The following is a 57029-nucleotide window of genomic DNA, read 5'->3' as shown; positions in this document are numbered from 1 at the left end:
TCGAATAGATAAAGATACTAGTGGTTTGTTGGTGGTTGCAAAGACAGAATTTGCAATGGCGCATTTGTCTAAACAATTTTATGACAGAACAACAGAACGTTTATATTATGCTTTAGTTTGGGGTAATATAGATGAAGATGAAGGAAGAATTGAAGGCAATATTGGTAGAAGTTTAAAAAACCGATTGCAAATGGCTGTTTTTCCTGATGGGGAATTTGGTAAACACGCTGTTACTCATTTTAAAGTTTTAGAAAGACTTACCTACGTAACCTTAGTACAATGTAAATTAGAAACAGGTAGAACGCACCAAATTAGAGCACATTTTAAGCATATTGGGCATACACTTTTTAACGACGAACGTTACGGTGGTAATGCTATTTTAAAAGGAACCACTTTTACAAAATACAAACAATTTGTAAATAACTGTTTTCAAGTATTACCAAGACAAGCATTGCACGCAAAAACCTTAGGTTTTACGCACCCAACTACGGGCGAGTTTATGCAGTTTAATTCTGAAATACCTTCGGATATCACAGAGTGTTTAGAAAAATGGAGGACTTATTCTGAAAACTCGAAAGACGTAGATTCAGACGATTTGTTATAGTCGATATTATGAAATAAAAAAACTGTTATCTATGTTAGATAACAGTTTTTTGCTTTTTATAGGTGTTGATTAACAGCAACCAGAGTTAGGACTGCAACTTGTTGCACCGCTATTTAATTCTGAAAATTGCAATTTTGGTTTCGAAGGTGTTATCCCGCAAGCATCTGGGGCTAAACAAGCGGTAACTTTAGATGTTAACAAAAAGTTTGTTCCGTCAAAATCCAATCCGTATTTACCAATAGTTTCTTTACCTTGATATTCAACTTCGATTTCTAAATCATCAAACTGAAACTTTTTTTCTGACAACTCAATAATATTTATCAATTTCTCTGGATGCAATCTATGGTCGTAATCATTCTCTTCCCACAATTGAAAATTGATAACTGTTTCATTTCTAACTCTGCCACCACAATCAATAAAATCTTTGGTGATTTTACCAACTTCTGTAACGTGAAAATGACTTGCTACCAACTCTCCGTTAGGTAATATAAAACCTATGGTATCTAAACCTTTTAAGTGATTTTTAATTTCTGATAATTTCATAAGGTTACTTTTTTATGTTAGAAAATATATAGAACATTTCTGTTGCTATTTGTAAACTTCTTTCTTGGTATTTTTCTGCTTGTTGTGGTGTATTGTCAAACATTTTTGGGTCATCGTAAGTAATTGGTATTCTTTTTTCTGCCCCAGCAATAAAAGGACAACCACCATCTGCTTGAGAACACGTCATGATTGCTGCAAAACCAGAAGCAGGATTAAATTTTGCATCGTATTTTTTAGAAAAACCAATTATAGGGTTTGTGTTGTCGTTAAACTTTATTGCATAAACAGGGTTTTTACTTTCAGACAATTCTAAAATTTCGAAACCTGTATTTTTTAAAGTTTCTGCAACCATAGGAAACATTGCTGTAGACTCTGTACCACCAGAATAAGTGGTAACATTTTTAAAATTAAAATAGTTGGCAAGTGTTTGTGCCCATATTTGCGTTAAATGGCTTCTTCTAGAATTGTGTGTACATATAAAGTTAATATTCGCATCTTTATTCGCAGTAACTTTACTTTGTACAAAATCTATAATCGGTTGTAAAACTTTTTTTCTATCCGTAGAAATGGTTTCTACATTTAAGTTTAAAATAGTATCTTCTAATTTATCGTACACTTTTTTTTCCATTAGACTTAAGATTAACAACAGTTGTTGGTTGGCGTTTTATTTAAAAATTGATTTAATATAGATGTAATTCTATTCCAATTATCTTCATTTATGCAATAGCAAACACTTGTACCTTCTATAGTACCTTTTATAATACCTACTTTTTTCAATTCTTTTAAATGTTGTGAAATTGTAGGTTGTGCGAGTCCTATTTCTTTTACTAAGTCTCCGCAAACACAAGTATTTAGTTTTATAATATGTTCTAGAATGGCAATTCTTGCCGGATGCCCTAATACTTTGGCAATGGCAGCAATTTCATTTTGTTGTTCTGTAAATATTTCTGACTTCGTTAATCCCATTCGTATTTGTTTATTGCAATATTACGATTAATGTTTTAAATAAAAAACAACTACTTCATTTTTTTACAAAAAATAGTGTAGTTGCTTTTTGATATATTAGACTCTAATTGTTTTTTATGAATTAGGATCTTGCATTTTCTTCACTTGTTTTAACAACACTTTTTTGGGTGTTATAGGTATTGCTTTTAACATTAATTTCTGCGGTAAACTAACGCCAGATATTATATCTAAATCTCCATTAAGCATTGCATTATAACCATCTTTAGCAACAGAATTGGCGTCTGCAGTATTTTTAAATAGAGAAGTTTTGTCCATACCAGAAGTTTTACCAAAATCGGTTTCTGTAGCACCTGGCATTAATGTGGTAACGGTTACGTTTGTTTCTGATAATTCTTCTGCAATAGCATTGCTAAAAGAAGTTACATAAGCCTTTGTTGCAAAATACACAGCTTGCATAGGACCTGCCATTAAACTAGCAGTAGAAGATACATTTAATATTTTACCGTCATTTTTTTCTACAAAAGTTGGTAAAAATAATCTTGTTAATGCTGTAAGCGCAACAATGTTTAATTGAATCATGTTTAGGTCTTCTTCTAACTTTCTTTCATGAAATTTACCAATTCCACCAAAACCCGCATTGTTAATTAAATAATCGATTTCTATTTTGCTATACTTTACAAAATTGAAAACCTCTTTTGCTGCATCTTTTTCTGTTAAATCTTTCTCTATAACAGATACGTGTATTTTATATTCTTTTTCTAACGCTTCTTTTAAAGCTAATAGTTTGTCTTTACTTCTAGCAACAATAACTAAATTGCCACCAGTTTTTGCATGAATTTTTGCAAATTCTTTTCCGATTCCGCTACTTGCTCCTGTAATTAATGCTGTTTTATTCATAACGTTTAGATTTATATATCAAAGATATTGTAAATTAAAAGTATAATTGAACGCAAATAACTGAAAGTTTAACGTTTTTAAAATTCTAGAAATAATAAATAGTTAGGTCTAGTTTCTGTGGCTGATATCGGAAAATCATACGAAGCAATTTTTTTGAAACCTACTTTTTTATAAAAATCGATGGCTCTAAAGTTTTTAATCCAAACGTATAACCAAATTCCTTTCTGATTTTCTTTTTGAATAAAATCTAGATTGTATTTAAAGAGTTCTTTTCCTAAACCTTTGCCAAAAAAATCTTCTACTAAATACAAACGTTCCATTTTGGTGACGTTTTCTAGATTGATATTTTCATTTTTCTGATTCAAAATAATTTTAGAAAATCCGGCTAAAGTATCATCAACATATAATAAACGATACTCGAAATTTTTATTGTTTATTTCTTTAAGAATGTTTTCTTCATTAAAATTCTCTTTAAGATACACATCCATTATATGCTTAGGTATTGCATCTTTATGTGGTAAATAAAATGCTTTTTTACCAACTTCGGTTAATTTTTTAACGTCTTTGCTGGTCGCTTTTCTAATAGTAAACATATTGTAATTATAAAGAACGAGCGTTAAAAGTATCACCTTGGTTTACATCGCCAGTTTCAAAACCTTTTTTAAACCAACGCATTCTTTGTGCAGAAGTACCATGTGTAAAAGAATCTGGTACAACTCTACCTGTAGATTGTTTTTGTAAACGATCGTCTCCAATTGCATGTGCAGCGTTTAAGGCTTCTTTTAAATCTCCGGCGTCTAAAATCAATTCCATGTTTTTAGCATGGTGTGCCCAAACGCCAGCATAAAAGTCTGCTTGTAATTCTAACATTACAGAAAGTTTATTGTATTCTGTTTGGCTAATTTTACCTCGCATCGATTGTACTTTTCTATTCATACCAGTTAAGTTCTGAATATGATGCCCAACTTCATGCGCAATTACATAAGCTTGTGCAAAATCTCCGGGCGCATTTAGTTTTCTTGCCATTTCTTCAAAAAAACTTAAATCGATGTATAATTTATCATCACCAGGGCAATAAAAAGGACCAGTTGCACTAGATGCACCACCACAAGCAGAAGTTACCGAACCTGTAAAAAGCACTAGTGTAGGCTCTTTGTAATTCGGAATAATTTTATTCCAAACGTCTTCTGTACTTCTTAAAACACGATTACTAAATGCAGCTAATTCATTTTCTTTAGCAGAACCTTTATAAGTAGTATTTTGTATTTGATTATTGGTATTTCCGGTTAAAAAGTTTAGAGGATTATTGCCTGTAAAATACATTACACCTGCAACTATTGCCACAATAATTAACCCTTTTTTAGAAGTAACTAATTTTAATAGCAAACCTATTAGCATTGGGTTTAATCCGCCACCAGAACTTCTACCAGAAGAAGCACCTCTTCTATCATCTACATTTGTACTTCTTCTATTACTTCTCCACTTCATATCTATTATGTTTAAAAATATAAAATTACTGTTTATTTTTAAAGTGTTAAAATAGATTGATGTTCAAAATGTAAATTTATTCTAAAACGTTAAAAGTTGAACTTGTAACTATTTCATTATTATAATATAGATGGATGTCAAATTTGCCTGTTTTTTTAAATTGATGTTCAATTGTAATTTGATTTGAGTTTTGTAAATCTAACTTTAAGTTGAGAACCTCGTTACCTTCATTAACTTTTAATTTTAATTTCTTTGGATTTATGGTTTTCGAAGTGTGAAAGTTTATAAAGCAAGAATCATTTTTAGATACATCGTTATTTAGTTTTAAAGATTTGGTTGGGTAAATTCCGTATTTAAAAGCGCCACCATAAACAATTGGATTTTCTGTAAAATTATTTTTTGATTTACTGTTGTTATCTATTAAAAACCATTTCTTTTTAAACGGATAATGTGTTTTAGAATATATTAACGGATTTTGTAAAAAGTATCCATCATTATAATCGAAAACAAATGCATTGTTATTTAAATCTGAATATCCACTTGACAATGTAGCATCTGCTAAATACCATTTATTATTAATTTTTACAGCATTCCAAGAATGGTTTGGGTTTTCTAACGTTAGTACGTTGTTACTTGAGTTTCTAACATAACCGTTAACGATCTCGCACTTTAGATTTATTAAGTTTGTCATCACTTTTAATAAGTACGCATAACCTGTACACATCGTTTTTTTGTTGTTCAATAACCTCTTAAAAACTTTTTTAGAATAATTTTTGTTCCAAATTGCATAGGCAATACTATCTTTTTTATGTCTTTTTCTAGCGTTATTAATGCGCTTATACATATAATAATCAGCTTTTATATTCATACAAATCCATGAGTATATAGCTCTAAATTTTTCTACATCTGTTTCTAAGTTTATTGTTAAATTATAGGTTAACAGTGGTAAGTTCTTTAAGTTTTCACCATTGTATAATTTAGCAATACTATCTGCTTTTGTAAAGTTTATGTTTTTAAAATCATTAAGCTGCGCACGAATCTCGATAGAAATTAAAAAGATTACAAAAAGTATAAAATACTTCATAAGAAACTAAGATTTCTTTTGAGATTTGTAAACATTTCTCACGTCTACAGCTCCCATTAATACATAATTATCTTCTGCAAATTTAATATTCATAAAAACTTTAGAACTATTATTGTTAGAGATTACTTTTACTTTTTTTGTAACATACCCTAAATATGAAAATACAATCACATCTCCTTTTTGTAATTTTTTCGGAAATGTAAATTCTCCATCAAAATTAGTTTCTGTACCAATGTTACTTCCTTCTAACATAACACTAACTCCAGGTAAAAAATCGTTAATATCAGACACTGTACCTTTTAAAATTATATTATTTAGTTTTTTTATTTGTTTCTGCTGATTATTCTTTTGGGCATGAATATTTCCTACTGATAGAAAAGAAATCATTGAAAACGCAATTCCTGTTAAAATGTTTATTCTTTTTCTAGGTTTAAAAAGGTGAATTTGTTTTTGAGTGAATTTTCCACAAGTATTTTTAGTAGATTTCATTTTAAAATAGTTTATTATTTGTGCAGATGTCATTTTAGAAAAATCAATAACTTCTTTTTGGCAAGAATTACAAAACCCACCTTTATCGGTTTTTTTAAATAAATTAAAATTTTCTTTGCAAGGACTTTTAATTTCTAACTGTAATTGTGTTTTCATGGTATGTATTTTAAAGTTATGTATCAAAACTACCTATTAACTTTAGGTTTGAAAATACAGTTTTAGGCAAATAGCTAGTTTGAAAGGTAAAGTATAGTTATGGGTTAGTAAACTTAAAATTTTTGCATAAAAAAACCTCTCTGAAAAACAGAGAGGTTTGTATTTGTGGTTTTCGCTAATACGAAAAACATCATTGTTTTACTTGATTAACTCGTAAGAACGTTTGATAAAGTTTGTTAATTCTTCACCATGTAATAGGTTTTGAGATAATTTTGCTAAATCAAAAGCCTGAGAAATCAATCCTTTTTGAGCTTCTTCATCTTTATTATTTAAAATCTCTGAAACTAATGGGCTGTTTGTGTTGACTACTAAATTGTACATGTCTGGAAAATTACCCATTCCCATCATTCCGCCACCACCAGTTGCTTGCATTTCTTTCATTCTTCGCATAAATTCTGGAACAGTAATTATAAACGGAGAAGAGTTAGAATCCATTGCTTCTAATTGAACAGTATAAGATTTAGAGTTTACAGCACTTTCTATAATTGGCTTTAATTTTTCTTTTTCTTCTTCTGTTAATTTAGAAATAACGTTATCGTCTTTCTTAATTAAATTATCTACATGATCGGCATCGACTCTTGTAAATTTAATTTTACCATCTCCACCTTCTAATTTTTGCATTAAGTGAGATATAATTGGCGAGTCTAAGATTAAAACTTCGTAACCTTTAGCTGTAGCTTCTTGTATGTAACTGTGTTGTGCATCTTTGTTAGCTGCATATAAAATTACATGGTTACCATCTTTATCTGTTTGAGTATCTTTTGTTTTTTCGATCAATTCATCAAAAGTGAAAAAAGTATCTGCAACCGTTGGGTATAAAGCAAACTTTTTAGCTTTGTCAAAGAATTTATCTTCAGACAACATTCCGTATTCGATAATTACTTTAATATCGTTCCATTTTGTTTCAAAATCTGCTCTATCTTTTTTGAATAAAGAAGATAATTTATCAGCAACTTTTTTAGTAATGTAACCAGAGATTTTTTTAACAGCACCGTCTGCTTGTAAATAAGAACGAGAAACGTTTAATGGAATATCTGGTGAGTCGATAACACCTTTTAACATCTGTAAAAAGTCTGGTACAATTCCTTCTACATTATCTGTTACAAAAACTTGGTTTTGATACAATTGGATTTTATCCTTTTGCATATCCATGTTTTGAGATAACTTAGGAAAGAATAAAATACCTGTTAAATTAAAAGGATAATCTACATTTAAGTGAATGTGAAATAAAGACTCTTCGAACTGCATTGGATACAATTCTCTGTAAAAATTATCATAATCTTCTTTCTCTAAATCTGCAGGTTTCTTAGTCCAAGCAGGTTCTGTATTATTAATAATTTTGTCTACAGTTATTTGTTTGTGCGGTTCTGTAGTTTCTTTACCGTCTTTATCTTTTGTAGTTTTAGGTGTAAACTCTGGATCGTTAATTTCTTTTGTTCCAAATTTAATTGGCACTTGATTAAAACGATTGTATTTCGTTAATAAACCTTCAATTTTACTTTCTTCTAAAAACTCTAAAGAATCATCTGCAACATGTAAAACAATTTCTGTTCCTCTGTCAGACTTATCATGTTCTACCAAGGTATACTCTGGCGATCCATCACAAGTCCAATGCGCTGCAGGTGCATCTTTAAATGATTTTGTAATAATTTCTACTTTGTCTGCAACCATAAAAGCAGAGTAAAAACCTAAACCAAAATGCCCAATAATACCAGCTTCGTTGTCTTTGTATTTGTCTAAAAACTCTTCTGCACCAGAAAAAGCAATTTGGTTAATGTATTTCTCAACCTCATCGGCAGTCATACCAAGACCTTGATCTTTAATAGTAATTGTTTTGGCATCTTTGTTAATGCTAACCTCAATTTTTGCGTCTCCTAATTCAGTATCTGCTTCACCAATAGCAATTAAATGCTTTAATTTAGAAGTAGCATCTGTTCCGTTAGAAATTAATTCACGTAAAAAGATTTCGTGATCTGAGTATAAGAACTTTTTAATTAACGGAAAGATATTCTCTACCGATACATTAATATTTCCTTTTGCCATTTTGTATATAGTTTAAAATTTGACTTTATTATTTTGATATATCAATAGTCAAAAAAAATACCAAAAAGAAGATTCTGACAAGATGACAGAAAGAAGTTTTTTAATGTCAATAAAAACTATTTCTGATATAAAAACAAAAATCACTATTTTTGCTAATTACAAACAAACGAATAATTAAAATATTGACCATTAAATTATGTATAATTCAAAAATAACAGGTCTTGGATATTATGTTCCTGATAATGTCGTAAAAAATGATGATTTAAAGGAGTTTATGGAAACTTCTGATGAGTGGATTCAGGAAAGAACGGGCATAAAAGAAAGAAGATGGATAGACCCAAAATCTGGAGATACAACAGCGGTTATGGGAGCAAAAGCTTCTAGAATTGCCATTGAAAGAGCGGGTTTAACTAAAGATGATATTGATTTTATAGTATTTGCAACTTTAAGCCCAGATATGTATTTTCCTGGTGGCGGAGTTCAAATTCAAGAAATACTAGAGATGCCAACTATTGGTGCTTTAGATGTACGTAACCAATGTTCTGGTTTTATTTATGCAATGTCTGTAGCAGATCAGTTTATTAAAACTGGTATGTACAAAAACATTTTAGTTATTGGTGCAGAAAATCATTCTGGTGGTTTAGAAAAATCTACAAGAGGTAGAAATGTATCTGTAATTTTTGGTGATGGGGCAGGAGCAGCTGTACTTTCTAGAAGCGAAGAAGCTGGTAAAGGTATCTTATCATCTCATTTACACTCAGAAGGAAAACATGCGAAAGAATTGGCGTTAATTGGTCCTTCAACTAAAAGATGGGTTCCAGAAATTATCGAAGCTAATGATCCTGATGATGTTTCTTATTATCCTTACATGAACGGACAATTTGTTTTTAAACATGCAATAGGGCGTTTTTCTGAAGCAATTGTAGAAGGTTTAGAAGCAAATAAATTGCAAAAAGAAGATATTGATATGCTTATTCCGCATCAAGCAAATCTGCGTATTGCTCAATTCATTCAAAAGAAATTTCAACTTTCTGATGATAAAGTGTACAACAATATCATGAAATATGGTAATACAACTGCAGCATCTGTAATTATTGCGTTAACAGAAGCTTGGGAAAAAGGAAAAATAAAAGATAATGACCTTGTGGTTTTAGCTGCTTTTGGTAGTGGATTTACATGGGGTTCTGTAATTATACGTTGGTAAATATTATATTTTACTTATAATTTAAAAAGACTTGTTGTAACAAGTCTTTTTTTTGTTTTACATCTTTTTAAAACAGGCAAATATCATTTAAAACTCTTGTTGTTTAATATTTTAGTATATTTGTTAAACAATAAATAGATGTTATTATGAAAGTCAGTTATATTAAGTATGTTGTTTTTGTTTTTTTGTTCTCAATTTCTTCGACCTATTTTTCTCAAAGTTTTAGTGGTAAAGTAACTTATGTTTCAAAATCTAAAATGCAATTAGGAAAATGGGGAGCAAAAATGAGTGAAGCTCAGAAAAAACAAATTGCCAGCAGACTTAAAAACAGGTTAGAAAAAACATATGTTTTAAAATTTAACAAACAAGAATCTTTTTTTAAAGAAGATGAAAAAATAGATGCTATATCTGGTGCAACAGATTCTTGGGGGGCTTATTTTTCTAGAGGAGATCAATACAAAAGTATTTCAGATAACAAGTTAATTCAGTCTCAAGAGTTTTATGGTAAAAGGTTTTTAGTAAAAGACGATTTATATAAAATTAATTGGACTTTAGGTTCGGAAACAAAGCAAATAGGCAACTATACCTGCTTTAAAGCAAAAGCATTTGTTCCTTATAAAGAGTTAAAATGGTTCGAATTTTCTTGGAGTGATTTAAACGCATCTAATAAAGAAGGGCAAGAAGAAAAAATGATTGTAGTAGAAGCGTGGTATACACCTACAATACCAATTGCCCAAGGACCAGCAGAATATTGGGGTTTACCAGGATTAATATTAGAAGTAAGTGCCCAAAATACAACGCTTTTATGCACAGAAATAGTTATAGATAAGCAAAATAATTTAGAGGTTTCTCCACCAGAAAAAGGCAAAGAAATAACTAAAAAGGAATATGCGGAAACTGTTAAAATTAAAATGTTAGAAATGAGAAATAATAGAATGGGTAGAGGTAGAAGAGGTTAATTTTTTTTTATAGTTTTGATCTATACTTTTAGAAATTATTTATGAGAAAAAATTTAAAAATACTTTTATTATTATCAAACATCTTTCTATTTATTTTTGTTTTAAATGCATTTGTTAAATTTATAATTTTCGAGGGTACAAAGACCAATTCGATACTTATTTTTATCTTTTGTATTGTAAATATTATAATAGCTGTTAAAGGCTCTATAGAGGCCACAGAAAAAAACAAATAAAAAATCCGTAGTATTATATACTTCGGATTTTTGTTATTAAATCAAATAAATTACTTTAGTGAAGACAAAGTAATTATCTTATAGACGAATGTAAAATCTATTTGTTTCAATTTTTATTTAAAAAATATGAGTAAGAAAACGTTAGTAATAGGAGCCTCTTTAAAAGAAGAAAGGTACTCTAACCGTGCAATACAAAAATTAAGAGCTCACCAAATTGATACTGTTGCTATAGGCTTAAGAAAAGGTATAGTTGCAGATGTTAATATAGATGTAGAGAAAAAAGAGTATCAGAATATAGATACGGTTACTTTATATTTAAATCCGAAAAGACAAGAAGAGTATTACAACTATATTATAGATTTAAAACCCAATAGAGTTATTTTTAATCCGGGTACAGAGAATTTTGAATTTCTTAAGATGTTAAAGAAGAATAATATAGAAAGTGAAATTGCCTGTACCTTAGTTTTGTTAGGAACAAGCCAATACTAATTATTTTAAAGTAAATTTTGCACCAGGTTTTGCTAAAGAAACATTATCAAAAACAGTTTTTGCTTCTTTTTGAAAGACAGTTGTGTCTGGATATCTACCAGAAAAATGACCTAGAATTAATTCTTTAGCGTTTGCATCTTTGGCAATTTTAGCAGCTTCTATAGAAGTAGAGTGCTTTGTTTTTTTAGCCAAATCTAGTCTGTCTGCTAAAAAGGTAGACTCATGATACAATAAATCTACATCTTTTATAATTGGTACAATATCTGGTTTATAACTAGTATCGCTACAAAAAGCATAGCTTAATGGTTTTGGTGGGTCTAATGTTAAACTTTTATTTGGTACAACTTCACCAGAGGTTAATGTAATATCTCTACCAGCTTTAATGTTTAAATAATCTGCTTTGTCAATTTCTGGATAACCGCTAATATTTAGCATGTTTAATTTTCTTGGTTTTTCTTTCTCTTTAAAAAGATAACCATTTGTGTACACTCTGTGGTTTAAAGGAATTGTATTTACGGTAACTTTATCATCTTCATAAATTAATTCACTTTCTTTTGAAGTTAGTTCATGAAACACCATATTAAATTTGGCGTGAGATTCAGATATTTTTAGCATCTGCATCGTTGCTTTTTGAATACCTTTTGGCCCGTAAATATGCATTTCTTTTTCTCTGCTTAACATACCATATGTAGATAGTAAACCAACCAAACCATAATAGTGGTCGCCGTGTAAATGAGAAATAAATATGTGATTTATTTTAGAAAAGCCAACTTTGTATTTACGCATTTGGCGTTGTGTGCCTTCGCCACAATCTATAAGAAAATGATTGTTGTTAATTTCTAAGTATTGTGCAGTAGGAAATGCGTTTGCACGAGGTGTTGCAGAATGACAACCTAGAATAGTAAGGTTTATCATTTAATTACAAAACGTTTAGAAATTACTTTCTTATTGTTCTGTATACTGTAAATGTACATACCTGTAGCTAAATCGTTTTTATAAAATGGTATTTTATTTTTACCCGATGTAGTATTGTACGTTTTCTTAAAAACAGTTTTACCCAAAACATTTCTTACAGTTAAAATAACCGAAGAATTCGAAACAGAATTGAAAGTTATATTTGTAACACTTGTAAAAGGATTAGGCGCAGTAGATAAGTTATCTACAGTTTTTTCTTGCGAAAAAGCTGTAAATGAAACCGATAAAAATAAAATGAAAAGTATTTTTTTTACCATAAATTATCTTTTAAAATCCTAATTCTCTTTCTATTGCTTCCATTTCTAAAATATCTTCTGCTTCTTGCAAAGTAGGTACAATATTTAAGTTTTCTGGAAAGTTATCAATATCAATAACCGAATTAACTATCACAAATGATGTGCCATTTTGTTGTTTTTCTTCGGCTATATCCAAAAATAGTAAAAAATCTTTATTTTCTAAGCTTATTTTTTTAGAAATATGAATAATTAAATGTCCGTCTTTAATGTATCCGTAGTTATCTTTAAATTTTTTATAAAATTCTGTAAAGTTTTCTTCTTCGGAAGTTACAAGTATATAATTCTCTCTTTTTGTAATTAGCATGTTATCTTTTTATTTGTTGCGCCAATAAATAAATTACTGCCATTCTTACAGCAACACCATTTTCTACTTGATTAAGTATAATAGAATCATTAGAATCTGCGACATCACTCGTTATTTCTACACCTCTATTTATTGGTCCTGGATGCATGATTACAATTTTCTTGCCAAGGTTGTCTAATATTTGTTGATTTATACCAAATAACTGTGTGTATTCTCTTGTCGACGGAAAATATTTAATATCCATTCTTTCATGCTGCACACGTAAAACATTGGCAACGTCACACCACTCTAAAGCTTTTTTTAAGTTTGTTTCTACTTCTACACCCAAGCTTGTAATATGTTTAGGTATAAGTGTTGTAGGCCCACATACTTTTACTTTTGCACCTTGAAGTTGTAATGCGAAAATGTTAGACAAAGCAACTCTAGAATGTAAAATATCACCAACAATAACTATTTTTTTACCTTTTACGCTTCCTAATTTTTCTCTAATAGAATAAGAATCTAAAAGTGCTTGTGTTGGGTGCTCGTGAGTACCATCTCCGGCATTTATAATTTTTGCATTTACATGTTTAGATAAAAATACGCCCGCCCCAACATTACCATGTCTCATTACAACAATATCTACCTTCATGGCTAAAATATTGTTAACCGTATCTATTAAAGTTTCTCCTTTTTTTACAGAAGATTGTCCTGCAGAAAAGTTAATTACATCTGCAGAAAGTCTTTTTTCTGCAAGTTCGAAACTTAGTTTTGTTCTTGTGCTGTTTTCAAAAAATAAATTTGCAATGGTAATATCTCTTAAAGATGGTACTTTTTTAATAGGTCTATTAATTACCTCTTTAAAATGATCTGCAGTTTTAAAAATAACATCAATATCATTGGGTTTTAAATATTTTATTCCCAATAAATGTTCTACGCTTAATTCTGACACATCAACATATTTAAGTTAGATATTTGTTTTTTATTCTTCATGGTAGCTTGTAAACTTGGTTACTTTAATTCTATAAAAACAGCGTCTTTGCTATGGGTTTCTTTCCAGGTAACCAAAACACGCTCTTCATTTATAGCATCTACTTGTCGGCCTCTATAATTTGGCTGAATTGGTAAATGCCTGCTAAATCTTCTGTCAATTAAAACCAAAAGTTCTATATTTTCGGGTCTTCCGTAAGACTGAATTGCTGTTAAAGCAGCTCTAATACTTCTTCCAGAAAATAAAACATCATCAATAATTACAACTTTTTTACCTTCTATTAAAAAATCCATTTCTGTAGTTTCTGCAGCCAACGGTTTTTCTTTTCGTCTAAAATCGTCTCTGTAAAAAGTAATGTCTAAAAGTCCTAACTCTAAGTTTTTAATATTATAATCTGTTTTTAGCAAATTGGCTAATCTATTTGCCAAATAAGAACCTCTTGGTTGTAAACCAATAAGTACTGTATTAGAAAAATCATTATGGTTTTCAATTAACTGACAAGCTAATCGATGAAGAATAATTTCAATATCTTTTGAGTTAAGTAAGGTTTTTTTGCTCATAAGAAGGCTATCAATTTAAGTTGATAGTTATTGAAAATCAAAATTAATGTAAATTTATGTATGCACAAAATTATTAAGGCTTAAATAAAGTTGGCTTTTTGTTAATTAAATTGTTGAAAAGAAAAACTACACAGCCAATTGTTTTCCTAGAGTTATACTACCTTTATTATCATAATTCAAATCTCTTAGTTATGTCTCTATTAAAATTTGAATCGATGCTCAAAACCAACAATATTTATTTTTTTGATTTGGTAGAGTTTGAAGAAATCATCATACATTATTTAGATTCTGGTAAAGTATCATTAGCAAAAAAAGCAATAAAATTGGGGTTAGAACAACACCCAGAATCTATTGATTTAAAATTGTTGATGGTAGAAATGCACTTAACAGAGCATGAGGTAGATAAAGCAGAAAAACTTTTAAAAAAAGTAGCAATTATTGCACCAGATAATGAAGAAGTTTTTATACAAAAAGCTACAATAAACTCTAAAAGAGGATTGCATAAAGTTGCCATTAAAGATTTAGAAAAAGCTTTAGATTTAACCGAAGATAAAGTAGATGTTTGGTCTTTATTGGGTATGGAGTATTTATACTTAGATGATTTTACAAATGCTAGAAAAAACTTTGCAAACTGTATCGAAGTAGATTACGAAGATTATTCTGCACTTTATAATATTGTGTATTGTTTCGATATGCAAGAAGAGCATGAAGAGGCTGCAACATACTTAAAATCTTACATAGAAATAAACCCTTATTGCGAAGTTGCATGGCATCAATTGGGGAGACAATATTTTGTTTTAAATAATTTTGAAGAAGCTTTAAAAGCTTTTGAATATGCTGTTTTAATTGACGAATCTTTTTTAGGCGGATATCTAGAAAAAGCAAAAACATTAGAACAATTAGGAAATTTTCAAGATGCTATAGATAATTATTTAATTACTTTAGAGTTAGATGATCCTACTGCATATGCATACATTAGAGTAGGTGAGTGCTACCAAAAATTAGAAAATTTAGAAGCTGCAATTTCTTACTATAAAAAGGCTGTACACGAAGATCCATTACTAGATAAAGGTTGGGGTTTATTAGCTAACATTTATTTTGATCTAGAAAATTACCAAAAAGCATCTTATTATTTATCTAAAGCATTAAAAATAGACGAAGACAATGCGGTGTATTGGAGAAGGTATGCAGAAATAAAACTAAAACTTAGCTTTTTTGAAGAAGCCGTTTCTGGCTATAATAATTGTTTACGTTTGGGCGATAATTCCCCAGAAATTTATTTAGGTTTAATTGATGTTTTATCATTTTTAGGTGAATATAATTACGCTTTAAAAGTAATTTTTGAAGCTCAGAAAATACATAAAGACTTTGCAGAAATAGAATACCGATTTGCAGGTTTATTTTTTATTATGAATAAAAATAAATATGCTTTTTCTCATTTGATCAAAGGAATGCAGATTGATTATGATTATCACATCATTTTAAAAGAGCTTTATCCTACGGTTTATGATAATTTAGAAGTTAAAAAGCTTTTAAGTAACTACAAAAAAGCAACGGAATAGTTACAAAAAAGTAAGCGCTGTTTTTTTAAAAACAGCGACTTACCAAGTAAACTAATAAAACCAAGTATTAGTAACCATATTAGAAGTTAGCTTTCTAATTTTTTATTTTTTTGCATAAAACTGTTTGCTGTTTTTCGACAAAATTTCATTTATATTTTTTGGTTGTTCTAATTTAGAAGAGTTTTCTGTAAAAACATTCTTATCGCCTTTTATTGACTTATAAAATTCAGAATTTTTTTCTATTTGAGTATTCGAAATCCAATTAAAAAAGAACATGATTATTGCAATTAATACTTTTACAATCATAGAATCTTTAAAGGAATCTAATAATGTTTTCATAGCTGGTTTTTTAGAATTCTTAAGGTTTATTACAACCTGAAGAAATCATTTTTTGATTGATTGATTTATTTTATTTTCTAGAAATACTACCTCCAGAAGAAGACTTTTTATTTACAATTTTCGGATTACCTTTATAATCAATATCTCCGCCACTAGTTGCTTTCGCTTCAATTTTTTCTGAAGCATAAATATCAATATCTGCACCACTTGTTACTTTGGCAATAACGTTTTTACTTTCTAAGTCGTAAGCATCAATAGAACTTCCGCTTGTAGCGCTACATGCATGATTGGTTGTAATACCAGCAATATTAATGTCTGATCCACTTGTAGATTTTGTAGCTACACTTTCTGCATCAACTTTAATATTTATGTCTGCGCCACTTGTTGCAGAAATAGATATTTCTTTAGTATTTATAACATCTTCGGTATACACATCTGCACCACTTGTAGCTTTTAAATTAGATAGCTCTTTTAGTGTTACATAAACTTTTCTTGATTTCGATTGCCAAATATTTTTATCTGTATAAATTCTTAAAACACCATCATTAACTTCGGTTTTTATAATTTCTTGTAGGTTTTCATCAGCTTCTACAACAACTTCTGTATTGCTACTTTGGCTAATGTATAAATCGATACCGTTGCTTACATGTATACTGTTAAAAGTATCGCTAACGTTTCTTGTCTCTGTAGTAACATTTCTATTACCATTTACTTTATTTAAATAATCGACACCACAAGATGTTAAAATAGTCGATAAAAATAAAATTGTTAAAAGTTGGTTGATTGATTTTTTCATGATGTTGTTTTTAAGTTTATATGGTAAATATCACAGTTAAGACGCTTATTGCCAATATAAAGTTGCCCAGATGTATTTTATTTGTACTGAATTGTAATTAAAATGTGTCTTCAACTTTTTTATCTTCATCATCTTCTTTTTCAATTGTACAATCTGTACATTCTAAAGCGCTGTTTGTCATTTTAAAATAATGATTAGTCATTTCGTCTTCGTCTAAATTACTTTCATTTGTAACATTATATAAAAATGATTTAACCGAATTATCAAAATAGATAGTAGAAGTAGTTGGTAAAAACAGCGTAATTACAATTTCTTCATCTTTAAAAATATTTTTTATGTTCGAAAGAAAGTAAGCATCTAATAAAAGCTCATTATTAGAAAAAGTGAAGTTATATGCTATTTTTTCAGCATTTTTACTCGCTCTAATACTACTTCTGCCATAAGATTCTTTTTGAATAATTACATAAGCTTCGTTTGTATTGCTTTTATTAACATCAATTCTTATGTCATTTGTATAAACCATACGCTTATTATCAACTTCAACTTCGTGTCTTCTAGAAGATCTTCTTAAGTTGTGTTTATAATAGATCTCGTCATTGTTAATCATCTTTACAGTTAACGTGTCTTGTTTCGAAATTGTAAGATTCTTTTTTACCACATTTTTACCATAATTAGCATGTGTTGTGCCAAATTCTATTGCCGTAAAAATGATCATTAACAAAGCAATTATCCATAGACCTAAAAGAGATAAAGAGGTTGCTCTACTAACTTGTTTTACATTACTAGATAACATTCTTAAACCTAAAATTAATAAGGCTAAAAAAGGAATACCAACTAAAACAAATAAAGAAACTGTTAGCAACCATCTTGGTAGCGTTGCGTCATAAAAGAATTCTGGGTAACTAATATAATTTCCATCAATATTTAAGAATTCTAAACTTCCTACAGAAAACCCTCCAATAATTAGAGATAAAATAATGGCGGCACCTAAGAATACAAATAGTACACCTAAAAACTTTCCTATAATTTTAAAAAAGCCAAGTATAATTTTACCAATTGTATCTAAAAAATCTTGTAAACCATTATTTTTTTTTGTCTTTGCTGAAAAAGTTTGACTCATTTTTTCTGAGAACTCATTAGCACCATCTTTAAATTTTTCTGATGCTTGATTCGCAACATTTCTAACATTTTCTGATACGTTAGAAAATTCTTCTCTAATTTTCTTTTCAATGTTATCAATATTTACAGGTTCACCTTCCATCTGTAATTTTTCTGCTGTAGTTTTTGCCTCTGGCAATAGAATCCATAAAATAATGTAAATTAAAATTCCGAATCCTGCTCCAAAGAAAAGTGCCAACAAACCTAAACGAATCCAAATTGCGTCAATATCAAAATAATGCGCAATACCAGATGCAACACCACCTAAAAATTTATCATCGCCATCTCTAAATAATTTTTTCCCAGAAGTATTATTTCTCTTATAAGAATAACTTGCATCAGAATATGCTTCTTCTGCCTCTGCGTAATCTTCGGGTTGCCCCATTATTACAATAATATCTTCGATATCACCTTCGTTAACAACTTGTCTAGCATCAGTAATTTTTTCTGATAAAAGTTCACTTATACGTGCCTCTATATCTGCTATTATTTCATTTTTTCCTTGCGGATCTTCACTTAAAGATTTAGAGATAGACTCTAGATATCTTCTTAGTTTTTGATAGGCAATCTCGTCTATGTGGAAGAAAAATCCGCCTAAATTTATATTTATTGTCTTATTCATCTGAAGTTGGTTTTGTGCTAATTACTTGGTTAACTGCGTTTACTAAATTACTCCATGTTTTGTCTAATTCTTTTAAAAACATGCCTCCGTTTTCTGTTAAAACGTAGTATTTTCTTGGTGGTCCAGAGGTTGATTCTTCCCATCTGTACGATAATAAACCAGCATTTTTTAAGCGAGTTAGTAACGGGTAAATGGTTCCTTCAACCACAATCATTTCTGCACCTTTAAGCGTAGAAAGTATTTCTGATGTATATGCATCTCCATTTTTTAGAATGGATAAAATACAATACTCTAAAACACCTTTTCTCATTTGTGCTTTTGTGTTTTCTATCTTCATATAATGTGGTTTATTTAATAAATTTTATAGTAAAAGGATACTTGTAATTTTCTCCTTCTTTTGCTTTTAAAGAAGCTATTATAACTAATGCAATGCCAATTAAATAAATAATACTTGCTACCGTACCAAAACCAATTATTCCTAAAAAGTTATGAGAATTTAAATCTAAATTGATGCTAAAATTGTCGAAATGATTGAATTCTCTTATAAAAGAACCAAAGGCAAATGGAATAAATGTTATGGTCAACAAAAAAGAATATAAAGTGTAGCTAATATTAAAATTTACTGCCTCTTTACCTTGTTCATCTAAAAAATCACTTCGTTCTTTTAATGTTTGCCACGCTATTAATGGTGTAATTATATGGCCAAAAGGAAATATAAAACCAGCAAAAGCAGATAAGTGAATTAAAAAGGCGTTTGTATTTTGTTTATTATTTTTCATGATTATAGTATATAATACTTTCTTATGCAAATATATATCTTAAAAAAGGTATTATGCAATACATAGTACTATAATTAACATTTTTTTAACATTTTTAAAATGCTAAATATGATTAATAAAAGTGGTACTTTGCCCATCTTAATAAGCAATATGAAGATTACACCTAAAAAAATAAACCTGTTTATGTTACTTAAATTACCATTGGGTTATTTAAGCGGAATGAGAGTTTTATCTATATCTAAAGATGAGGCAGTTGTAAAAATTAAACATAAATGGATGAATCAAAATCCTTTTAAAAGTATGTTTTGGGCAGCACAAGGTATGGCTGCAGAAATGAGTACTGGCGTTTTGGTGATGAAAGCTATCGAAGATTCTGATAGAAAAGTTTCTATGTTAGTTACCAAGCAAGATGCAGCGTTCTATAAAAAGGCAACGGGTAAAATTATATTTACTTGCAATGGTGGTTTAGAAGTTACCAAAGCTATTCAGAAATCTATTAAGACAAATGAAGGGCAAGTTGTGGTTTTGTCTTCCGAAGGCATAAATGAAGACGGTATATTAGTTTCAAAATTTAACTTTGAATGGAGTCTAAAAGTAAAGGCTTAAACTAATTCGGTAGTTTTTTTCTAAGATATAATTTTGGTCTTTCTTCGTTGTAGTCACAATCTTGAAAGATACCACAAGAAACACTAGTTCTAGCTAAAGATTTTGTCTCTTCGTGTTTTTTAGATAAGGCTTCAATTTCTGGAGATAAATATTTCATAATTGATTATAATTTAAAATTATGATGCAAAACTAGATTTTTTTTGAAGCAAATATGTTAAATAAAAGATAATTTTAGATTATTGATACTTTATCGAAATAAATTTTAAGCATAAAAAAAACCGAGTAAAAACTCGGTTTTTTTTAATTTATTCTTTTGCTTTTATTTCGCTTATATATTTATCTAAACGTTTACCGTATGCAGATTTTTTAACATCTATTGATAATGAATTATTAATTGTGTCTAATAATTTAATGTTTGCATCGTACAATTGTGTTAATGCAATATATGGTGCTACTTCTAAGTCTTTATTGTTTAACGCAAAATTTGTTGTGTAAAGATATTTTCTACGAATCATTCTATCAAAGTCAGTTTTAACTTTGGTCATTAAATCTTGATCCTGTGCTTTTGTAGCTTCAAATTCTTTTTTAATAAATTCTAATCGTTGGTTTTTAAACTTGTTATTAACCTTTATAAAATTATTTAGAACTTCTTGATTTTTAGAACCTGTAATCTCTGGGTTGAATCCGAAAATATCAATATTATCATTAATTGTAATAGTTCCTTTATCACCAAAAAATAAAATTTTCTTATCCGTTGTTTTACTATCAAACGCTAAATAGTACATCACAGGCGATTCTACATTGTCTGTTAATTTAAAATTTCCGTCTCCAAAAACATTTACAGAATCTACAGAAACCAATAGTGTATCATTCATTTTCTGAAGATATAAGGTTCCTTTTTTAAGACCTTTTATGTTTCCTTGAACAATCATGTTTCCATCTTTTTTAGACGAACATGCAAAAATTAACATCGATGCTAGTAAAACTGTTACTATTTTCTTCATTGTTTATAAAAATTTAGTCTGCAAATATGCTTTATTTTTTTAAATAGTTGAAGCTAATTCCATTAAAATTGTACACAAAATTGCACCAACTGTACCAATAGCGTATCCAAAAACAGCTAATAATACACCAACAGTTGCTAAAGAAGGATGAAAAGCTTGAGCTACAATGGGTGCAGAAGCGGCACCACCAACATTAGCTTGACTACCAACTGCTAAAAAGAAATAAGGTGCTTTAATTACTTTAGCAACAATTATTAATAAAACAGCATGTATTGTCATCCAAACAAAACCAATTGCAATTAACCCTGGATTTTCAAATGCCTGATTTAAATCCATTTTCATACCAATTGTTGCTACTAAAATGTATATAAAAATACTACCAAGTTTACTTGCACCAGCGCCTTCATAGTTTTTAGCTTTAGTATAAGATAATAAAATGGCTACAATTGTAGAAATACTAATTAACCAGAAAAAACCAGATCCTAAGAAAGAAAACACATTTCGCCAAGTTTGAGATTCTATAGAGGCGACAAACTCAGAAAAAAATTGACTTAAGTATTTTGCTGAAAAATGACCAAAACCAACAGTACCAAATGCTATAGCAAGCATAATCATAAAGTCAGTTAATGTTGGATTTTTCTTTACTTTTTTAGTAAATAAAATTACCTTTTCTTTTAAGTCTTCGATAGCAGAAGTATCTGCTTTTAGCCATTTGTCTATTTTTTCTTTCTTACCAATACCAATTAGTAAAACTGCCATCCAAACATTTGCAATTACAATATCAACAATCACCATTCCGCCATATTTTGCAGGATTGTATTTGTAAATTTCTAGCATTGCAGTTTGGTTTGCACCACCACCAATCCAGCTACCAGCTAATGTAGATAAACCTCTCCAAACAGCATCAAAATCTGCACCACCAACTGTTTCGGGTGAAAATGCAGAAATTAATAATATTGCTAAAGGTCCGCCAATTATTACACCAACAGTACCAGTAAAAAACATGATTAATGCTTTAGAGCCTAAATTAAAGATAGCTTTTAAATCGATACTTAGTGTCATTAAAACCAAAGCAGCAGGTAATAAGAATCTACTAGCAACGTAATAAAGTTGAGAAGAGTTTTTACTAACAGCGCCTGTTGCATCTGTAGTTTGCCATTCCGGAGAAATAATACCAACAGTGGTAAAAATAGCAGGAATAAAATATGCCATAAATAAACCTGGCACTATTTTATAGAATTTTGGCCAGAAGCCAGTTTTTAATCCTTCAGTATAAAAAACAAAGCCTAAAGAAATCATTAGGATACCAAAAACAATGGCATCATTTGTAAAAATTGGTTGCATAATTAAATTGTTTTCTTAGAAAAATCTGTATTTACAATGATACCTAATTGTAATCTTTTAAGTACTTCATTTGGCGTTTTAATTTGAAAATATCCGGCTTTTAATTTTATTGTATTGTTTAATTTATGCATAAAACCAGCACCTGTCCAGTTTTGAGCAAATCTCTTGCCTCTATCAAGGTTTAAGAAAAGTTCATTAAAAGCGTAAACACTCCAAGTTTTCGAAAGAGGATAACTTACATTCAAATCGTATCGTAACCAATTTTGAAATGCATCAACATTAAAATCTTGATGAATAAAGCGTTGCTCTAATCTAAAACGATGTTTTGCAGTAAATTCTCCCCAAAAAGACTTTAAATTTAAATCTTGGTAGTAACGATATTCGTATAAGTAATTTGATGGTGATTCGTAATTTCTATCTGCTGTAGCGTAACTTAGACCAAGTGTAACATTTACCTTTGGATTAAATGTATAATTTAAACCTAACCTATATATTTCTTGTTGAAAGTTTTCTGTAAGCTCATAATATCTAAAATGAGCCATCGTTTTTAAACCAAATTTATCAGATAATTTATGTGAACCGTTATACATAAACCAAGTACCTAATTTATCTTCTGCGGTAGATTGAGCCTTTGCTTTATTAATTATAAAGCAAAGGCAAATGAATAATAATAGTTTACGCATATTAATTTATAGAGTAAATTTTAGTGTCTTTAAATAAAGAAATTTTAATAGACTCTGTTTCTTTTTTGTAGTCTAACCAATCTTTATTAAAGAATGCGTTTGTTTCTGTAAGAGCTTTTTTAAATTCTTCTTTAAATTGATTCATTAAAACAGTCTCTGTTGATGTTTGTTCTCCAAAACGAGAACGGATGTATCTACTTGCTTGTCCAAAACGTTGATTAACTGTAATTTCTGGATTTCTAGTAATACCTTGTCTTTTGTCTATAGAACCTAAATATTTAGCAAGTAAACCATCTATCTTTTTAATAACATTTTTAGAAGACTTAATTTGATCTTTATATTTTTTCTTGTCTTCTTTTGTTAACTGAGATTTAATTGTAGTTGCAGTATTTTTGCTTTCAACTAGTTGTTTTACAACATTTGTAATTTTCTCTTGATACTTCTCTAGCTCTTTACTTGCATTGTATTTTTGATTAATTGCTTTGTCAGAAATTTTTAATCTAGGATCAAATTCTACTTTGATGTTTTGTTCTTCTATGACATCTCCAAATGTCATTTTTAAACGATATGTACCTGGTTTAACTGTAACACCACCAGGTTCTCTACTAGATTTTCTAATTCTTCTAGAAGCCCTAGCAACACCTTTTTCTCTTAAATACCATGTAGTTTTATGTACACCGTTTTCTTTAGGAGCTTTAAATTTTAAAGTTCTAATTTGTCTATTACCATCAAAAATTTCTAATTTAATAGAATCGAATTTTACTTTATTTTCTTTTGATGATTTATTTTTAGTTCTAGGAACATTAACATAATAAGAAATTAATGCACCACTTCTTCTGTTTTCTCCTTGATAAAGTCCGTCTGCACCAAATCTACTACCTGTAGGTTGTTGTCTTGCTGCTTGATAGGCAACAGGAGGTTCAAATAAATGTAGTTTTTTAGAAGTTGCGTTTTTAGCAGCTAAAGCTCTTAATGGTTTAATATCATCTAATACCCATGCAGCTCTACCAAAAGTACCAATAACTAAATCGTCTTCTCTCGGATGAATTATTAAATCTTTAACAGGAACAGTTGGGAAACCGTTTGTCCATTTTGTCCATTTTTTACCAGCATCTACAGAAATGTATAAACCATCATCTGTACCTAGAAATAATAAATTTTCATTTTTTGGATCTTCAATTATAGATAATGTATAACTCTGTACATCATTTTCATCTACAATTCTTTCCCACGTTTTACCGTAGTTTTTAGTTCTATAAGCATACGGAGTGTAATTAAAACGTCTATAATCATTTGCGATTAAAAGAGCTTCGCCTTTATTTTTGTTTGAAGCTTTAATTTGAGTAATCCAGCTATTTTCTGGTAAACCTTTTAAGTTTTTAGCTACGTTTGTCCAAGAGTTTCCTCCGTTCATTGTAATATGAACTTGACCATCATCTGTTGCTGCCCAAATTACATCTTTTTGTAATAAAGAAGGTTCTATAACAAGCACCGTACAGTGATTTTCTGCACCGGTTGCATCCATAGTTAAACCACCGCTTTCAGATTGTCTTAATTTTTCTGGATCATTTGTAGATAAATCCGGAGAAATAACCGTCCATGTTAATCCCTTATCAGTAGATTTATGTACAAATTGACTACCAAAATAAAGTGTAGAATTATCGAATGGATCTATGTTTATTGCAGAATTCCAATTAAAACGCAATTCTACATTAGGATTTTTGTGTGTTGGTTTTACAGAATAATTATTACCTGTTAAGTAATCAAATCTAGATACAGAACCTTGTTGACTCATTGTCCAACCATATCTAGAATCGTCTTTGTCTGGTACAACATCAAAACCATCACCAAAACTAATTTCTTGCCAATAAGAATTTCTAATTCCTTGAGATTTCCAAACATAGGCAGGACCTCTCCAAGAACCGTTATCTTGCATACCACCGTAAACATTATAAGGAAATTCGTTATCAACATTTATATGATAAAACTGTGCTACAGGTATGTTACCTATAAAACGCCAAGATTTACCACCATCTTTGGTAATATTTAAACCTCCGTCATTTCCATCAATCATAAATTTACCATTATTTGGATGGATGTACCAAGCATGATGATCTGGATGCACACCATTATCTACGCCATAAGCAGGCATTAATTCTTTAAAGCTTTTACCGCCATCTTGAGAAACGTTCACATACGTAAAAACTGTATATAATCTGTTTTCATTTTGAGGGTCTACGTAAATTTCTGAATAATAGAACGGACGATTCCCGATACCAGGTTTATCGTTTATTTTTTTCCATTTAAAACCACCATCTTCACTTTTGTAAAGTGCATTTTTTTTAGATTCTACCAAGGCATACACAATGTCTGGATTACTTGGTGCAATAGCAACACCAATTCTACCTAATTCGCCTTTAGGAAAACCTTCTTTTTCTGTGATTTTTTTCCAATTATCACCTCCATCATAAGTAATATATAATCCAGAGCCTTCTCCCCCAGATTTAAAAAACCAAGGATCACGCTTGTGTTCCCACATTGCAGCGATTATTTTATTAGGATTGTTTGGATCCATTATTAAATCTGCAGCACCAGATTTTTCATTTGTAAATAAAATTTGTTTCCAAGTTTTACCACCGTCAGTTGTTTTATAAACACCACGTTCTTTATGTTCTCCCCAAGGAGAACCAATTGCAGCAGCGTAAACAACATCCGGATTTGTAGGATCTATAACAACTCTATGAATATGTCTTGTTTTTTCTAAACCCATAGATTTCCATGTTTTTCCGGCATCCAAAGTTTTATAAATACCAAAACCACCATTTAAACTGTTTCTTGGGTTACCTTCACCAGTACCTGCCCAAACAACACTTGGGTTAGATTGTTGTATTGCAACAGCACCAATAGAGGCTGTAAGTTCTTTCTCGAAAATAGGTTCCCATTTAACGCCACCAGATGTAGATTTCCAGATACCGCCAGAAGCAGTACCAGCATAAATAATTTCTGGGTTAGCAGTAACAACATCTATAGAAGTTACTCTACCAGACATACCGCCCGGACCAATATTTCTAGGTTTCATGTTTTTTACTAAATCCATAGAAAACTCTTGTGAAAAGAGTAGGGAAGTAGCGCACAAAAAGACAAGTGTAAATAGTTTTTTCATTAGTTTGAGTTTGTTGAATTTGAATAATAGCGAACAAGATACAAAATAGAAAACGCTCAATAAAAATTGAGCGTTTTTTTAACATAAATTAGCATTTTAAGAACCTTATAAATAGATTTAGTCTTCTTTCTTTTTAGGTTCTCTGTTGTTTTCTTTTAAGGCTTGCATTAACATCCATTCTATTTGACCATTTGTAGAACGAAACTCATCTGCAGCCCATTTTTCTATAGCTTTTAGCATATCTTCATTAACTCGCAACGCGAAAGCTTTCTTTTTTGCCATATTATTTGTTTACAAATTGAACAACAGTTTCAATTAATTCTTTTGATATAGGGAAATCACTAGAATAATAAGATTTTAAATTATCTTCTTCTTTTTCTATAGTTTTTAAAACATGATTCATGTTTTTGATAAAAACTAATTTTGCATTTGTATTCGCTTCTTTAAGCTTTTTTGCATCTTCAATTGTAACTTGCGTATCTTTTTCTCCTTGAATAATTAAAGTAGGAATTGTCAGTTTCTTAATTTCTTCTAAAGGATCAATTTGCAACCAAGAATATAAAAAAGGTTGATTTCTTTTTGAAAAAATAGTTACTAAAAACGGATTTATCTTTTCTATTTTTCCTCTAATTCTAAGTGTATCGAATTGTTTTTTTACAATAACACCTAGCATAGGATTATTCTTTTTTATTTGCTGAGTCATTATTTTATCTATTGTTTCTCCTGCGCCAGCAATAGAAATATATTTATCGATATTTTTTGATGCTAAAATTGCAATTAAAGAACCTTGACTATGACCTGCTAAAATAATTTTAGAAAATTGTTTTTCTTTTTTTAAAAGAGAAATTACTGTTTCCACATCAATCACAAAATCTCTAATTTTTGTGTCTTTTAAATATGGATAGTTTTTTTTATTAGCGGTTCTTTTGTCATAACTAAAAAAAGCAATATTCTTTTTATTTACAGAGTCTCTAAATTCTTTAATGTAATTTGCTTTTACTGGTGTACCCGCTTGATTACCATTTCTGTCTACATTACCAGAACCATGCACCCAAATTATTAACGGAGATTTTTCTTTTGTAAACGTTAACGTTCCGGGTAACTCTATTTCTCCGTTTTTAATTACAATTTCTTCGGATTTTATTTGTGCAAAAGCAGTTGTAATTCCGAATAAAATAATAACTATGGATGTAATAATTTTGATCATTCTAAATTTATTTCATAGGTTTTTAAAACCTGAATTACACTTTCTTTTTGTTGAGTTCCTATAAGAAGCTTTTTACCATTTTTAAGCTCTAATTGAATACCAATATCGCCAGAAACATTTATACATTTTCCTTTTTCTTTATTCCAAAATGAACCACCTTTAAGACCCCAACCACCATATTCTCCTATAGGATCATAAGTTCTAACATATGCTTTATTTATTTCTGTCCATTTTATCAATTTTAATTTTAAATGAAACGGAAAAAATTGATAATAAATGCCTTTTTCATCTATTCTGGTTTTAAGTTTAAAAAGAAAAATTAGTAAGGCAGAACCTATTATAGCTAAAATGCTTATAATAAGTTCGTTTGTACTAATAGAAGAGTTGGCTTTATTATAATCTTGTAGTATAAGAGTAATAGGTACAATTAAACTAACAGACATTAATAAAATTAACCAAGTTTGCGTAAAGCGCTGCTCTTCTTTAAAAACTTTCATATTAACGGTTTTTATCTCTTTCGAAAACAATTTTAAGGCTTGGTAAAATTTGGCAAACTTCCCAACCTTCCCTTGCATGTTGATTTAAAAGTTCTTCATATCGTTCGTAAAATTTTCTAAATCCTGTTTTAGGTTGTACTATTTTGTATTCCTTCATTTTTTTACTTTTTTATTTTTATTAGCATCATAAATAATTCCGAATGCAATTCCTAAACTTACACCAATTGCAATGTTATTCATAACAACGCCTATAGCTGTTCCTATTGCAATGCCAATTGCAAGACCTGTTCCTTTTTTATGCTCCATATATTAATGACTTAATGTACCAGCGTTCACAACCGGAGAAGCTTCTTTATCTCCACAAAGTATAACTAGAAGATTACTTACCATTGCGGCTTTACGTTCTTCGTCTAGCTCTACAATTTCTTTTTTATTTAACTCTTCTAATGCCATTTCAACCATTTCTACAGCACCTTGCACAATTTTGTGTCTAGCAGCAACAATAGCTGTTGCTTGTTGTCTTTTTAACATTGCCGATGCAATTTCTTGTGCATAAGCTAAATAACCTATTCTTGCTTCTAAAACCTCAATACCGGCAATAGATAAACGTTCGTCTATTTCTTTCTCAAGTGCTTCCGAAACTTCATTAACGCTAGAGCGTAAAGTAATGTCTTCATCATGGCCTTCATCAGCAAAATTATCATAAGGATACATGCTTGCCAGTTTTCTAACAGCTGCATCTGTTTGTACTCTTACAAAATTTTCGTAGTTATCAACATCAAAAGCTGCTTTATATGTATTTGTAACACGCCAAACTAAAATGGTAGAAATCATTATTGGGTTTCCTAATTTATCGTTTACTTTTAATCTTTCAGAATCGAAATTACTAGCTCTTAAAGAGATTGTTTTTTTTCTAAAAAAAGGATTTGCCCAATACAAACCATTTGCTTTTATAGTTCCAACATATTTTCCGAAAAGCAAAATTACTTTAGATGTGTTTGGGTTTACTAGAATAAAACCAAAGAAACCAATAAAACTTAAAAAGGTAATAATTAAATAGATTGGTGTTTTATGATAAAAAGCCATTACAATACTACCTATAAATAGCGTAAAAACTATAAAAAGCATTAAATAGCCATTGGCAAGTTTTATTATTTTTTCTGATTTCATGATGTTTGTTTTAGATTGATATTAAATTGATATCACTAATATATCAATTATTTTGTAGTTACCAAAATTAATTTGAATTATATTTTTTATAACTTCGCAAAAAATATATAAAATTTTAAAAATGAAACTTAAATTATTTTTATTGATTTCTTTCTTCTTTATGTCTAAACCAGCAGCAGAAGACACTCTGTTTTGGGGGCAAAATGGTCATAGAGCAACAGGTAAAATTGCAGAAGGCCATCTTACTAAAAGAGCAAAAAGAAAAATAGATAAATTATTACAAGGGCAAAGTTTAGCTTTTGTATCTACTTATGCAGATGAAATTAAAGCAGATAGAGCTTTTCGTAAATATTCTTCTTGGCATTATGTAAATATGGGGCTTAATGAAAGTTATGCTGATGCTGCAAAAAATCCTAACGGAGATATTGTAACCGGAATTAATAAATGTATATCAGTTTTAAAAGATGATAATAGTTTAGATGCAGACAAAGCTTTTCATTTAAAAATGCTTGTGCATTTTATAGGAGACTTACACCAACCAATGCATATTGGGCAAAGAGAAGATAAAGGTGGTAACACCATACAAGTGCAGTGGTTTGGTAAAGGAACAAACTTACATTCGGTTTGGGATACTAAAATGATAGAAAACTGGAATATGAGTTATTTAGAATTGGCAGATAATGCAAGAGATTTATCTAAAAAACAAATTGCAGCAATAAAAGAAGGTACAATTGTAGATTGGGTTAATGAAGTACATCAATTAACTAAAAAAGTTTACGGTTCTGTAAAAAAAGGAGAGAACTTACGTTACAGATATTCTTACGATCATTTTAGTATTGTAAGAGATCAATTACAAATAGGAGGAATACGATTAGCTAAAATTTTAAATGATATTTTTAGTTAATTTTATTGCTAACAAATATTAAGCCTCATTTAAATTAATGAGGCTTTTTTTATGTTAAGAATTTAATAAATGATAAAAAATAATTCTAAAAAAGCGTATTTTTATAAAATGAAAACAAAATTATTAATTGGTTGTTTGCTTTTGGCTTTTATTGTTTCGTGTAAAAAAGAGACAGCGAATTCCGAAGTTAAAAAAACAGAAGAAATTTCTAACATTTCTATAAAGTCTTATTCTTATGATGAGTTAAAACCTTTACTAGAAAAGAAAGACGATAAAATTTATGTTGTAAATTTTTGGGCTACTTGGTGTGCACCGTGTGTAAAAGAATTGCCTTATTTCGAAAAAATTAATAAGGAATATGCTTCTAAAAATGTAGAGGTTTTATTGGTGAGTTTAGATTTTCCGAGGCAAGTAGAAAAAAAATTAATTCCTTTTATTAAGAAAAGAAATTTACAATCTAAAGTAGTTTTATTAGATGATGTAAACGAAGATGTATGGATTAAAGATATAGATTCTACATGGTCTGGTGCAATACCAATTACCATCATTTATAATAAAGACAAAAGAAAGTTTTACGAGCAATCTTTTACCTACGAGTCTTTAGAAAGCGAATTAAATAAATTTATAAACTAGATAATTATGAAAATTTTAAAAACAACTTTAGTATTAGTAATGGTTGCTTTTTTATCAGCTTTTACTTTAAAAGTAGATAAAGAAAGTTATAAAATAGGAGATAAGATTGAAGACTTCACTTTAAAAAATATAGATAATAAAATGGTCTCGTTATCAGATTATAAAAACGCCAAGGGTTTTGTAATCATTTTTACCTGTAATACTTGTCCGTATTCGGTAGCAAATGAAGATCGAATTATTGCTTTGGATAAAAAGTATAAAGAAAAAGGATTTCCGGTAATTGCAATAAATCCTAATGATCCTGTTGCTGTGCCAGATGATAGTTTTGCTAAAATGAAAGATAGAGCTAACGAAAAAGGATTTACTTTTCCTTATTTATTGGATGTCGGTCAGAAAGTATATCCAAAATTCGGAGCAACAAAAACACCACATGTATACATTGTTACTAAAAATGATATGAAGGTAAAATATATTGGTGCAATAGATAATAGTTCTAGAAATCCAGATAAGGTTACAGAAAAATATGTAGAAAATGCGCTGGATGCTTTATTAAAAGGTGCTGAGATTCAAAAGAAAGAAACAAGAGCGATTGGTTGTACAATCAAAGTTCAATAAATAAAATAAAAAATCCCAAACAATTTAGTTTGGGATTTTTTATTATTCTTCGATGCTAACATGAAATAAAGCATCTCCTTTATTTACAATTGGTGTTTTGTTAGTACAAAAAACGTGACCATTAAATGGTGCATATACTTTCTTTTTAAATTCGCCAAAAGGATCTTGTATAACTCCTAAAACGTCTTTTTTCTTTACATAGCTACCGTTAGCAACTCTAACTTTAAACATTCCAGAATGCGAAGCTCTAAGCCATTTTGCTTTTTTAACATAAATAGGAGTTTCTCTAACTGTTATTTCTCCTTCAATTAAGCCTAGATGAATTAAAACATTTTTTGTTCCATTTACACCTTCGTTAATGATTGTAGGGTTTAATTCTTTTGATTTTCCACCTTCAAACAACAAAACAGTTTTTCCCATTTTATGAAGAGTTTCTCTAAGCGATTTAATTATGTTGTTAGAATAAACTATAATTGGCGGATTAAAAACTTTAGCAAGTTCTAAACCTTTATCATCATCTTTATTACATCTTATTTGTGCAATATTATCTCTTTCTCCGCCGCCAGTATGAAAATCGATTACATAATCTATAAACGGAGCAATTTCTTTTGTAAACTGATATGCAAATTGACTTGCTAAAGAACCATTTGCTGTTCCTGGAAACATTCTGTTTAAATCTCTACCATCAGGAAACTCTCTGGTTTGAATTAAGTAACCAAAAATATTAAAAACAGGAATACAGATTATGGTTCCGTTTTTAGGTTTATTAATTCCTAAACTAATAATTTCTCTAATAATTCCTACACCGTTTGTTTCGTCGCCATGAATTCCGGCTAACAGTAAAACTACCGGTCCCGGGTTATGAGACCTTTCAATAATAACAGGAACCTTTACTGTAGTACGTGTATGTAATTTTGCAACTTCTAAATCTAGAACTGTGCGTTTTCCTTTAGGAATTTCTTTTCCTAATAGTACAAAAGGTTTATTCGACATGTATTTCTAAATAACGTATAATTTCTTTGGCAATATTTTTACCAGTAGCAATTTCTATTCCTTCTAATCCCGGAGAAGAGTTTACTTCTAAAACTAAAGGTCCTTTAGAAGATTGTAACATATCTACACCAGCAACTCCTAAACCTAAAGCTTTGGTTGCTTTTAGTGCAGTTTTTTCTTCTTCGTCTGTCAATTCTATAACAGTTGCGTTACCACCTCTGTGTAAATTAGATCTAAATTCACCTTCTTTTCCTTGACGTTTCATAGCGCCAATAACTTTACCATCTACAACAAAAGCTCTAATATCTGCGCCGCCAGCTTCTTTAATAAATTGTTGTGCAATAACTCTTGCGCCCAAACCATTAAAAGCTTCTAATACAGATGTAGCAGCATTTTTTGTTTCCGCTAAAACAACACCTAAACCTTGTGTACCTTCTAACAATTTTAAAACCAATGGCGCACCACCAACAGATTCTACCACGTGTTCTACATCTTTTGTGTAATTTGTAAAAACAGTTTTTGGTAAACCAACACCAGCTCTAGCTAAAATTTGTAAACTGCTTAATTTATCTCTAGATCTAGTAAGTGCTTGAGAAGAAACAGATGTAAATACCTTCATCATTTCAAATTGACGAATTACTGCTGTACCATAAAATGTAACCGATGCACCAATTCTAGGAATAATGGCATCAATGTTAGTTATGTATTCTCCTTTATAATGAATTTTAGGAGATTTCTTTTCTATCTCGATATTGCATTTTAAATGATCTACCACCTGAACTTCATGACCTCTTTTTTCTGCTGATTCAACCAATCTTCTAGTAGAGTATAATTTCGGATTTCTAGATAAAATTACAATTTTCATTTATTTATATTTTTTAATTTGTGTGATAAGTCTTTTTTTATGGTGTCTATCACAAACTTTTTATTTAAAAATTTTCTTCCAAGTAATATAGGAAATTTCATGTCTTTTCTTTCACTTAAAGTCAAATAAATAGGAAATTTCTTCTGAAACATAATTATTTCTGTATGTATCATAAATCTAGTTTCAGAAATTCCATTAGAACTCTTAACAATTTTAGAAGCATAGTTTTTAAAAGTAAACTCTTTATTATTGTAAAGATCGTGTTCTGGATCTAATAATTTAAACCGAATATAAGTTGAATCATCAACAGTTATTTCTTTAATATTAGAACAGTGTATAGAAGAGGTATAAGCACCAGAATCTATTTTAACATCTATATCTGTTAAAGATAATTCTGGAAAATCAGCTTTGTCAATTCTTCCAATTGTAATTTTCATCCGATTGTTTTAAGTACTGTAAAATTAACAATACTAATTCATTTTAAACAAGAAAATTATTACAATTTTGCAATTGCAGCTTCTGCACATCTTTCACCGTCCATGGCAGCAGAAATTATTCCACCGGCATAACCACCACCTTCACCACAAGGAAATAATCCTTCTATTTCTGTATGTTCTAAATTTTCTTTTCTAGGAATATTTACAGGAGATGAGGTTCTAGATTCTACACCAATAATATTTGCTTCATTGGTATGATAACCATGCATTTTTTGTCCGAAAGCAGCAAAACCTTTTCGTAATCTACTTCCAATAATTTTAGGTAATAAAGAGTGTAAAGGTGCAGATTTTAAACCTGGTTGATAACTACAATCATTTAAATCTGTAGATAATTTTCCATCTATAAAATCTCCTAATCTTTGTGCAGGTGCAGTTTGACTTCTTCCGCCAGCGTAAAAAGCAATTTTTTCTAAATCTTTCTGAAATTCTAAACCTTTTAAAGCACCAAATTTCTCATATTTTTTAAAATCTCTATCAATATCTAATTCTACAACAATACCAGAATTAGCAAATTTGTTATTTCTTTTACTTGGCGACATTCCGTTGACAACAACTTCTCCGTTTGCAGTTGCTGCAGGAACTATAAATCCGCCAGGGCACATGCAAAAAGAATATACTCCGCGATTATTAACTTGGTGAACTAAACTGTAGGCAGCTGCAGGTAAAAGCTCGTCTCTTTCACCAGAACAGTGGTATTGAATCTGATCTATAATTTCTTGCGGATGTTCTACACGAACTCCCATTGCAAAAGACTTTGCTTTTAAAGCAATTTCTTTTTTATGTAATAATTCGTAAACATCTCTAGCAGAATGACCAGTTGCTAATATTACAGAATTTACAGACATTTCTTGTCCGTTTTGTAATTGAATCGCTTGTAACTTATTGTTCTTTACAATAAAATCTGTTACTCTAGTTTCAAAATGAACTTCGCCACCAAATTTTAAAATGTTCTCGCGAATATTTTGAATTATTTTAGGTAATTTATTGGTTCCAATATGCGGATGTGCATCAATTAAAATTTGTTCTGTAGCGCCATGAAATACTAAGTTTTCGAAAATCCTTCTAACATCGCCACGTTTTAAACTTCTTGTGTATAATTTTCCATCAGAATATGTACCAGCGCCACCTTCACCAAAACAATAATTAGAATCTTCGTTTACAAAATGATCTTGGTTAATTGCTTTTAAATCGCGTCTTCTTTTTTGTACATCTTTACCTCTTTCTAAAACAATTGGTTTGTAACCTAACTCGATGCATCTTAAAGCAGCATACATACCAGCAGGTCCAAAACCTACAATATGTACTTCTTTTGCGTTAGAAACATCTTTGTATTTAAAAATATAATCAGATTTTTCTGGAACCGGTTCATTTAAATATACAGCAACTTTATAATTAAAAATTATATCTTTTTTACGTGCGTCTATCGATTTACGCAAAACTTTTACCGCATTAATTTCTTTTTTATCAACTTCTAACTTTTTAGAAGCTTTGTATAAAAGTATATTTTCTTTGCGTTCTTCTATTAAATTTACACGAAGCTGAATTTCTTTAACCATTTTGCAAAAGTAATTAAATTAGGTGTGATTATACTGATGAAAATAACACAGTTTTTAAAACCGATATTAGAAGTTTAATTAAATAACTAATTAGTTAAAGTTGCATTTAATCATTCTATCGTTACCAAAGTAATCTTTTTTTAGAATGATGTTTGTAAAGCCTTTTTCTTTTAGCATTAAAACAGTTTCTTTGCCTAAATATTGATTGATTTCAAAAAATAAAATTCCGTTTTTTAACAAATGATTTATAGCTAAATCTGCGATTTTCTTATAAAATAATAACGGATTATCATCTTCTACAAAAAGTGCAAGATGTGGTTCGTTGTTTAAAACATTTTGTTTTATTTCTGCTTTTTCTAGCTCTCGAACATATGGCGGATTAGAAACAATAATATCAAATCTTTGTGGCAAGCTATTAGTTTCTAAAATATTCTGTTCTATAAAACTGATTTCTACATTGTTTAGAACTGCATTTTTTTTAGCCACTTTTAAGGCTTTATTAGAAACATCAATGGCAAAAATATTTGAGTTTTTTTGCTCCTTAGCCAAAGATATAGGAATACAACCAGAACCAGTACCAATGTCTATTATTGATACTTCTTCGTTTGATGTTTCTTCTGTTTTGTTTATTTCTTCTAAAATCCAACTAACTAATTCTTCTGTTTCTGGTCTCGGAATTAATGTGTTTTTATCAACTAAAAAAGGATATCCATAAAACTCTGTATTTCCAATAATGTATTGAATAGGTTCTTGTTTTTGAAGTCTTGTGATAATGTTTTTTAATTCGATTTCAATAGAATCTTCAATTAAATAATTTGGGTTAAGTACAGTATCAATCCTTTTTAAATTTAGTTTTTCTTCTATCAAAATGAAAAAAAACGAGTCAATTTCTGTTTGTGGATATGTTTTAGAAAGAGCTTCTGTAAATAAATTTTTAAATTCTTTTAATGTCATAAGATAATTATAATAAAGGACTAAAAAACCTGCACAAACGCTCTAAAGTTTTCTGTTTGTTAGATCTATTTAAAAACTCTTCTAAGTTAATTTTGGTAGCTTTACTTTTTCTTTTGTCAAACTCTTCTCTAATTTCAGAAGTGGCTTTTTTATCAAAAATAATGGCATTTAATTCGTAGTTGTGTTCAAAACTTCTACAATCAAAATTTGTCGAACCTATCGATGCAATTTCATCATCAATAAAAATTACTTTAGAATGAGCAAAATCGTCTCTAACATAAATTTCTACACCTGCTTTTAATAGGTCTTCAAAATATGAATACATACTGTAAGTTGCTACTCTAGAATCTCCTTTTTTTGGCAAAACAAGCATTACTTTAATACCGCTTAAAGCCGCAATTTTAAAAGCTTCTAAAATAGAAAAAGTAGGTATAAAATAAGGATTCATCACACAAATACTTTCTTCTGCTAAGTTTATAAAACTAAGGTATTGTTGCATTACAACAGATTGATCATAATCTGGCCCACTAGAAACAATATGAATTTTAGAGTTTGCGTTGGTTTTGTGTTTCTTGGTATATTTTTCGTTTTTACTTAAATCTTTTTCTGTTGCATAATAGTAATCTCTTAAAAAAGTTTTGTGTAAATTGTTTACTGCATCACCTTCTAATTTTATGTGTGCATCTTGCCAAATACCTAAAAAATCGTCATCATTAATATACTCATCAGTAATATTAACACCACCGGTAAATCCTATTTTATTATCAATTACACAGATTTTTCTATGATTTCTAAAATTTAAAGTGAAAATAAAATTACCATATCTTAAAGGCATTTCCGGATGAATTTCTACGCCAATATCTTTCAGCTCTTTTTTAATTTTACTTTTTAAATCGAAACTTCCAATAGCGTCGTATAAAATTTTTACTTCAACGTTTTCTTTTCTCTTTTCTTTTAAAAGTTCTATTAATTCTGATAAAATCTTACCTTCTTCAATAATATAGTATTGCAGGTGAATAAATTCTTTGGCGTTTTTAATCGCTTCGAAAATAGATTCGAACGTTTCTTTACCGTTTTTTAAAATGGTTAAATTGTTATTAACATCTAAAGGAATCCCAGTATTGTTATAAATTAAATTAGATATTTTCTTTGATTTATTATCCTTAAGTTCTTCTGTGTTTTTATTCTCTTTATTGTCAAAAGTACTTTTAATGTAGTTTTTTCTTTTTTTAGTTTCTTTTAGTTCAAAAAATTTGATTTTTCTTCTATTAATACCAAATAATAAAAACGCAAAAACGCCTAAAAAAGGAAAGAAAAAACAAATAAGAATCCAGCTTAAAGACTTTGAAGGTTTTACGCCAAAATATAAGATATTGTAAAAAGCCCAACTAAAAAGTAGAATATGAACGCCAGAAAGTATGTAGTAAATCAAAATTAGTTAATTTTTTTAAGCATCCAAACATTACAAGAATAATGGCCGGTGTTACCCATTGGTTTGTCTAAATTTACAAAACCATTTTTTGCGTACAGTTTTCTGGCAGCTTCCATGTATGGCATCGTTTCTAAATAACAATTATCAAAACCAAATTCTTTTGCTTTTTCTAAGCATTTGGTAATTAATTTGGTTCCAATTCCTTTACCTCTAACAATTGGTAAGAAGTACATTTTTTGCAGTTCGCAAATGTTATCGTCACAATTATCTAGTTTAGCAATTCCAGCGCCACCAACTACAATATTGTTATGTTCTACCACAAAGTATGCAACTTTTTCTTTTTGATAATTTTCGAACATGCTATCAGTAGCTTTATCTTCGTAAGCAGTTCCAATTTTTGGCGCGCCCATTTCTAGAATTACACTTCTAATTACTTCAGAAAGTTGTTTATTGTCTTTAGGTTGAATTTCTCTTATTATAAAATCTGCACTTGTCATTTAATACTGTATTTTTGCAAGAGCAAGTTACCTAAAAAAATAATCTTATTTGATGAAAAACATACTATATTTTTCGCTACTATTTTTGTTGATATTTGGCTGTTCTGTTCAAAAAGAACCCGTTTTTGTTAAGGTTGATAATGTAAAAGTAGTCAGTTTTGCTGCAGATACCATAAAGTTAAAAGCAATTGCTTTTTTTGAAAACCCAAATGAGGTTGGTGGAAAAATTTCTACTGATGATTTGGCTGTTTTTGTAAACGATACAGAAGTTGCTCAAATATTTTCTGAAGATTTTAAAGTGCCTGCAAGAGATAATTTTTCGATACCATTAATTGCACATATTCCTACCAAAAACTTTTTAAATTCTAATAAAAACGGAATGTTAGAGGGTTTGATTAATTCGTTTATATCAAAAAAAATAAGTGTAAGAATTAAAGGAAATTTAGAATATGTAGTTTTCGGTTTCAAAAGAGATTTTTTGGTTGACAAAACAGAAGAAATTAAAATTAAATTTTAGGTTATTAACAAAGAAATTTACATAAAGCGTTGCTTACAAATTGCAGAAAACGGAGTGGGAACAACAAGACCAAATCCTTCTGTAGGTGCAGTAATTGTTTACAATAATAAAATTATTGCAGAAGGTTTTACTTCTCCGTTTGGCGGTAATCATGCAGAAGTAAATGCAATTAATGCGGTAAAAGATAAATCGGTTTTAAAAGATGCTACAATCTATGTAACATTAGAACCTTGTAGTCATTTTGGTAAAACACCACCGTGCGCAGATTTAATAGTAAAACATCAATTTAAACAAGTTGTTATTGGTTGTTTAGATTCTAATACGTTGGTTGCAGGTAAAGGTGTTAAGCGTTTAAAAGATGCAAATATTAATGTGGTTGTTCGTGTTTTAGAAAATGAGTGTAGAGCGCAACACAAACGATTTTTAAGTGTTCAAGAAAATTTAAGACCATATATAATTTTAAAATGGGCAGAAACCAAAGATGGTTTTATTGCGCCAGAAACTAAAAAAGAAAAAAAGCCTGTTTTTATTTCTAACTCGTATTCACAACAATTAGTACATAAATTAAGAAGCAAAGAACACGCAATTTTAGTTGGTACAAACACAGCTTTGGTAGATAATCCGAAGTTAAATTTAAGAACTTGGTCTGGTTTAAACCCTGTAAGAGTAGTTTTAGACAGAACTCTTAAAATAGAGCAAAGTGCTAATCTTTTTGATAAAACTATCAAAACAATTGTCTTAACAGAAAAAAATACAGAAAAACTTAATTCTGAAAATTTAGTATTCGAAAAAATTAATTTCGACGATAATTTAGCAGCTACTATTATTAATGTATTGGCTAAGCATAAAATACAATCTTTAATAGTAGAAGGTGGTACGCAAACCTTACAAACATTTATTAACCAAAATTTATGGGATGAAGCGTTAGTTTTTGTTGGTAATTCTTCTTTTAAAAAGGGTGTTGTTGCACCAAAGATTGCTAAAAATTACAAAGAGCATTTTATTAAAGATGATGTTTTAAAAATTTATAAAAATGATTAAAAATATAATTTTCGACTTTGGTGACATTTTTATCAACCTTGATAAAGAAGGAACTTATAAAGCGATGGCAAAACTAGGTGTTACAGAAATTTCTAACGAAATGGTAGAAATTTATCATCAGTATGAAAAAGGTTTCATTTCTTCGGATGAATTTATAGACTTTTACAAGCAGAAGTTTCCTGCTATTGATAGAAAAGATTTGGTGGATGCGTGGAATGCAGTTCTACTAGATTTTCCTGAAAGAAGACTAAAGTTTTTAAAAGAATTGAGTAATTCTAAAAAATACAACCTTTTCTTATTAAGTAATACCAATGATTTGCATATTTCTTGGATTCAAGAAAACTGGGGAATGGATTTGTACTCAGAATTTAAAAATTGCTTTTCTAAATTTTATTTGTCTCATGAAATTAATTTTAGAAAACCAGATTTAGATATTTATCAATTTGTGCTTACAGAAAACAATTTGGTCGCTAAAGAAACGCTATTTGTAGATGATTTAAAAGTAAATACAGATGCCGCTAAAACTTTGGGTATTAATGTTTGGAATTTAATTCCGGGAGAAGAAGATGTAGTAGAATTGTTCACTAAAAAACATATTTAATTTGATTTTTTTACTGTTAAGTATCCTGTTTTCTACAGGATTGTTTGTGATTTTTAAATATTTTGGTATTTATAAAGTAGATGTTTTAAAAGCCATATTTGTAAATTATATTGTTGCATTTTCAATGGGTTTTTTACTTGCAGAAAGGCAAATACCTATTTCAGAAATTTATTTGCAACCTTGGTTTCCTGGTGCTTTGGTTTTGGGGGCTTTGTTTATTTCTATCTTTTTTGTGATGGCCATGACAGCTCAGAAAAACGGAGTTTCGGTAACTTCTATCGCAGGTAAAATGTCTGTGGTTGTTCCGGTTTTATTTGGTATATTTTTATACAACGAATCTGTAACTATTTTAAAAGTTCTAGGAATCGTGATAGCATTAATTGCGGTCTATTTATCGTCTGTTAAAGAAGAAAAAACGCAAAATTCTGGTACTTTACTATTCCCAATTTTATTATTTATTGGTTCTGGTGCTATCGATACTTTAATAAAATACGTACAAGTAAATCATGTCGCAGATCAAGACGTTTCTATATTTTCTGGAAGTTTATTTGGTATTGCAGCGATATTTGGTGGTCTAATTTTAACAATTAAAGCAGTTAGAAAAAGAAGTTCTTTTGGACTTAAAAATATTGTTGCAGGTGTTGTTTTAGGAGTTCCAAATTATTTTTCTATTGTATTTTTAATAAAAGCTTTGCAAAATGAAAACTTTGAAAGTTCTACGTTGTTTACAGTGAATAATGTAGCTATTGTAATTGTATCTACACTAGTTGGCTTATTACTTTTTAAGGAGAAATTTAGTTTAAAGAATAAGATTGGTGTGGTCTTAGCAATTCTAGGTATTGTTTTAGTAACCATTGCATAAATGAAAGAAGACGTATATAAAACAATAGAAAAACCATCAGTAGAAACTCTTTTTAAAGAAAAAGGGAGTAAATTTTTTGGATACACATTTCCTGTTATTTCAGAAGATGATGTAAAGGAAAGATTAGAAGAGCTTCGAAAAAAACATCATACGGCGCGTCATTTTTGTTATGCTTACCAATTAGGAATTGAGAAAATTAAATTTAGAGCAAATGATGATGGTGAACCAAATAATTCGGCAGGAATGCCAATTTATGGTCAAATTCAGTCTTTTGAAGTTACCAACATTTTGGTAGTTTCTGTTCGTTATTTTGGCGGAACAAAATTAGGCGTAGGTGGTTTAATTTCTGCTTATAAAACATCAGCACAAATGGCGCTTGAGGCTTCTGATATTTTAGAAAAAACCATTAATATTTTCTATAAACTTACTTTTAATTACGATTTAATGAATGCTGTTCAAAGAGTGGTTAAAGAAAAAAATATAGAAATTGTACATCAAAAATTAGAAATGAATTGCGAATACACCATTTCTGTTCGTAAAAATGATTCAGAAATGATTTTTACTATTTTTGATAACCTGTACAAAGTTGAAATTAAAGAACTAGAGTAATATCTAAAATCCTAAGCTTTCTAATAAGTATTTTGGACATCGTGTAGGCTTCATGTTAGCAGCATTTATAAAAGCTAACACAGTGTTTCCTGTACAAATTAATTCATCATTTTGATTTTTAATTTCATAATCAAATTCTATTTTAACCAAAGGTTCTTTTTTTAAAAAAGTGTGTATTGTTAAAACATCATCATAAAGAGCAGATTTAATAAAATTACAGCTTAAAGAAATAACAGGTAGTATAATTCCGTTAGTTTCCATATCTTTGTAAGTAACGCCTAAAGAGCGTAGCCATTCTGTTCTACCTAGTTCAAAAAATTGCGCATAATTACCGTGATATACTACACCCATTTGGTCTGTTTCAGAATATCTAATTCTTGTTTTCGTTGATGATTTTTTCAATTGTTATAGATAGAATTTATTTTAGCATTTTACGTAAAAAAAAGTTAATAATCAATAGCAAATTGATTTTTTTATACTGAATTTTATTCACACTTTTGTACAACCTAAGAAAGCAGGCAAGTTCTCTTTTTTCGCCCAAAAAATAATAATCAAAATAGTATCAAAATTAATAAATGACTTTAACTGCTGACTCAGTTTGGAATGAATGCTTGTCTTTTATAAAGGACAATATCAAACCTCAAGCATACAAAACATGGTTTGAACCTATTAAGCCCGTAAAACTTTCAGGAGAAGCTTTAACTATACAAGTACCAAGTAAGTTTTTCTATGAATGGTTAGAAGAACACTATATAAAACTTTTAAGAGTAGCATTGGTAAGACAATTAGGTAGTGATGCCAAATTGATTTACGATGTAAAAATGGAAAACAATTACAGTAGTAATAGACCGCAAATTGTTAAAATTCCTAGTTCTAATAGAGATCCTTTAAAGCCACAAAAAGTAGCTGTGCCTTTAGAATCTAACAAAAGAGAATTAAGAAACCCGTTTGTGATACCTGGTTTACAGAAAGTTAAAGTAGAGTCACAATTAAATCCTAATTATAATTTTTTAAATTTTGTAGAAGGAGATTCTAACAGGTTGGCAAGATCTGCTGGTATGGCAGTTGCAAACAAACCTGGTGGTACTTCTTTTAATCCTTTATTAATTTACGGTGGAGTAGGTTTGGGTAAAACACACTTAGCACATGCAATTGGTGTTGATATTAAAGATAAATATCCAGACAAAACAGTGTTGTATATTTCTTCGGAAAAATTTACACAACAATTTATAGACTCTGTAAAATCGAATACAAGAAATGATTTTATTCATTTCTATCAAATGATCGATGTTTTAATTATTGATGATGTACAATTCTTATCTGGTAAAGCAGGTACACAAGATGTATTTTTCCATATATTTAATCATTTACATCAAAATGGTAAGCAAGTTATTTTAACGTCAGACAAAGCGCCTGTAGATATGCAAGACATAGAGCAGCGATTGTTATCTCGATTTAAATGGGGATTATCTGCAGAATTACAAGCACCAGATTACGAAACTAGAATTTCTATTTTAGACAATAAATTGTTTAGAGATGGTGTAGAAATGCCAGAAGAAATTGTAGAATATATTGCAAAAAATATCAAATCTAATGTTAGAGAATTAGAAGGTGTAATTATTTCTATGATTGCGCAAGCTTCTTTTAACAGAAAAGAATTCTCTTTAGAATTAGCAAAACAAATTGTAGATAAATTTGTTAAAAATACTAAGAAAGAAGTTTCTATAGATTACATACAGAAAGAAGTTTCTAAGTATTTTGATATGGATGTAGCTACATTGCAATCTAAAACGAGAAAGCGTCATATTGTTCAAGCACGTCAATTGGCAATGTATTTTGCTAAAAGATTAACAAAAACGTCATTGGCAAGTATTGGTAATCAAATAGGACAGCGAGATCACGCAACAGTTTTACATGCGTGTAAAACCGTAGATAATTTAACTGAAACTGATAAGCAGTTTAAAAAATATGTAGAAGATTTAACTAAAAAGTTAACTTTCTAGTTTTTTAATAAAAGACAATTTAATTTGATGAAAAAAGTACTAATGGTTTGCTTAGGAAATATTTGTAGATCTCCTTTAGCCGAAGGTATTTTAAAATCGAAAGTAGATTCTAAACAAGTTTTTGTAGATTCTGCGGGTACAGCAGCTTATCATGTAGGTAATTTGCCAGATGATCGTTCTATTGCTGTGGCTAAAAAGTACAACATCGATATTACTAATCAATCTGCAAGAAAATTTACAGTTTCAGATTTTGATTCTTTTGATATTATTTATGCAATGGATAGCAGTAACTTAAATAATATACTTGCATTAAGTAGAGGTGATGCTGATGCACAAAAAGTAAGATTAATTTTAAATGAATCTGAACCTTCAAAGAATCTTTCAGTTCCTGATCCGTATTATGGTGGAAAATCTGGTTTCGAAGACGTTTTTAATATGCTAGATAAAGCATGTTCTGTTATTGCTAAGTCTTTATAATATTCAACTTAAAATTTACAAGTTTCTAAAAATATATAGTTATGATTGGTAAACTCTATTTAATTCCGACAACTCTTGGAGATACAGAACCTTTAGAGGTAATGCCTTTATCGGTAAAAAAAGTAGTAGAAGAAATTGATTATTATATTGTAGAAAACGAAAAAACGGCTCGAAGATTTATAAAGAAAATATCACCTAAAAAATCACAACCTTCTTTGCAGTTGATGTCTTTAGACAAGTATGCAGACGAAATGGAGACGAGAAAGTATTTAGATGTTTGTAATGAAGGAATAAATGTTGGTTTACTATCAGAGGCAGGTGTACCAGCTGTTGCAGATCCAGGAGCAACTATTGTAAAAATGGCTCACGAAAAAAATATTAAAGTAGTGCCATTAGTTGGTCCGAGTTCTATTTTAATGGCAATGATGAGTTCTGGTATGAACGGTCAAAATTTTGCATTTAATGGGTATTTACCAATAGACAAAGGAGACAGAAAAAGAGCTTTAAAAGATTTAGAAAAGTTGTCTAAAGATAAAAATCAATCTCAAATTTTTATAGAAACTCCGTATAGAAATGAAAAAATGTTTGCAGATTTAAAGGCTATATTAGCACCAACAACTAATTTATGTATTGCTGCAGATATTACATTACCATCAGAATACATTAAAACATTGTCAATTAAAGATTGGAAGTTTCAAACACCAGACTTACACAAAAAACCTGCTATCTTTATAATTCACAAATAAGAAACTTTAAACTTTAGCGTTTTTATCTGCTTTAATAATAGAAACATTATAGCCAGAAAACTTTTTTAAATAAGATTGAATTGAAGCACCATAAGCATCAGAAAATCTTATAGAACCATTACTTCGTAAAAACTTTTTTACATTTCCAGCTCCACTTAAATGTGCTGCAGCCAAAATTCCCGATTCGGTAATTTTAATTCCGTTAATTGTTTTTCCTGTAGATCTTTTAATATCTTTTCTAAGAATCCATTTATTAACTTTACACAAAGCAACAAATGCTTTTTCTTGTAATTCTGGATTGTTCAAAAATTCTTGAGTGTTGTAAATTCTAAATCTTTGTAAAGTAGTTCTACCAAATTGATATTTACCTAAATAACCTAGTGTATTTACTGTTGCATATTTTCCTTGAGATTCTTTAAATGCAACTGCTTCTTTAAAAGCAACAAAATCTTTTTTAAGGTAAAAGATGTCGCTATTAAAATGCTTAGGGAAAGTTACCTTGTTATTGTAGGTAATTTCCTTTAATTTAGTTTTTTTCTTATCAATAGCCGTTGCATTGATAAAAAGAGCTATTACGCTGATTAAAAGTATTTTATTTTTGATAAAATATATATCTTTCTGTTTTGCGGGTGCAAATGTACGATATAATATTAAACTGATTGATACACAGTGTGTTAAAAGTTGTTAAAAATACAGATAATGGAATTTAATCTTTCCTTTAGTATTAATTTCTAATGAAGGTGCTGGTATCTTTATGAAATTCACAACAGAAAATACAGATTTTAAAAATTTCGATTTTGTTTCAATTTTAGTTAAATCTACATCTAAACTTAAGTAAAATTGTCTGTATGGATCTTGCGGAATTTCATTCGTTGTTTTTGTTTCTCCGTACAGCATTCCTTCTGCACCATAACCCAATGCCACATTTAACCATTTAGGAAAATTACCCTCTTTATTAAAAGACCAAATATTTGCAGAAAGCCAATAGGTTTGACCGTTATAGTCTTTAAGAGATTGTTGTATATAATTTTCACCAAGTGTGTTAGGTCTTTGTTTGGCAAATTTTGTTTGATGAAAAGAATATTTGACTGTAATTCTTTGTTCTTGCCACAATAGTTCTTGTCCAACTAATATACCTGTTCCGGCTGCATTAGCCATAACATCTCCAATTGACGCGCCCCATTGTTTAGAAAATCCATCTAAAATTTCTACTGCGGTTAAAAAAGAGAAACCTAATGTAGCGCCGTAAATTAGCTGGTTTTTTTTAGAAACACCAGACCAATCTAAAACTTCCATACCAACTTTACCAATGTAATAAGAGGTCATTAAATGGCCAGCTTTATCCATTTGTTTCCAGTCGTTATTATCATTTTTAAATTGAAAACTTGTTCTTGGATAATCTTTGTACCAAAGTTCGTTTAAAGCAAACAATGTGCCCGTAGCCAAAACACTTTCACTAATTATAACAGCATTTCTTCTCTTAGTATTTAAAGTGTCAGATTTTTTTAAAAAGCTATTATTTTGTGCGTTAAAAGTGGTTGCTGATAAAATAAATAATACTATTAATGCTTTTGTTTTTAAAATCATATCAACTATTACAAGAAAAACTATCTATTAATTTTTTGCTTATTTAACCACTGATGATATTTAGCCGCATTACGATTGTGCTGAGATAACGTTCTAGCAAAAGCATGATAACCTAACTTGTCTACATTAACACACATATAATAATAGTTATGCTTTTGTGCATTTAAAACGCCATCAATTGCAGAAATATCTGGCATCGCAATTAAAGTTGGCGGCAAACCTTTATTTAAATAGGTGTTATATGGCGAGTTAATTTTTAAGTCTACAGTTAAAACTCTTTTAACAACGTAATCTTGTCCTTTTACTTCTTTAACACAATATATTATTGTTGGGTCTGCTTGTAAAGGCATTCCTTTTCTTAAACGATTTAAGTATAAACCGGCAACAATTGGTCTTTCGCTTTTTTTAGCTGTTTCTTTTTGAACAATAGATGCTAAAGTAATTACTTCGCTTTTGGTAAGGTTTAGTTTGGCTGCTTTAGCTTCTCTACTTTTAGTCCAAAAACGTTTATAAGCTATTAACATTTTATTTCTAAACTTCTCTGGACTTACTGTCCAGTAAAATTCATAGGTATTTGGTATAAAAATTTGAAGTACAGATTTTTCGTTTAGATTATTTTCTTTTAAAAATGTTTTATCTTTAAAAGCAGTTAATAAAGAAATAGAATCTGTTTCTACTTGTCCTGCAATTCTACCAGCAAATTTTTCTAAAGTATCTTGATTATTGAAAGAAAGCTTGAATGGTGTTTGCCTTCCGCTTCGTAACATATTTACAAGATCGTTATTAGACATACCCTCTTTTAGAACATATCTTCCTGGTTTTGGTGTTGCAAAACTTTTTTTAGCAGCAACCCATAAAAATGTTTCCGGACTTTTAGAAACACTTTCTAATTCTTTTTTTATATCTAATAAACTGTCATCAGAATGAATAAATAAAGTGTAATCTTTTGTGATTGCAGTTCCGAAAATTTTTTGGTAATAATTATAGCCAAATAAAGAACCAACTATAAATAGCGCTAATAAAATGTATAGTATTTTTTTCAATTAAATATGTTTTAGCTGGCAAAGTTACTGTTTTATCAATTGAAATAAAATTTCGTCAATAAATTTCCCGTTAGAATAAACCCAGTCTTTTTTAGTACCAATTTTCTTAAAATTCAATTTGGTAAATAAATTAAGACTATTGGTGTTTTTAGAAGTTATATTCGCATACAGTTGATGCAGATTAAGATGGGTAAAAGCATAATTAATCAAAATTGATAAACTTTCGGCAGCATATCCTTTTTTTTGAAAATCTGGATGTATTAAAATTCCTATTCCCGCTCTTTTATGTTGTGGATTATAATCAAATAAATCAATCATACCAATTGGTACATCACTATTAGATTCAACGATCATTAAACGTAATTGTTTTGCCTCGTAAATATCTAAATGCGCGTTTTCTAAGTATTGTTTTAGAATGAATTTTGAGAACGGAGTTTGAGTGTGGCTAACTTCCCAAAAAGATTCATTGTTTTCTATAGTATATAAAAAGTTTAAATCTTCTGGTTCTAAAGCTCTTAAATAAATAGTATTTCCTTTTAAAGTCTTCATTAAACTTCAATTTCTCCTTTAAAAACAAAAGTTGCCGGACCTTTTAAGTAAACATCCGTATAAACTCCATTGTTTTCTTTAAATGACACTTTTAAATTACCACCTTCTACTGGTAAATTTATTTGGGTTTTATTTGTTTTCTTTATTTTGTGCATTGCAATAGCAACAGCAGTTACACCTGTACCACAAGCTAAAGTTTCGTTTTCAACTCCTTTTTCATAAGTTCTAACTCTAAAAGTAGCGTCATCAATCATTTCTGCAAAATTGACATTACTTCCAGGATCGTTGTAAGAGTATCTAATTTTTTTGCCGTTTTCAAAAACAGGATAATTATCTAAACTGTCAACCAACTCAACATGGTGTTGTGTACCTGTATACGTAAATACTGAGTCTTTTTTAACTTCAATAGTATCTACATCAATCATTTTTATTGAAATAATGTCATTTTTTATTTCAGCAAAATGAGGTCCATCAACAGCAACAAAATTTGTTTTATTATAAATAATATGTAATTGTTTCGCAAAGGCAACAGCACATCTACCGCCGTTTCCGCAAAATGTTTCACTACCATCGGCATTGTAATAAATCATTCTAAAATCAGAATTTTCATCTTCTTCAATAAGAATAACGCCATCTGCACCGATACCAAAATTTCTATCACATAAATGTGAAATTATGTCAGTATTTTGTTTTGGAAAGGTTTTTGTTCTGTTATCTATCATCACAAAATCATTTCCGGTACCTTGGTATTTAAAAAAAGTTAAATTCATTTTGCAAATATAGGTATTTAGGCACTAAAATAGGGATGTTAAAAAGTGGTTAAAGTCAGTTAAAAACAAGTTAAACAGATTTTTTGAATATGTTAAAATTATATATTTGAATACTAAAAATTAATATAAATCGATAAAAATGAAAAAAGCATTCAGTTTTCTAGGTATGGCAATTTTAGGAGGAGCACTTACTTTAGGTGGTTATAAAATGCTATTCGATAAAGAACAAATTGTAGAAAGAACATTAAACCCAATTGAAACTGTTCGTACAAATTATACACCAACATATAAAAGTACTGGCGCTGTAGAAAGTACAACAGATTTTACAATTGCAGCAGAAAGCACTGTACACGCAGTTGTTCACGTAAAAAATACTGCGGTTAGAACACAAGTAAATCCGTGGATTGAGAGATTTTATGGTAGTGGAAGTGGTACTAGAAAATTTGAACAAGTAGGTACGGGTAGTGGTGTTATAATTTCGCCAGACGGTTATATTGTAACAAACAATCATGTAATAGATGGTGCTAGTAATTTAGAAATTACTTTAAATAATCAGAAAAAATATCCTGCAAAATTAATTGGTACAGATGCAGCTAATGATATTGCATTGTTAAAAATAGAGGCAGATATAGATTTACCTTATGTTCCTTTTGCAGATTCTGACACCATAAAAATTGGAGAATGGGTATTGGCAGTGGGGAATCCTTATAACCTTACATCTACAGTAACTGCAGGAATTGTGTCCGCAAAAGGTAGAGATTTAGAAGGAAACAGAAATATAGAATCTTTTATTCAAACAGATGCGGCCGTAAATCCTGGTAATAGTGGTGGAGCTTTGGTAAATACAAGAGGAGAATTAATAGGAATTAATACAGCAATTTCATCTAAAACAGGTTCTTTTATTGGATATTCTTTTGCGGTACCATCTAATATTGCTAAAAAAATAATTGATGATATTTTAGAATTTGGTCAAGTACAACAAGCAATTTTAGGTATTAATGTAGATGCTGAATTTAAAGAAGAAGGTGTTAGAATTGATGCTGTATCTGATGGAAGCGGTGCAAAAAAAGCAGGTTTAAAAGAAGGCGATATTATAAAGAAAGTAAATAATGTAAAAATTTCTAAATTTTCTGAACTTAGAGGGCAGTTAACAGCAAAAAGACCGGGAGACGAAGTTGTTTTAACTGTTGAAAGAGACGGAGAATTAATCAATAAAAATGTTAAACTAACTAAGAAAGATACTTTTATTTCTAGCAGTATTAACATAATTCTTAAAGACATCACAAAAGCCGAAAAACGTAAGTTTAATATAGAAAATGGTGTTAAAATTGTTAGAAACGCTAATAAAAATTTAATTTATTACGGAGTAAAAGAAGGTTTCATCATTACGAAAATTAATAAAAAACCAGTAACCAATGCAGATCAAGTTTCACAATTGTTAGATTCTTCTTTAGGTAAAGGACAACCTTTATACATAGAGGTTATAAATTTAGAAGGAGAAAAAGAAAGATATGTTTTTAGGTAATAATATAATAAAGTAAATATGTAAAGAATCCCGGTTTTTAATCGGGATTTTTTTTATTTTAAAAATTTTAACGAAATCGATTTCGTATTGTCAAAAAAAGAAATACTTTTGCCGAAAATTAAATTATAGTAACACAACTATGTCAACAAAAGTAAATTACAACGAAGAAGTTTTATCACAAGCCCAAACTAGAAGAGCTACTGTAGAATTTATTAATATCGTAAACGATTTATGGTATGATAAATCTATAGAATTAGTTCTTTTTAGAAACCCGTTAGTAGATAAAAGAGCCAGTGAAGTTTTAAACTTAATTGAATACGCTAAAGAATTTGTTAGCAAACCAATTTCAATTTTAGATGCGTTAGATATTGCAAAAGCAATTCAGCAAATAGAGTTGCCATCATCAAAATTAGATATTGGTAAATTGGCATACGAATGTTATTTAGGTGCTAAAAAAGGAGAGGACAAAGTAGCCTTTGTTCAGAATAAATTAAAAGATGCAACAGTTGCAAAAGACATTCAACCAAAAGATGTTGTTTTATATGGTTTTGGTAGAATTGGTCGTTTATTAGCTAGAGAGTTAATGACTAAAATGGGAAAAGGTTCTCAATTAAGATTAAGAGCAATTGTTACTCGTGGTGAAATTAACCAAACAGTTTTAGAAAAAAGAGCATCATTATTAAGTGTAGATTCTGTACATGGTGATTTCTTAGGAACCGTAACTGTAGATGCAGAAAATAATGCACTTATAATTAACGGTACTACAGTGTATATGATTTCTGCAAAACAACCAGAAGACATAGATTATACAGAATTTAATATTAACGATGCTTTAATTATAGATAACACAGGTGCTTTTAGAGACGAAGCAGCTTTAAGTAAACATTTAAAAGCAAAAGGAGCAAGCAAAGTTTTAATTACTGCGCCAGCAAAAGGAGTTCCTAATATTGTTCATGGTGTTAATCACAAACAAAATAGTCCAGATAAAGTAGATATTTTTTCTGCTGCTTCTTGTACAACCAATGCAATTACGCCGGTTTTAAGGGTTTTAGAAGACAATTATGGTATTAAAAAAGGACATTTAGAAACAATACATGCATATACTAACGATCAAAATTTAGTAGACAACATGCATAGTAAATATAGAAGAGGAAGAGCAGCTGCCTTAAACATGGTAATTACAGAAACTGGTGCAGGTGCTGCAGTTTCTAAAGCAATACCAGCTTTAGCAGGTAAATTAACTTCAAATGCAATTAGAGTTCCGGTACCAAACGGATCTTTAGCAATTTTAAATTTACAGTTAAATACTAAAGTTACTAAAGAAGGTGTTAACTCATTAATAAAAAAGTATGCTTTAGAAGGTGATTTAGTAGAACAAATTAAATATTCTATAGACAACGAATTAGTTTCATCTGATATTATCGGTACAACTGCGCCATCAATTTTTGATAGCAAAGCAACACTTACAGACGAAGATACAATTGTAATTTACGTTTGGTACGATAATGAATACGGTTATTCACATCAAGTAATTCGTTTAGCAAAACACATAGCAAAAGTTAGAAGATTTACATATTATTAAAATACTCTTAGTGCAAATTCATTTAACAAAAGTTAAATGTAAAAGCCCAATACTTTGTGTATTGGGCTTAGTTTTTTTTATAAGAAGCTATTTCCTGCTCTCGCTACTCGCTTTTTTCGTTCCTCAAAAGAGCTCAAACAAATAGCTCCATCAGGGCTAAACTAGTTTGCAAACAAAAGTTTAATCTCAAGCTGTTTTTTTAAGTTTATTTAAGCAAGGTAATCCCGCTATTTTTGTAGAAACTAAAATCGGATCATCGCTAAATAAATCGAAGAGTTCATTTATATTTACTATTTCAGTTTTTGTAATTGCTTCAATAGTAACCTCTTTTTTTCTCTTATATAGTTCTTGTATCCAAGAAATAATATCCCAATGTGTATTCGTTAGTTGAATATTGTGTTCTTACGCTATCATTTCACCAATTTCAATAGTCCATTGGTTAAAATTTGTCAAGAATCCATTAGCTGATCGGTCGAATCCTAATTTTTTGAGTTTTTGTACATGTTCATTCATAATTTTTCGTTTAAATGATTTGGGGGGGAATTCACTTAAAGTCTTTTTAAATTCATCTTTAAAAACCAGTCAATTTATATTACAATAGTTACAAATCGAACAATTCTTTTGTATGAATTTCCCTAAATAAAAAGTTTAATAATTTTACAATAATAATTTTTAGATATAAATATTTATTTAATGCAAAGTTAACTAGGTAGTTATGTTATGAATGTAGGCAAATTGCTTAATTTGAATAGGTAGCTTGTTTGTAGTTGTTTTTATTGTATTATTTTTGATGTTATTCTTGCACACTTCAATTCGAAAGTAAATTTTAAAATCAAAATGACTGTTCAGCAAAAAATAGAAAACCTTAGAGAAGAATTAAATAATCATAATTATAACTATTATGTATTAGATAATGCTACAATTTCAGACTTCGATTTCGATATTAAATTAAAAGAGTTAGAAAAGTTAGAGAAAGAAAATCCTATTTTTTTTGATGCAAACTCGCCAACACAAAGAGTAGGTGGTACAGTTACTAAAAATTTTAAGACAGTTGTTCATAAAAACAGAATGTATTCTTTAGACAATTCGTATTCTAAAGAAGATTTATTAGATTGGGAAAAGCGTGTAGAAAAAGTTTTAGGAAGTTCTGATTTAGAATTTACTTGCGAACTTAAATTTGACGGAGCATCGATAAATTTAACCTACGAAAACGGTAAATTTATAAAAGCGGTAACTCGTGGTGATGGTTTTCAAGGAGATGAAGTAACTAATAATGTAAAAACGATTAGATCTTTACCTTTATCAATAAAAAAAGATTTTATTTCTGATTTCGAAATGCGTGGTGAAATTATTCTTCCATTAGACGGATTCAATAAAATGAATGCAGAACGATTAGAAAATGGAGAAGAAGAATATAGAAATCCCAGAAACACAGCAAGCGGAAGTTTAAAATTACAAGATAGTACAGAAGTAGCAAAAAGACCTTTAGATTGTTTGCTATATCAAGTTGTTACATCAGAAAGAAAATATAAAACCCATTACGAGAGTTTAGAAAATGCAAGAAAGGTTGGTTTTAAAGTTCCAAATACAATAAAGTTAGCAAAATCTATTGATGAAGTTTTCGAGTTTGTAAATTTTTGGGATGCCAAACGTCATGAATTACCTTACGAAACAGACGGAATTGTAATAAAAGTGAATAATCTTCAACAACAAGAAGAGTTAGGTTATACTGCAAAAGCACCACGTTGGGCAATTGCATATAAATTTAAAGCAGAACAAGTATCTACAATCTTAGAAGAAATTACATATCAAGTTGGTAGAACAGGTGCAATTACACCAGTAGCTAATTTACAACCAGTACAACTTGCGGGCACAACAGTAAAAAGAGCATCTTTACATAATGCAGATCAAATAGAAAAATTAGATATTCGAGTTCATGATACTGTTTTTGTTGAAAAAGGCGGTGAGATTATTCCAAAAATAATTGCGGTAGATTTTACCAAACGTCTAGAAAATTCAGAGCCAACTCAATATGCAACACATTGCCCAGAATGCAACACCGAATTAGTAAGAACAGAAGGAGACGCTAAACATTATTGTCCAAATCAATTTGGTTGTGCACCACAAATAACGGGTAGAATTCAGCATTTTATTTCTAGAAAAGCCATGGATATTGATGGTTTAGGCGGCGAAACTGTAGATTTACTTCGAAAAGAAGGTTTAATTCAAAATTATGCAGACTTGTATGATTTAAAAGTAGACCAAGTAATTCCATTAGAAAGAATGGCAGAAAAATCTGCTAAAAATATGATTGACGGCATTGAGAAATCAAAACAAATTCCGTTCGAAAAAGTTTTATTTGCCTTAGGTATTCGATTTGTAGGAGAAACTGTAGCAAAAAAGTTAGCAAAACATTTTAAATCTATAGATAACTTAATGGCCGCATCTTTAGAAGAATTAGTAAATGTAGATGAAATAGGAGATAGGATTGCACAAAGTATTTTAGATTTTTCATCAGATTTAGGTAATATTCAATTAATAGATAGATTAAAATCTTACGGATTACAATTACAAGTATCGGCAGAGAGTTTAGAAAATCAAACAGAAATTTTAAAAGATCAAGTTTTTGTGGTTTCTGGCGTATTTCATCAAATGTCTAGAAACGAACTTAAAAAAGCAATTGAAGATAACGGAGGTAAGGTAAGTTCTTCCATATCAAAAAAAACAACTTTTGTTGTTGCTGGTGATAATATGGGGCCAAGTAAATTAACAAAAGCACAAGATTTAGGAATTTCTATTATTTCAGAACAAGAATTTATAGATAAAATAAATTAATAAATGCACTTTGGTATTTAATTTGCACAAGACAATAAGAATAACAAATCTCATTTTTTGAAACGAATACTTTACATATATATAATGTCTATCTCTATTTGCTCTTTTGCTCAGAAAAGAGAGGTAGATTCTCTACCTAAAAACTTAGAAGATTACATTTTTGTTAAACCTGGCGATTCTGTAGTAATACAGTTAAATGAAATTGCATTGTTACCAAAACATAAATTTACTTCAAGAGAAGATATTCGCTATTATTTATGGTTCAAAAAAAAAGTGTATAAAGCGTATCCGTTTGCAAAACTAGCATCTCAAAGATTAGATAGTTTAAATAACCGATTAGAAAAAATAAAATCAAAAAGTAAACGTAAAAAGTATACAAGGCTAGTTCAAAAATATATAGAAGGCGAATTTACAGATCAGATTAAAAAGATGACCACTACAGAAGGTAGAATACTTATAAAGTTAATTCATCGTCAAACTGGTAAAACAGCTTTTAATAATATCAAAGGTTTAAGAAGTGGCTGGAAAGCGTTTTGGTACAATACAACTGCAAATGTTTTTAAGTTATCTTTAAAAACAGAATACCATCCAGAATCAAATAACGAAGACTATTTAATAGAATACGTGTTGCAAAGAGCTTTTCAAGAAGACAAATTAGAAGCTCAAAAAACAAAACTAAACTTCGATTACGTAAAAGTAATAGCATCAAGAAAAGGTAAAATTGATGTAGAAGAATATAAAAAGATGTTTTCTAAGATGCTAAAAAAAAGGAATAAGAAAAAATAATGGATATTTTTTTGGTGTTACCACGAAAAAAATCGTGGTCGGGCTTTACATTATATCTTTTTATTAGTCTTTATTCTTTAAATTAATCTTCAGCTTAATTGAAAACTCACTTAATTTTTTACTTGGTTATAGAAGTATCTCATAAAAAGGATGTCATTTCAATCCCTAACACAACAAGTTTGCCAACATTTTTACCTTTATTTAAGCATATACTTGTATGTGTTTTCTGTTTTTTACCATTTTACAGCTTTATTTAAAAACGATAAAACCCTAAAATTACACTTAATTATCAGTTTTTATAAAGTAGAGATTAATTATTTTTAAAAAATTAAAAGAACTTGTTGTTTGTAAGTTGTTGATTTTTAATCAGTTTTACTTTTGTGTTAAAAATAGTTTAAAATAACAACAAATTATAGTTGTGTAATTAAAAAGAGGTTGTATGTTAGCACCCGCTAACAAAGAAATATCTTTTTAGTCAAGTTCATTAACGCTTTAACTTTATTTAAAAATCCTTTAAAATAAAAGTAATTTTTAATTAGGATTATAAATAAAAAAGATTATATCTTTGCAGTCCGAATTTTTCGGAAAAAGTTCAAGTTTCGGGTTAAGAAATTAAATTAAAAAAAAAGATTTATTTTTCTTGTTAGATTAGAAATAAGTTTTATATTTGCACCCGCTAAACGAGATAGCAAAAACGTTCAGAGAGATTTTGGAATAACGGTAATTTAAGTTAGATAGTTCGATTCTATCATTTCTGCAAGATTAAGATTTAAGTTTTGTTTTTAAAGAGCAAGATTTGATACCTTAAAAGTTCATTGAAAATATTGAAATTGACAGCGTAAACAAAGAGTAGAATAACCACATTATTAATAATGTAAATTCTTTTGAAACTTATTCATTAAAATATTTAAGATATACAATGAAGAGTTTGATCCTGGCTCAGGATGAACGCTAGCGGCAGGCTTAACACATGCAAGTCGAGGGGTAACATTGTGCTTGCACAGATGACGACCGGCGCACGGGTGCGTAACGCGTATAGAACCTACCTTTTACAGAGGGATAGCCTTTAGAAATGAAGATTAATACCTCATAGTATTGCGATTTGGCATCAGATTGTAATTAAAGATTTATCGGTAAAAGATGGCTATGCGTCCTATTAGTTAGTTGGTAAGGTAACGGCTTACCAAGACATCGATAGGTAGGGGTCCTGAGAGGGAGATCCCCCACACTGGTACTGAGACACGGACCAGACTCCTACGGGAGGCAGCAGTGAGGAATATTGGACAATGGAGGAGACTCT

General features: G+C 29.6%; 65 protein-coding genes and 1 rRNA gene (2 of these 66 only partly in view). 22 read left to right on the top strand and 44 right to left on the bottom strand.

Annotated features, from left to right (window positions below):
- A protein-coding gene (locus B5464_RS01890; protein WP_079736965.1) for an RluA family pseudouridine synthase crosses the window boundary here: on the top strand, positions 1-604 show its 3' portion. It extends 446 nt beyond the left edge of the window; the window shows 604 of its 1050 coding nt (coding positions 447-1050); its start codon lies off the left edge, out of view; the stop codon is at positions 602-604.
- Positions 605-673: 69 nt separating this feature from the next.
- Here B5464_RS01890 and B5464_RS01885 read toward each other — a convergent pair whose 3' ends face one another.
- From B5464_RS01885 to htpG, 9 genes are all read right to left on the bottom strand, one after another.
- Positions 674-1147, bottom strand: a complete 474-nt coding sequence (locus tag B5464_RS01885) for a DUF6428 family protein (RefSeq protein ID WP_079736964.1) — start codon at positions 1145-1147, stop codon at positions 674-676.
- A gap of 4 nt (positions 1148-1151) precedes the next feature.
- Entirely contained in the window at positions 1152-1775 is a 624-nt protein-coding gene (locus B5464_RS01880) for a low molecular weight phosphatase family protein (RefSeq protein ID WP_079738955.1), read from the bottom strand.
- Between the two features lie 11 nt (positions 1776-1786).
- Positions 1787-2113, bottom strand: coding sequence for a helix-turn-helix transcriptional regulator (locus tag B5464_RS01875; RefSeq protein ID WP_079736963.1), 327 nt, complete (start codon positions 2111-2113; stop codon positions 1787-1789).
- A gap of 114 nt (positions 2114-2227) precedes the next feature.
- The gene (locus B5464_RS01870; protein ID WP_079736962.1) at positions 2228-3010 is read right to left on the bottom strand and encodes an SDR family oxidoreductase; all 783 of its coding nucleotides are present in this window, start codon (positions 3008-3010) and stop codon (positions 2228-2230) included.
- A 77-nt stretch (positions 3011-3087) separates the two neighbouring features.
- Entirely contained in the window at positions 3088-3603 is a 516-nt protein-coding gene (locus tag B5464_RS01865; protein WP_079736961.1) for a GNAT family N-acetyltransferase, read from the bottom strand.
- Positions 3604-3610: 7 nt separating this feature from the next.
- Complete coding sequence (locus B5464_RS01860) at positions 3611-4498, bottom strand: neutral zinc metallopeptidase (protein WP_079736960.1); 888 nt, start codon at positions 4496-4498, stop codon at positions 3611-3613.
- Between the two features lie 76 nt (positions 4499-4574).
- Positions 4575-5582: a transglutaminase domain-containing protein gene (locus tag B5464_RS01855; protein WP_079736959.1), complete on the bottom strand. Its 1008-nt coding sequence runs from the start codon at positions 5580-5582 to the stop codon at positions 4575-4577.
- A 6-nt stretch (positions 5583-5588) separates the two neighbouring features.
- Positions 5589-6227 (bottom strand): carboxypeptidase-like regulatory domain-containing protein, encoded by a 639-nt coding sequence (locus B5464_RS01850; protein ID WP_079736958.1) that lies wholly within the window; start codon positions 6225-6227, stop codon positions 5589-5591.
- A gap of 198 nt (positions 6228-6425) precedes the next feature.
- Entirely contained in the window at positions 6426-8330 is a 1905-nt protein-coding gene (gene htpG, locus B5464_RS01845; RefSeq protein ID WP_079736957.1) for a molecular chaperone HtpG, read from the bottom strand.
- A gap of 196 nt (positions 8331-8526) precedes the next feature.
- Here htpG and B5464_RS01840 point away from each other — a divergent pair, with 196 nt between their 5' ends.
- From B5464_RS01840 to B5464_RS01825, 3 genes are all read left to right on the top strand, one after another.
- Entirely contained in the window at positions 8527-9534 is a 1008-nt protein-coding gene (locus B5464_RS01840; RefSeq protein ID WP_079736956.1) for a 3-oxoacyl-ACP synthase III family protein, read from the top strand.
- A 146-nt stretch (positions 9535-9680) separates the two neighbouring features.
- Positions 9681-10493 carry a GLPGLI family protein gene (locus B5464_RS01835; protein WP_079736955.1) on the top strand — a complete coding sequence of 271 codons (813 nt, stop codon included), beginning with the start codon at positions 9681-9683 and terminating at the stop codon, positions 10491-10493.
- A gap of 359 nt (positions 10494-10852) precedes the next feature.
- Entirely contained in the window at positions 10853-11215 is a 363-nt protein-coding gene (locus B5464_RS01825; RefSeq protein ID WP_079736953.1) for a CoA-binding protein, read from the top strand.
- Here B5464_RS01825 and B5464_RS01820 read toward each other — a convergent pair whose 3' ends face one another.
- The 5 genes from B5464_RS01820 to pyrR are packed head-to-tail and all read right to left on the bottom strand — an operon-like array spanning position 11216 to position 14320.
- Entirely contained in the window at positions 11216-12130 is a 915-nt protein-coding gene (locus B5464_RS01820) for a ribonuclease Z (protein ID WP_079736952.1), read from the bottom strand. It lies immediately after the preceding gene.
- Positions 12127-12447, bottom strand: a complete 321-nt coding sequence (locus B5464_RS01815; RefSeq protein WP_079736951.1) for a T9SS type A sorting domain-containing protein — start codon at positions 12445-12447, stop codon at positions 12127-12129. Before B5464_RS01815 ends, B5464_RS01820 begins: the two co-directional genes overlap by 4 nt.
- Before the next feature lie 10 nt (positions 12448-12457).
- A complete protein-coding gene (locus tag B5464_RS01810; protein WP_077809726.1) occupies positions 12458-12790 on the bottom strand; it encodes a hypothetical protein in 333 nt (110 codons plus the stop codon).
- 1 nt (position 12791) lies between these two features.
- Entirely contained in the window at positions 12792-13721 is a 930-nt protein-coding gene (locus B5464_RS01805) for an aspartate carbamoyltransferase catalytic subunit (RefSeq protein ID WP_077809725.1), read from the bottom strand.
- Positions 13722-13780: 59 nt separating this feature from the next.
- Complete coding sequence (gene pyrR / locus B5464_RS01800) at positions 13781-14320, bottom strand: bifunctional pyr operon transcriptional regulator/uracil phosphoribosyltransferase PyrR (RefSeq protein ID WP_079736950.1); 540 nt, start codon at positions 14318-14320, stop codon at positions 13781-13783.
- 191 nt (positions 14321-14511) lie between these two features.
- On the opposite strand from pyrR, the gene B5464_RS01795 reads away from it, so the two are divergent.
- Positions 14512-15882: a lipopolysaccharide assembly protein LapB gene (locus B5464_RS01795; RefSeq protein WP_079736949.1), complete on the top strand. Its 1371-nt coding sequence runs from the start codon at positions 14512-14514 to the stop codon at positions 15880-15882.
- A gap of 102 nt (positions 15883-15984) precedes the next feature.
- Here B5464_RS01795 and B5464_RS01790 read toward each other — a convergent pair whose 3' ends face one another.
- From B5464_RS01790 to B5464_RS01770, 5 genes are all read right to left on the bottom strand, one after another.
- Positions 15985-16221: a hypothetical protein gene (locus B5464_RS01790; RefSeq protein WP_079736948.1), complete on the bottom strand. Its 237-nt coding sequence runs from the start codon at positions 16219-16221 to the stop codon at positions 15985-15987.
- 70 nt (positions 16222-16291) lie between these two features.
- Positions 16292-17017: a head GIN domain-containing protein gene (locus tag B5464_RS01785; RefSeq protein ID WP_079736947.1), complete on the bottom strand. Its 726-nt coding sequence runs from the start codon at positions 17015-17017 to the stop codon at positions 16292-16294.
- Positions 17018-17114: 97 nt separating this feature from the next.
- Positions 17115-18797, bottom strand: coding sequence for a PspC domain-containing protein (locus B5464_RS01780; protein WP_079736946.1), 1683 nt, complete (start codon positions 18795-18797; stop codon positions 17115-17117).
- A complete protein-coding gene (locus B5464_RS01775) occupies positions 18790-19134 on the bottom strand; it encodes a PadR family transcriptional regulator (RefSeq protein ID WP_077809719.1) in 345 nt (114 codons plus the stop codon). The genes B5464_RS01780 and B5464_RS01775 overlap by 8 nt, the downstream gene beginning before the upstream one ends.
- A gap of 10 nt (positions 19135-19144) precedes the next feature.
- Complete coding sequence (locus B5464_RS01770; protein ID WP_079736945.1) at positions 19145-19576, bottom strand: DUF4870 domain-containing protein; 432 nt, start codon at positions 19574-19576, stop codon at positions 19145-19147.
- Between the two features lie 150 nt (positions 19577-19726).
- Here B5464_RS01770 and B5464_RS01765 point away from each other — a divergent pair, with 150 nt between their 5' ends.
- On the top strand, positions 19727-20182 hold the full coding sequence (locus B5464_RS01765; RefSeq protein ID WP_079738954.1) for a DUF4442 domain-containing protein: 456 nt from the start codon (positions 19727-19729) through the stop codon (positions 20180-20182).
- Between the two features lies 1 nt (position 20183).
- On the opposite strand, the gene B5464_RS14415 is transcribed toward B5464_RS01765, so the two are convergent.
- The 11 genes from B5464_RS14415 to B5464_RS01720 form a co-directional block, all read right to left on the bottom strand.
- Complete coding sequence (locus B5464_RS14415) at positions 20184-20339, bottom strand: hypothetical protein (protein WP_172830845.1); 156 nt, start codon at positions 20337-20339, stop codon at positions 20184-20186.
- A gap of 148 nt (positions 20340-20487) precedes the next feature.
- A complete protein-coding gene (locus B5464_RS01760; RefSeq protein ID WP_079736944.1) occupies positions 20488-21186 on the bottom strand; it encodes a DUF4369 domain-containing protein in 699 nt (232 codons plus the stop codon).
- Positions 21187-21225: 39 nt separating this feature from the next.
- The gene (locus B5464_RS01755; RefSeq protein ID WP_079736943.1) at positions 21226-22530 is read right to left on the bottom strand and encodes a DUF819 domain-containing protein; all 1305 of its coding nucleotides are present in this window, start codon (positions 22528-22530) and stop codon (positions 21226-21228) included.
- 2 nt (positions 22531-22532) lie between these two features.
- Positions 22533-23213, bottom strand: a complete 681-nt coding sequence (locus tag B5464_RS01750; RefSeq protein ID WP_079736942.1) for a DUF2490 domain-containing protein — start codon at positions 23211-23213, stop codon at positions 22533-22535.
- 1 nt (position 23214) lies between these two features.
- Positions 23215-26376 (bottom strand): hypothetical protein, encoded by a 3162-nt coding sequence (locus B5464_RS01745; RefSeq protein WP_079736941.1) that lies wholly within the window; start codon positions 26374-26376, stop codon positions 23215-23217.
- Between the two features lie 117 nt (positions 26377-26493).
- Positions 26494-26658, bottom strand: coding sequence for an Arc family DNA-binding protein (locus tag B5464_RS01740; RefSeq protein ID WP_077809713.1), 165 nt, complete (start codon positions 26656-26658; stop codon positions 26494-26496).
- 1 nt (position 26659) lies between these two features.
- Positions 26660-27583: a carboxylesterase gene (locus B5464_RS01735; protein WP_079736940.1), complete on the bottom strand. Its 924-nt coding sequence runs from the start codon at positions 27581-27583 to the stop codon at positions 26660-26662.
- Entirely contained in the window at positions 27580-28080 is a 501-nt protein-coding gene (locus B5464_RS14410) for a hypothetical protein (RefSeq protein WP_172830844.1), read from the bottom strand. Before B5464_RS14410 ends, B5464_RS01735 begins: the two co-directional genes overlap by 4 nt.
- Before the next feature lies 1 nt (position 28081).
- A complete protein-coding gene (locus B5464_RS01725; RefSeq protein WP_077809711.1) occupies positions 28082-28237 on the bottom strand; it encodes a DUF4177 domain-containing protein in 156 nt (51 codons plus the stop codon).
- Entirely contained in the window at positions 28234-28386 is a 153-nt protein-coding gene (locus tag B5464_RS14405; protein ID WP_172830843.1) for a hypothetical protein, read from the bottom strand. Before B5464_RS14405 ends, B5464_RS01725 begins: the two co-directional genes overlap by 4 nt.
- Positions 28387-28389: 3 nt before the next feature.
- Positions 28390-29250 carry an SPFH domain-containing protein gene (locus B5464_RS01720; RefSeq protein ID WP_077809710.1) on the bottom strand — a complete coding sequence of 287 codons (861 nt, stop codon included), beginning with the start codon at positions 29248-29250 and terminating at the stop codon, positions 28390-28392.
- Between the two features lie 121 nt (positions 29251-29371).
- Between B5464_RS01720 and B5464_RS01715 the strand changes: the two genes are divergently transcribed.
- From B5464_RS01715 to B5464_RS01705, 3 genes are all read left to right on the top strand, one after another.
- Entirely contained in the window at positions 29372-30154 is a 783-nt protein-coding gene (locus tag B5464_RS01715; RefSeq protein WP_079736939.1) for a S1/P1 nuclease, read from the top strand.
- 108 nt (positions 30155-30262) lie between these two features.
- Complete coding sequence (locus B5464_RS01710; protein WP_079738952.1) at positions 30263-30787, top strand: TlpA disulfide reductase family protein; 525 nt, start codon at positions 30263-30265, stop codon at positions 30785-30787.
- Between the two features lie 6 nt (positions 30788-30793).
- Positions 30794-31402, top strand: coding sequence for a thioredoxin family protein (locus B5464_RS01705; protein WP_079736938.1), 609 nt, complete (start codon positions 30794-30796; stop codon positions 31400-31402).
- Between the two features lie 42 nt (positions 31403-31444).
- Here the strand turns inward: B5464_RS01705 and B5464_RS01700 are convergent, their stop codons facing one another.
- From B5464_RS01700 to B5464_RS01670, 7 genes are all read right to left on the bottom strand, one after another.
- Entirely contained in the window at positions 31445-32395 is a 951-nt protein-coding gene (locus B5464_RS01700) for a succinylglutamate desuccinylase/aspartoacylase family protein (protein WP_077809707.1), read from the bottom strand.
- Positions 32385-33260 carry a 30S ribosomal protein S6--L-glutamate ligase gene (rimK, locus tag B5464_RS01695; RefSeq protein WP_079736937.1) on the bottom strand — a complete coding sequence of 292 codons (876 nt, stop codon included), beginning with the start codon at positions 33258-33260 and terminating at the stop codon, positions 32385-32387. Before rimK ends, B5464_RS01700 begins: the two co-directional genes overlap by 11 nt.
- Positions 33257-33697, bottom strand: coding sequence for a RimK/LysX family protein (locus tag B5464_RS01690; RefSeq protein WP_079736936.1), 441 nt, complete (start codon positions 33695-33697; stop codon positions 33257-33259). Before B5464_RS01690 ends, rimK begins: the two co-directional genes overlap by 4 nt.
- Positions 33698-33756: 59 nt before the next feature.
- Entirely contained in the window at positions 33757-35313 is a 1557-nt protein-coding gene (locus tag B5464_RS01685) for an NAD(P)/FAD-dependent oxidoreductase (RefSeq protein WP_079736935.1), read from the bottom strand.
- A 90-nt stretch (positions 35314-35403) separates the two neighbouring features.
- Positions 35404-36267 carry a peptide chain release factor N(5)-glutamine methyltransferase gene (gene prmC, locus B5464_RS01680; protein ID WP_079736934.1) on the bottom strand — a complete coding sequence of 288 codons (864 nt, stop codon included), beginning with the start codon at positions 36265-36267 and terminating at the stop codon, positions 35404-35406.
- A gap of 7 nt (positions 36268-36274) precedes the next feature.
- Entirely contained in the window at positions 36275-37699 is a 1425-nt protein-coding gene (gene cls, locus B5464_RS01675; protein WP_231963631.1) for a cardiolipin synthase, read from the bottom strand.
- A 2-nt stretch (positions 37700-37701) separates the two neighbouring features.
- The gene (locus tag B5464_RS01670; RefSeq protein ID WP_079736932.1) at positions 37702-38196 is read right to left on the bottom strand and encodes a GNAT family N-acetyltransferase; all 495 of its coding nucleotides are present in this window, start codon (positions 38194-38196) and stop codon (positions 37702-37704) included.
- A gap of 52 nt (positions 38197-38248) precedes the next feature.
- On the opposite strand from B5464_RS01670, the gene B5464_RS01665 reads away from it, so the two are divergent.
- Genes B5464_RS01665 through B5464_RS01645 form a run of 5 tightly spaced genes read left to right on the top strand, consistent with a single transcriptional unit; the run spans position 38249 to position 41826 of the window.
- Positions 38249-38713 carry a hypothetical protein gene (locus B5464_RS01665; protein ID WP_079736931.1) on the top strand — a complete coding sequence of 155 codons (465 nt, stop codon included), beginning with the start codon at positions 38249-38251 and terminating at the stop codon, positions 38711-38713.
- A 3-nt stretch (positions 38714-38716) separates the two neighbouring features.
- Positions 38717-39754: a bifunctional diaminohydroxyphosphoribosylaminopyrimidine deaminase/5-amino-6-(5-phosphoribosylamino)uracil reductase RibD gene (ribD, locus tag B5464_RS01660; protein WP_079736930.1), complete on the top strand. Its 1038-nt coding sequence runs from the start codon at positions 38717-38719 to the stop codon at positions 39752-39754.
- The gene (locus tag B5464_RS01655) at positions 39747-40355 is read left to right on the top strand and encodes an HAD-IA family hydrolase (RefSeq protein WP_079736929.1); all 609 of its coding nucleotides are present in this window, start codon (positions 39747-39749) and stop codon (positions 40353-40355) included. The genes ribD and B5464_RS01655 overlap by 8 nt, the downstream gene beginning before the upstream one ends.
- Before the next feature lies 1 nt (position 40356).
- Positions 40357-41217: an EamA family transporter gene (locus tag B5464_RS01650; RefSeq protein ID WP_079736928.1), complete on the top strand. Its 861-nt coding sequence runs from the start codon at positions 40357-40359 to the stop codon at positions 41215-41217.
- Entirely contained in the window at positions 41218-41826 is a 609-nt protein-coding gene (locus B5464_RS01645; RefSeq protein WP_079736927.1) for a YigZ family protein, read from the top strand.
- 3 nt (positions 41827-41829) lie between these two features.
- Here B5464_RS01645 and B5464_RS01640 read toward each other — a convergent pair whose 3' ends face one another.
- Positions 41830-42228 (bottom strand): thioesterase family protein, encoded by a 399-nt coding sequence (locus tag B5464_RS01640; RefSeq protein WP_079736926.1) that lies wholly within the window; start codon positions 42226-42228, stop codon positions 41830-41832.
- A gap of 173 nt (positions 42229-42401) precedes the next feature.
- Here B5464_RS01640 and dnaA point away from each other — a divergent pair, with 173 nt between their 5' ends.
- From dnaA to B5464_RS01625, 3 genes are read left to right on the top strand one after another with little or no spacing between them, the layout of a single operon-like run.
- On the top strand, positions 42402-43829 hold the full coding sequence (gene dnaA, locus B5464_RS01635; protein WP_077809693.1) for a chromosomal replication initiator protein DnaA: 1428 nt from the start codon (positions 42402-42404) through the stop codon (positions 43827-43829).
- 27 nt (positions 43830-43856) lie between these two features.
- Positions 43857-44306, top strand: a complete 450-nt coding sequence (locus tag B5464_RS01630; RefSeq protein ID WP_079736925.1) for a low molecular weight protein-tyrosine-phosphatase — start codon at positions 43857-43859, stop codon at positions 44304-44306.
- Between the two features lie 41 nt (positions 44307-44347).
- Complete coding sequence (locus B5464_RS01625) at positions 44348-45052, top strand: SAM-dependent methyltransferase (RefSeq protein WP_079736924.1); 705 nt, start codon at positions 44348-44350, stop codon at positions 45050-45052.
- Between the two features lie 6 nt (positions 45053-45058).
- Here B5464_RS01625 and B5464_RS01620 read toward each other — a convergent pair whose 3' ends face one another.
- The 5 genes from B5464_RS01620 to dapF form a co-directional block, all read right to left on the bottom strand.
- Positions 45059-45655, bottom strand: coding sequence for a peptidoglycan-binding protein LysM (locus tag B5464_RS01620; RefSeq protein ID WP_172830892.1), 597 nt, complete (start codon positions 45653-45655; stop codon positions 45059-45061).
- Between the two features lie 81 nt (positions 45656-45736).
- Positions 45737-46639 carry a DUF2279 domain-containing protein gene (locus B5464_RS01615; protein WP_079736922.1) on the bottom strand — a complete coding sequence of 301 codons (903 nt, stop codon included), beginning with the start codon at positions 46637-46639 and terminating at the stop codon, positions 45737-45739.
- Between the two features lie 20 nt (positions 46640-46659).
- The gene (mltG, locus tag B5464_RS01610) at positions 46660-47682 is read right to left on the bottom strand and encodes an endolytic transglycosylase MltG (protein ID WP_079736921.1); all 1023 of its coding nucleotides are present in this window, start codon (positions 47680-47682) and stop codon (positions 46660-46662) included.
- A 24-nt stretch (positions 47683-47706) separates the two neighbouring features.
- Positions 47707-48231: a GNAT family N-acetyltransferase gene (locus B5464_RS01605; protein ID WP_079736920.1), complete on the bottom strand. Its 525-nt coding sequence runs from the start codon at positions 48229-48231 to the stop codon at positions 47707-47709.
- Positions 48231-49001, bottom strand: coding sequence for a diaminopimelate epimerase (gene dapF / locus B5464_RS01600; protein ID WP_079736919.1), 771 nt, complete (start codon positions 48999-49001; stop codon positions 48231-48233). The genes B5464_RS01605 and dapF overlap by 1 nt, the downstream gene beginning before the upstream one ends.
- Positions 49002-49140: 139 nt before the next feature.
- On the opposite strand from dapF, the gene B5464_RS01595 reads away from it, so the two are divergent.
- Both B5464_RS01595 and B5464_RS01590 read left to right on the top strand, forming a co-directional pair.
- Entirely contained in the window at positions 49141-50526 is a 1386-nt protein-coding gene (locus B5464_RS01595) for a trypsin-like peptidase domain-containing protein (protein ID WP_079736918.1), read from the top strand.
- Positions 50527-50665: 139 nt separating this feature from the next.
- A complete protein-coding gene (locus tag B5464_RS01590) occupies positions 50666-52108 on the top strand; it encodes a glyceraldehyde-3-phosphate dehydrogenase (RefSeq protein ID WP_079736917.1) in 1443 nt (480 codons plus the stop codon).
- 186 nt (positions 52109-52294) lie between these two features.
- Here B5464_RS01590 and B5464_RS14575 read toward each other — a convergent pair whose 3' ends face one another.
- Positions 52295-52501 (bottom strand): TusE/DsrC/DsvC family sulfur relay protein, encoded by a 207-nt coding sequence (locus tag B5464_RS14575; protein ID WP_154066985.1) that lies wholly within the window; start codon positions 52499-52501, stop codon positions 52295-52297.
- A 444-nt stretch (positions 52502-52945) separates the two neighbouring features.
- Here B5464_RS14575 and ligA point away from each other — a divergent pair, with 444 nt between their 5' ends.
- The 3 genes from ligA to B5464_RS01575 all read left to right on the top strand — a co-directional run.
- Complete coding sequence (gene ligA, locus B5464_RS01585) at positions 52946-54943, top strand: NAD-dependent DNA ligase LigA (protein WP_079736916.1); 1998 nt, start codon at positions 52946-52948, stop codon at positions 54941-54943.
- A gap of 84 nt (positions 54944-55027) precedes the next feature.
- Positions 55028-55729: a DUF4294 domain-containing protein gene (locus B5464_RS01580; protein WP_172830842.1), complete on the top strand. Its 702-nt coding sequence runs from the start codon at positions 55028-55030 to the stop codon at positions 55727-55729.
- A gap of 916 nt (positions 55730-56645) precedes the next feature.
- Positions 56646-57029 (top strand): 16S ribosomal RNA (locus B5464_RS01575) (it continues 1134 nt past the right edge of the window).

Origin of the sequence: Polaribacter sp. KT 15, assembly GCF_900143115.1 — a bacterium.
In the GTDB taxonomy this organism is placed as follows: Bacteria; Bacteroidota; Bacteroidia; order Flavobacteriales; family Flavobacteriaceae; genus Polaribacter; species Polaribacter marinaquae.
The sequence above is the reverse complement of the archived record's forward strand: the minus strand, read 5'-3'. Positions and strand labels throughout refer to the sequence as shown.

Excerpts from the sequence above, each read along its gene's own strand:
- B5464_RS14415 (WP_172830845.1), bottom strand. The coding sequence starts at position 20,339 with ATGAAATATTTATCTCCAGAAATTGAAGCCTTATCTAAAAAACACGAA.
- B5464_RS01850 (WP_079736958.1), bottom strand. The coding sequence starts at position 6,227 with ATGAAAACACAATTACAGTTAGAAATTAAAAGTCCTTGCAAAGAAAAT.
- B5464_RS01785 (WP_079736947.1), bottom strand. The coding sequence starts at position 17,017 with ATGAAAAAATCAATCAACCAACTTTTAACAATTTTATTTTTATCGACT.
- B5464_RS01745 (WP_079736941.1), bottom strand. The coding sequence starts at position 26,376 with ATGAAAAAACTATTTACACTTGTCTTTTTGTGCGCTACTTCCCTACTC.
- B5464_RS01740 (WP_077809713.1), bottom strand. The coding sequence starts at position 26,658 with ATGGCAAAAAAGAAAGCTTTCGCGTTGCGAGTTAATGAAGATATGCTA.
- B5464_RS01775 (WP_077809719.1), bottom strand. The coding sequence starts at position 19,134 with ATGAAGATAGAAAACACAAAAGCACAAATGAGAAAAGGTGTTTTAGAG.
- B5464_RS01795 (WP_079736949.1), top strand. The coding sequence starts at position 14,512 with ATGTCTCTATTAAAATTTGAATCGATGCTCAAAACCAACAATATTTAT.
- B5464_RS01645 (WP_079736927.1), top strand. The coding sequence starts at position 41,218 with ATGAAAGAAGACGTATATAAAACAATAGAAAAACCATCAGTAGAAACT.
- B5464_RS01870 (WP_079736962.1), bottom strand. The coding sequence starts at position 3,010 with ATGAATAAAACAGCATTAATTACAGGAGCAAGTAGCGGAATCGGAAAA.
- B5464_RS01665 (WP_079736931.1), top strand. The coding sequence starts at position 38,249 with ATGAAAAACATACTATATTTTTCGCTACTATTTTTGTTGATATTTGGC.
- B5464_RS01580 (WP_172830842.1), top strand. The coding sequence starts at position 55,028 with ATGTCTATCTCTATTTGCTCTTTTGCTCAGAAAAGAGAGGTAGATTCT.
- B5464_RS01825 (WP_079736953.1), top strand. The coding sequence starts at position 10,853 with ATGAGTAAGAAAACGTTAGTAATAGGAGCCTCTTTAAAAGAAGAAAGG.
- B5464_RS01760 (WP_079736944.1), bottom strand. The coding sequence starts at position 21,186 with ATGAAGAAAATAGTAACAGTTTTACTAGCATCGATGTTAATTTTTGCA.
- B5464_RS01590 (WP_079736917.1), top strand. The coding sequence starts at position 50,666 with ATGTCAACAAAAGTAAATTACAACGAAGAAGTTTTATCACAAGCCCAA.
- B5464_RS14405 (WP_172830843.1), bottom strand. The coding sequence starts at position 28,386 with ATGGAGCATAAAAAAGGAACAGGTCTTGCAATTGGCATTGCAATAGGA.
- B5464_RS01765 (WP_079738954.1), top strand. The coding sequence starts at position 19,727 with ATGAAGATTACACCTAAAAAAATAAACCTGTTTATGTTACTTAAATTA.
- B5464_RS01615 (WP_079736922.1), bottom strand. The coding sequence starts at position 46,639 with ATGATTTTAAAAACAAAAGCATTAATAGTATTATTTATTTTATCAGCA.
- dapF (WP_079736919.1), bottom strand. The coding sequence starts at position 49,001 with ATGAATTTAACTTTTTTTAAATACCAAGGTACCGGAAATGATTTTGTG.
- pyrR (WP_079736950.1), bottom strand. The coding sequence starts at position 14,320 with ATGAGCAAAAAAACCTTACTTAACTCAAAAGATATTGAAATTATTCTT.
- prmC (WP_079736934.1), bottom strand. The coding sequence starts at position 36,267 with ATGACATTAAAAGAATTTAAAAATTTATTTACAGAAGCTCTTTCTAAA.
- B5464_RS01810 (WP_077809726.1), bottom strand. The coding sequence starts at position 12,790 with ATGCTAATTACAAAAAGAGAGAATTATATACTTGTAACTTCCGAAGAA.
- B5464_RS01705 (WP_079736938.1), top strand. The coding sequence starts at position 30,794 with ATGAAAATTTTAAAAACAACTTTAGTATTAGTAATGGTTGCTTTTTTA.
- B5464_RS01835 (WP_079736955.1), top strand. The coding sequence starts at position 9,681 with ATGAAAGTCAGTTATATTAAGTATGTTGTTTTTGTTTTTTTGTTCTCA.
- B5464_RS14410 (WP_172830844.1), bottom strand. The coding sequence starts at position 28,080 with ATGAAAGTTTTTAAAGAAGAGCAGCGCTTTACGCAAACTTGGTTAATT.
- rimK (WP_079736937.1), bottom strand. The coding sequence starts at position 33,260 with ATGAAAATTGTAATTTTATCTAGAAATCCGAAATTATACTCTACTAGA.
- B5464_RS01865 (WP_079736961.1), bottom strand. The coding sequence starts at position 3,603 with ATGTTTACTATTAGAAAAGCGACCAGCAAAGACGTTAAAAAATTAACC.
- B5464_RS01750 (WP_079736942.1), bottom strand. The coding sequence starts at position 23,213 with ATGCGTAAACTATTATTATTCATTTGCCTTTGCTTTATAATTAATAAA.
- B5464_RS01700 (WP_077809707.1), bottom strand. The coding sequence starts at position 32,395 with ATGTCGAATAAACCTTTTGTACTATTAGGAAAAGAAATTCCTAAAGGA.
- B5464_RS01605 (WP_079736920.1), bottom strand. The coding sequence starts at position 48,231 with ATGAAGACTTTAAAAGGAAATACTATTTATTTAAGAGCTTTAGAACCA.
- B5464_RS01720 (WP_077809710.1), bottom strand. The coding sequence starts at position 29,250 with ATGAAATCAGAAAAAATAATAAAACTTGCCAATGGCTATTTAATGCTT.
- ligA (WP_079736916.1), top strand. The coding sequence starts at position 52,946 with ATGACTGTTCAGCAAAAAATAGAAAACCTTAGAGAAGAATTAAATAAT.
- B5464_RS01790 (WP_079736948.1), bottom strand. The coding sequence starts at position 16,221 with ATGAAAACATTATTAGATTCCTTTAAAGATTCTATGATTGTAAAAGTA.
- B5464_RS01875 (WP_079736963.1), bottom strand. The coding sequence starts at position 2,113 with ATGGGATTAACGAAGTCAGAAATATTTACAGAACAACAAAATGAAATT.
- B5464_RS01885 (WP_079736964.1), bottom strand. The coding sequence starts at position 1,147 with ATGAAATTATCAGAAATTAAAAATCACTTAAAAGGTTTAGATACCATA.
- B5464_RS01725 (WP_077809711.1), bottom strand. The coding sequence starts at position 28,237 with ATGAAGGAATACAAAATAGTACAACCTAAAACAGGATTTAGAAAATTT.
- B5464_RS01815 (WP_079736951.1), bottom strand. The coding sequence starts at position 12,447 with ATGGTAAAAAAAATACTTTTCATTTTATTTTTATCGGTTTCATTTACA.
- B5464_RS01710 (WP_079738952.1), top strand. The coding sequence starts at position 30,263 with ATGAAAACAAAATTATTAATTGGTTGTTTGCTTTTGGCTTTTATTGTT.
- B5464_RS01630 (WP_079736925.1), top strand. The coding sequence starts at position 43,857 with ATGAAAAAAGTACTAATGGTTTGCTTAGGAAATATTTGTAGATCTCCT.
- dnaA (WP_077809693.1), top strand. The coding sequence starts at position 42,402 with ATGACTTTAACTGCTGACTCAGTTTGGAATGAATGCTTGTCTTTTATA.
- B5464_RS01855 (WP_079736959.1), bottom strand. The coding sequence starts at position 5,582 with ATGAAGTATTTTATACTTTTTGTAATCTTTTTAATTTCTATCGAGATT.
- B5464_RS01670 (WP_079736932.1), bottom strand. The coding sequence starts at position 38,196 with ATGACAAGTGCAGATTTTATAATAAGAGAAATTCAACCTAAAGACAAT.
- B5464_RS01625 (WP_079736924.1), top strand. The coding sequence starts at position 44,348 with ATGATTGGTAAACTCTATTTAATTCCGACAACTCTTGGAGATACAGAA.
- htpG (WP_079736957.1), bottom strand. The coding sequence starts at position 8,330 with ATGGCAAAAGGAAATATTAATGTATCGGTAGAGAATATCTTTCCGTTA.
- B5464_RS01735 (WP_079736940.1), bottom strand. The coding sequence starts at position 27,583 with ATGATCAAAATTATTACATCCATAGTTATTATTTTATTCGGAATTACA.
- B5464_RS01880 (WP_079738955.1), bottom strand. The coding sequence starts at position 1,775 with ATGGAAAAAAAAGTGTACGATAAATTAGAAGATACTATTTTAAACTTA.
- B5464_RS01655 (WP_079736929.1), top strand. The coding sequence starts at position 39,747 with ATGATTAAAAATATAATTTTCGACTTTGGTGACATTTTTATCAACCTT.
- B5464_RS01780 (WP_079736946.1), bottom strand. The coding sequence starts at position 18,797 with ATGAATAAGACAATAAATATAAATTTAGGCGGATTTTTCTTCCACATA.
- B5464_RS01820 (WP_079736952.1), bottom strand. The coding sequence starts at position 12,130 with ATGATAAACCTTACTATTCTAGGTTGTCATTCTGCAACACCTCGTGCA.
- B5464_RS01690 (WP_079736936.1), bottom strand. The coding sequence starts at position 33,697 with ATGAAAATTACAATTGGAAGAATTGACAAAGCTGATTTTCCAGAATTA.
- B5464_RS01770 (WP_079736945.1), bottom strand. The coding sequence starts at position 19,576 with ATGAAAAATAATAAACAAAATACAAACGCCTTTTTAATTCACTTATCT.
- B5464_RS01715 (WP_079736939.1), top strand. The coding sequence starts at position 29,372 with ATGAAACTTAAATTATTTTTATTGATTTCTTTCTTCTTTATGTCTAAA.
- B5464_RS01595 (WP_079736918.1), top strand. The coding sequence starts at position 49,141 with ATGAAAAAAGCATTCAGTTTTCTAGGTATGGCAATTTTAGGAGGAGCA.
- B5464_RS01755 (WP_079736943.1), bottom strand. The coding sequence starts at position 22,530 with ATGCAACCAATTTTTACAAATGATGCCATTGTTTTTGGTATCCTAATG.
- B5464_RS01840 (WP_079736956.1), top strand. The coding sequence starts at position 8,527 with ATGTATAATTCAAAAATAACAGGTCTTGGATATTATGTTCCTGATAAT.
- B5464_RS01860 (WP_079736960.1), bottom strand. The coding sequence starts at position 4,498 with ATGAAGTGGAGAAGTAATAGAAGAAGTACAAATGTAGATGATAGAAGA.
- B5464_RS01685 (WP_079736935.1), bottom strand. The coding sequence starts at position 35,313 with ATGGTTAAAGAAATTCAGCTTCGTGTAAATTTAATAGAAGAACGCAAA.